The sequence below is a fragment of the Geobacter grbiciae genome (assembly GCF_018531165.1).
GTDB lineage: Bacteria > Desulfobacterota > Desulfuromonadia > Geobacterales > Geobacteraceae > Geobacter > Geobacter metallireducens.
Genome location: NZ_JAHDIW010000010.1, coordinates 1 through 57,467 on the forward strand (window position 1 = coordinate 1; position 57,467 = coordinate 57,467).

The window sequence follows — 57,467 nt, forward strand, 5'->3', positions numbered from 1 at the left end:
CCCGTCAAAAGGAAACGCGTTTATACCACCCCCACCCCTTACGGTCAAGACATATTTTTGTTAGTTTTTACTTAAATACGATTCTCGCAAAACGCCGCTTGCCAAACTGCAAGACGTACTCTCCGACACCGGGGAGTTCGAGCATATCGTTGGTGACCTTTTCTCCATTCACCTTCACACCGCCCTGGTTGATTGCGCGACGCCCCTCACTGTTCGATTTCACGAGCCCTGCTTCAGCGAGTAATCTACTCAGCAGCACCTTGCCATCCTCAGCCGACAAGATGCATTCAGGCATTTCTTCCGGAGTTTGATTATCACGGAATCGCCTGACAAAACTTTCCTCCGCATTATCAGCTGCAACTGCACCGTGATAACGAGCCACTATTTCGCGAGCAAGCTGCTTCTTAGCTGCCATTGGATGCACATCACCATCCCGGATAGATGCCTTGAGTTTTTCGATTTCCGCAAGCGTCAGATCGCTGAGCAGCTCGTAGTACCGGAGCATAAGTTCGTCCGAAATGGACATGACTTTCCCAAAGATTTCATCGGCAGGCTCATTGATACCGATATAGTTTCCCAGTGACTTGCTCATCTTGTTGACGCCATCAAGTCCCTCAAGAAGAGGCATGGTAATAACGCTCTGGGGAGATTGTTTCCATACACGCTGCAATTCGCGGCCGACAAGGAGATTGAACTTTTGATCCGTCCCCCCGAGTTCAACATCAGCCTTGAGTGCTACGGAATCGTATCCTTGGATGAGTGGGTAGAGAAATTCGTGAATGCTTATAGGAAGTTGATTGGCAAATCGTTTACCGAAATCGTCACGTTCCAGCATCCGCGCTACTGTAGATTGTGCCGCAAGCCCAATCATGTCGGAGGCCGTCATTTTCCCAAGCCACTCGGAGTTGAAAACGACCCGCGTCTTCTCCGGATTCAGTATCTTGAATACCTGTTCTTTATAGGTTTCAGCGTTTTTTAGAACATCTTCACGGGTAAGCGCCTTACGGGTCTCCGACTTGCCTGTGGGGTCACCGATCATCCCTGTGAAGTCGCCGATAAGAAAGCAGACTTCGTGGCCCAACTGCTGAAACTGACGCATTTTGTGCAAGAGGACCGTATGGCCGAGATGGAGGTCGGGTGCCGTTGGATCAAATCCAGCCTTGATTCTCAACGGAACCCCGGTACTCAGTGATTTTTCGATTTTTCCCTCAAGTTCTTTCTCAAGGAGTATTTCTGTCGCTCCGCGCTTGATGATCGCCATCTGTTCAGCTACCGACATAGAACTCTCTCCCTCCTCACGAACACGTAAGTGAAATCCGTTCAACTGAAAGCGCGGAACCGCTCATCTCATCGATCCCAAGGACAACTCCGTTCAGACGTATATCTTTTTTTGCTACTTCGAACCGGACCGGCATCTGGCTTGTGAAGCGCTCAACGGCAAGCTCTTTTTTGACGCCGATTACCGAATCGAAACTACCGGTCATTCCAGCGTCTGTCATATAGGCGGTACCGCCGGGAAGGATCCGCTCGTCGGCTGTCTGAACATGGGTGTGCGTTCCGACAACGGCACTCACTTTGCCGTCCAGATACCAACCCAAGGCAACTTTTTCGGAAGTGGCTTCGGCATGAAAATCAACAAAGATGATGCTGGCTTGTTCCTTAAGCTGAACTATCTCCCGGTCAGCCGTACGGAATGGACAATCAAGACTGTTCATGAATACGCGACCTTCGAGGTTAAGGATACCGACACTAATTCCTCCGGCGGTCCGCACGATCGTGCTCCCCCGACCAATCGTCTCAGGGGGGTAGTTAGCCGGCCGCACGAGACGCTCCTCCCGTCGGATATAGGGATATGATTCCTTTTTATCCCAGACGTGGTTTCCACTCGTTAACACGTCGATACCGAGAGAATAGAGTTCGCGGGCCTTCTCTTCGGTAATGCCGAAGCCGCCGGCCGCGTTCTCGCCATTAGCTATGACCAGATCTATCCGGTAACGGTCAATGAGGCGGTGGAGCTCACGGGACACGGCCTGACGGCCCGGAGCGCCAACGATATCGCCAATAAAAAGGATATTAACGGGCATACTCAATGGCCCGGGTTTCCCGGATCACGTTAACCTTGATCTGCCCCGGGTAGGTCATCTCGGCTTCGATCTTCTTTGCTATGTCTTTAGCGAGAACAACAGCCCGTTCATCGGTGACTTCATCACTCGAAACCATAACCCTGATTTCGCGTCCGGCCTGAATAGCGAAGGAATTGTTGACTCCGACAAACGATGTGGCAATACGCTCCAGATCATCAAGGCGTTTCACGTATGTTTCCATCATCTCGCGCCGGGCTCCGGGTCGGGCACCGGACAAAGCATCGGCAGCTTGAACAAGAACAGCAAGAACGGTATTGGGCTTCTCGTCTTCGTGGTGGGCCATGATAGCGTGAACGATCTTCGGGGATTCGCCATATTTGCGCGCAAGCTCCGCGCCAATAACCGCGTGGGATCCCTCGACCTCGTGATCAACCGCCTTGCCCAAATCGTGAAGAAGGCCGGCGCGCTTGGCTTGCTTAACGTTGATACCAAGCTCGGAAGCCATGATGCCGCAGAGGAACGCAACCTCCAGAGAGTGTTGGTAAACATTCTGGCTGTAAGAGGTGCGATACTTGAGGCGACCGATCAGCTTCAATATTTCAGGGTGAATGCCGTGCACACCAAGGTCGAAAGCAGCCTGATCGCCGGCTTCTTTGATAGTCTGCTCAACTTCCTCTTCGGCCTTGGCAACAACTTCTTCGATGCGGCCGGGATGAATGCGGCCATCAGTGATGAGTTTTTCCAGGGCAATCTTTGCCACTTCGCGGCGAACCGGGTTGAAACCGGACAGAATAACTGCCTCAGGAGTGTCGTCGATGATGAGATCGATGCCAGTAGCAGCCTCCAGCGCCCTGATATTACGACCCTCGCGACCGATAATCCTCCCTTTCATCTCATCCGAAGGGAGCGCCACGACCGACACGGACCGCTCCGCAACGTACTCGCCCGCATAACGTTGAATGGCCAGGGCTATGATCTCCTTCGACTTCTTGTCGGCGGTCTCGCGAGCCTCCTCCTCGATGACCTTGATCCGCTTGGCGGCATCGAGTTTGGCCTCGCTCTCCATGGCATCCATGAGAATTTTCTTTGCCTCTGTAGACGAAAGGCCGGAAATACTCTCAAGTTTTTCCCTTTGCTCTGCAATGAGACCGTCAAGCCTCTCTTCCTTCTGAACAAGTCCTTGCTCGCGGTTAAGAAGCGCCTGATCCTTTTTTGTAAGGTCAGCGTCGCGCTGGTCAAAGAGGTTCATCTTCTTGTCGAGATTCTCTTCCTTTTGCTGGAGACGTTTTTCCAGAGCCTGAAGATCCTTGCGCTTCTCCTTGGCATCACGCTCCGCCTCAGCCTTTGCCTGAAATACTTCATCCTTGGCCTTGAGTTCTGCTTCCTTGGTTATCGTTTCCGCTTCACGCTTTGCGTCATCGACAATCTTTGACGCAAGCTCTTCTGCCTTGCTGACGAGGGTGTCGGAAAGACGCTTGCGCAGCATGTTTCCCACAAAGTATCCGAGCCCGGCAGCTGCAAGGATTAGGACAATGGCGATTTCTATCTTCAATGTCTTGATACCTCCCTTGATCTATTGATAACCGTGAAGAGTGATAACTCTCTTCTCGGTGATAATGACATCGACTGCGACGTCATGGGGTTCCGCGACAATCTCGTCCACAAGCTGGAAGTCATAGCAAAAAGCGACAAGTTTCCCGCTCCCCTCAAGATGATGGAGCGACCTGTCGTAGTAACCCTTCCCGAAGCCTATTCGTTTTCCGGCGTGATCGAACGCGACACCGGGGACGACAACAAGGTCAGCAGCATCCGGGGGGTAGGCTTCTCCGGTAAGGCACGGCTCGGCAATCCCGAAAGCTCCCTTCGTCATCTCGCTTGGGTCTGAAACCTTGATAAAGCGGAGGCAATCCCCACAGACCACCGGAAAGATCACAATCTTTCCTTCCTTAAGGGCGGCCTCCATCACCTCACCCGTCTCCACCTCTCCTCCGATAGGCGAATAGAGAGCAACAATGCGGGCCTCAGCAAACTCAGGAAGTGCAACAAATGCCTGCTGGATAAGATGCCCAGAAAAGCGCCGTTCTTCGGCGGCCAAGGTGCGCCGTTTATCGAGCATGCATTGCCGAAGCTTTCTCTTGGGCATGGAACCTTATAAACAGCTGTGTTGAATAAAAAGAAGCTTTGTGAGACGGAAGTCGTCCCGGAATCGGGTCTCCGGCAGGAGAACGGGGGGAGGAAAGCTTGACCAGCAACAGAGGGGGCGTATGCTTTAGAGTAAATCGAATATGGCGTGTGGTTACGGCATTACGTCAATCGTGCTTACCCTTTCGGCATCAGATGAACTTCTGCAGCCTGCTATCAGTGAAACAGATAGTGCCTTAAAGCAGCGTCAAAGCCATTTCTGTCGTAACTGATCGAACTTTCCAGACCAAACCGTGCTGCTTTATGATGAAATCTCCCCAGGGGAGACCGCGAAACCACATACAACCGCCTATACTTTCAGGGAAGAGCGCTGTCGATACGTTTGACCAACCGACTCATGACTTCCTTATCGGCCTGTCCCTTTTCCTCAAGTTCCCGTGAAAGAGAGAGGCATGATTCAGCCAGATTCATTAGTGCAAGAATTATTGGTACCTGGGGATCGCCGACTACCGGCACCGACGCCTGAGCTTCGGCCAGCTTGCGGTTAACGAGTGCCTCCACTTCACGCACATGCTCGGAGGAAGCCGAGCTCTTAACGGTAATCTCCTTGCCGAGCACGCTGATGCGGTGCGAAGCCTTCACGGACATCAAATCCCTTCGAGCTTCCTCAGAACACCGTCTATTCTTGACTTGACGGCATCCCGCTCCTGCAGGAGCCGACCGTTTTCCTCGCGAAGGACGTCATTCTCCCGCTTAAGGGCGGTGTATCGTTCTACGAGAGTCTCAACGCGCCGTTCGAGATCGGCGAACAGTTCTGTGTCCATTGGGATACCTTTTTTGGCCTAAAATATTATTGCAGAGCCCCCGTGAAGTCAAGGCAATTATTGGAAGAGCGCATCCACGAACTCGGCCGGATCGAAGTCCCGAAGGTCGTCGACACCTTCCCCGACACCGATATAGCGGACCGGAATTCGGAACTCATTGCAAATGGCTGCAACGATCCCTCCCTTGGCCGTGCCATCCAGCTTGGTAAGGGCGATGCCGGTCACCTCGGCAGCCTCTTTGAAGAGCTTGGCCTGTGAAAGGGCGTTCTGGCCAGTGGCGGCATCGAGGACCAAGAGCGTTTCGTGGGGGGCGCCGGGAATCTCGCGGTCCATGATGCGACGGACCTTCTTGAGCTCTTCCATGAGGTTTACCTTGGTATGGAGCCGCCCTGCCGTATCAACGATGAGGACGTCCGCCTTGCGGGCCACGGCGGCTTTGATGCCGTCAAAGACCACGGCGGAGGGATCGGCTCCCTCCTTATGGCGAACCACGTCGCACCCGGTCCGCTCGCCCCAGATCTCGAGCTGCTCGGCCGCAGCGGCCCGGAACGTATCGCCGGCCGCGAGCACTACTTTTTTCCCTTCCCGCGAGAACCGGGCGGCGAGTTTGCCAATGGTGGTCGTCTTGCCAACGCCGTTGACACCAATGACCATGATGACGAAGGGAGAGGCGGAATCAACGGCGAGGGGTCTCACATCCCGGCTCAACCGTTTGAGAATCTCATCCTTGAGGGTCTGACGAAGAGCCGCACCATCATTCAATTCATTGCGAGAGAGCCGCTCCTCCAGTATCCGGATAAGTTCCACCGTGGTCTGGACACCGATGTCGGCGGTGATGAGGATCTCTTCGAGTTCTTCCAGAGTGTCAGCATCGATCTCCTTTTTGCCGAGAACAAGCCGGTCGATCCTCCCCACAAGGCTGTCGCGGGTCTTGCTGAGCCCCTGGCGCAAGCGCTCGAACAACCCCGGCTTGCGCTCCTCCGGTTCCTCGGCCAAAACAGGATGTTCAGCCACTTCGGTCTTCTGCTCGGGAATAGGGTTTTCCTCTGCCCCCTCGGCACCGGCAATCTTGTTCCACAACCCCTTGAAGAAGCCCTTTTTTTCCTCCGCCATATCAGTAAATCTCCTTGAGCAAAATAGCCTGCACGTGCTCGAATTTGACCATTGCCCACCCGGCGATGGCCTCCCTGTCGAGGGTCAATACCAACAAATAGTCGTCTCCAATGGGGCCAAGGATCACGCGCTGGTCAGCCAGCGTGATAACCGCCTCACGGACGGGATCGGCAGAAAGCCGACCCTGAAGCTCTTTCATCCGGGTCAGAATGATTCCCAGATGGGCCGCGGTGATTTTCAACTCGTAGTCGTCCCTGAGGGCGACATGATCCACCGTCTCCCCCTCCCAGTCGGCAATGATCGCGCCGGTGGCCCCGGGAACGGACTGCACCAGCTGGGTCAGGATCGCTTTGAACGACACCGGTCGACCTCCTCTAATTCAGTTTGACAGAAACGATCTTGGACACCCCCGGCTCCTCCATGGTGACGCCGTAGAGGGTGTCGGCAACCGCCATGGTCGCCTTGTTGTGGGTGATGATGATGAACTGGGAAATCTCGCTCATTTCCCGCACCATGTCGTTGAAGCGCCCGATATTGGCATCATCGAGGGGAGCATCAACCTCGTCAAGCAGACAAAAGGGTGACGGTTTGATGAGGAAGATGGAAAAGATGAGCGCCACGGCGGTCAGGGCCTTTTCCCCCCCAGAGAGGAGAGTCACGTTCTGGAGTTTCTTTCCGGGAGGCTGGACGATGATATCGATGCCGGTCTCCAGAAGGTCCTCTTCGTTGGTAAGCTTGAGTTCAGCACGACCGCCACAAAAGAGGCGCGGAAACACTTCCTGAAATTTCTCATTCACAAGATTGAAAGTTTCGAGGAACCGCTTGCGCGTGGTGCGGTTGATCCGCTGGATCGCCTGCTGGAGCGAATGGAGCGATTCCTCCAGATCTGTCTTCTGGCCCGACAGGAAGGTGAAGCGCTCGTCCAGTTCCCGGTACTCTTCGATGGCGGTCAGGTTCACCTCCCCCATCTCGTCAATGAGACGCGAAAGCTCTTCCTGGCGCTGGGATGCCGTTTCCTCGTCGAAGGGGGTGTCGGCATACTTCGGGAGGAGGGGCTGCATCTCAAGCCGGTACTTCTCCATGAGTGATGTGACGAGATGGTTGAGTTCCAGGGTAAGCTCCGACTGCCTGAGTCTATCGGCGGCAACGGCATTTTTCGCCTGCTCGGCAAGGACACGGAGTTCCCGGAGAGCACCTTCCTCGACCCGGACCGCCTCGGCCTGGCCGTCGAACTCGCGCTTGAAGGTCGCGCTGGCACCTTCTGCTTCGACGTGGCGCGCCAGGAGGGATTTCAGCTCGCCATCACCGCCGGCGAGAGAAGCAACCAGCCGCTCCCGCTCCTGAGCGCACCGCTCCCGCTCTTCCCGATGTCGGGTAATCCGCGCCTGAAGGTCTGACTGGAGTTCTTCGGTCCGCTTCAGGGCGCGGCTGGCCGCCTCCTTTTTCTCCCGAAGCTGGGCTCCCCTGACCTTGAGGGTGGTGACCGCCTCACGGGCTGCGTCAATCTCGCGCTTCCTGACCGTGAGGGTTTCCTGGAGCCGCTCAAGCTCTGCCTCAAGAGTTCCTTTTTTCTCTTCGTGAACGGCTTTCCGCGTATCGGCATCCACGATCTCACCTTCAAGGGTCTCACGCTCCTCCCGGAGCTGGTCGTCCTCCATGCCGGTGACGGCAAGCCGCTCCTCGACGCGCTGGACTTCCTCCTTTGCCCGGATGAGATCCTTGTCGGCGTTGACGAGTTGGATATCGGTCTGGTGGAGGCTCTGGCGCACCTCCCGCACCTCCTCCTCGGTGCCGGCCCGTTCCTGCTGCGTCCGGTCCCGCATAGCGTCGAGATCATTCAGCACGGCAGTTAGGCGCTCCACCTCGCCGGTAAGCTCCCGAATCTCCCGCTTCTTGTGGACCAGTCCCGGACCTGCAGCTTCTGTCGACCCGCCGCTCACAATCCCGCCGTCAAAAGCAACGTCACCACGAAGGGTAACGAAGGTGCTGCGGGGGTGAAGCCGCGAAAGGGAACAGGCCGTCGCAAGGTCCCCCACCAGATAGGTACCCGCCAGGATATGCTCCACAACGGGGTTTCGTCCTTCGGCAATGGTGACGTGGGAAAGGATCGGTACCGCTCCGTCAGGCGCGGCGTCACTGCCCGGCATGGAGGGGATTCCCGCAACAAGGGAACAGCGTCCACCGCCGCTCTCGGAGAGGTACGCGAGCGCCTCGAAGGCATCAGACTCCTGGGGACAGACCACGTACTGGAGCCGCTCGGCCAGTACCGCCTCAAGGGCGGTCTCGAACTCAGGAGCGGTTTCCACTAAGTCGGCGATGACGCCGGTGAAACGCCCCTTGAACCGTTCGGCCAGCAAGAGATTCCTGACACCCTGGCCGTAGCCGGCAAACTGGGCCTCCAGTTCCTGGAGCGAGTGGAGGCGCGACGATTTCCTGCTCAGTTCATCGCGGCGGGAACCGATTTCCCGATCCATATCCGCAAGGCTCTCCCGCAGTTCCGTCTCCCGGCGGACGAGAAGCGGCAGACGCTCCTGAAGTTCAGCCTTCTGGTCGGCCAGACCTGCGACAGCCTTCTCAAGCTCGCTGGCGCGGCCCGACGATTCCACGAGCCGCTCGTTGAGGAGGAGCCCCTCTCGACGGTTCCGCTCGACCCGTTCTGCAAGCCCTTCCAGGCGCCGAGTAGCGGCGGTGCGCTGGTTGTTGAGCTGGGCCACCTCGGCCAGGAGGGAAAAAAGCTCCCGCCGCACCTCCTCAAGGTCGGTGGAGAGCTCCCGTTCGGCAGCAGCCATCTCTTCCAGTTCTTTCTCACGGGTGGCGAGGGTGTCTTCTTCTCCCGCCGCCTCGACAGCGTAGCTGCCGCTCTGCTCCACGAGACGAGCAAGCTCTTCGCCAGCCGCAGCAAGCTGACTCTCCAGTCCCTCAAGCTCTCCCGCAAGCCGCTCCTCCTGCCGTTCCAACCCACCGAGTTCCTTGCGCTGGAACTCGATCCTGCTTTCGTGCCCCTGAATCTCCCCCTTGAGGGAGAAAACCACCTCCTGGGACGCGGCCAGCGACCGTTCCCGCTCCACGAGGGCGAGGCGCCGCTCGTCCAGCCCCAGTTCGCGCTGCTCAAGATCCGCAGTGAGCGTGGCGGCCCGGGAAACGCTCTGGCGAAGCGCCTCCTCCACCTGCTCCTTGGCAGCATCGAGAGCTATGAAGCGCCTGACCGTGGCAGCCACTTCGATCTCCCGGAGTTCCTCCCGGTACTCCCGGAACCGCTCGGCCTTCTTGACTTGGCGCTGGAGCGAGTTGAGCTGCCGCCGAATCTCGGCCAGTATGTCGCCGATACGCAGGAGATTCTGACGGGTGAGATCGATCTTTTTCAGGGCCACCTGCTTCTTGGCCTTGAACTTGGTGACTCCGGCCGCCTCTTCGATGAGGAATCGCCTCTCCTCGGGCTTGGAGTGGAGGATCATCCCGATCTTCCCCTGCTCGATGATGGAGTATGCCCGGGCACCGACACCGGTATCCATGAAGAGCTCGGTGATATCCATGAGCCGGCAGGGAGTCTTGTTGAGGAAGTAGTCGCTCTCACCGTCGCGGTAGAGGCGGCGCGTCACCTGGATTTCGCTGTAGTTCAGGTATTTCGCCGGCACCCTCCCGTCTTCGGTGGAGAAAGCCATGGAAACCTCGGCCATGCCGAGGGGTTTGCGGGATTCGCTCCCGCCGAAGATGATGTCCTCCATGGATTTGCCACGGAGGTTCTTGGCCGACTGCTCCCCCATGACCCAGCGGATGGCATCCACCACATTGGACTTGCCGCAACCGTTGGGGCCAACGATGCTGGTTATCCCCTGCTGGAAGTCGAGGGAGACCTTGTCCACGAACGATTTGAAGCCGGATATGTCGAGGCGTTTAATTTTCATAAATCGTGTCATACTATCAGAGAGGAGGGTGTCAATGCAACCAGACCAGCACCGTGTCCGGCCTTCCCCCCATGACACGAAGAATGGTTGCCTCCCCGGAGCGCCGGAGAGTATACTCTCCAGCGGCCCAGACTAAACGAAAGGTCCACTTCCCATGATCTCCCGCGGCGCAAAGACCCTCCTCATCTCCATACTGCTCATCCTGGGCATCCTTGCCGGCGGGGTCGCGACCTTTTTCCTGGCACACTTCCATGAACTCGACACCTACAAGGACCAGATCCTTGCCGAAGTCCAGAAGAGCCTTAACCGCCAGGTCACGTACGAGAAGGGGGAAGTAACGTTTCGCTTTACCCCTGCCTTCAGCTTTACCAAGGTTGTCATCAAGGAACGGGACGGCCTGACAACGTTCGCCACAGCAGACCGCGTCAGCTTCCGTCTTGCGCTCCTGCCGCTCCTTGAAGGGAAAGTCGTCGTCGGAAAGCTCATGGCGGAACGGCCGACCATCCAGATAATCCGCAACAGGGAAGGCACCTTCAACATCAGCGACCTGCTGGAAGAAAAAAAGGGGGCTCCTCCCCTCCGGATGAGAGGGATCAGTATCCACGACGGGAAGATTACCTTCACCGATCAAGCGGCAACCGCCAATGGAGTTGTGACCAGGCTGGAAAAGACCGCTCTGGAACTGGACCGGATCGTCCGCGGCAAAGAGACAGAATTCACCATAGCAACCACCCTGGCACAGGGAACAACCACCGGGACGCTTTTCGCCCGCGGCTCGGCAGATCTTCCGCGAGAGGGGCATCCGATGACGGAAACGCGCATCGATGCGAAGGTCGAGGCCAGGAATCTTTCCGCTGCCCATTACTGGCCCTACTATGGCCGCTTCGTCCCCTTCGATCCCCTAGCGGGGCTCTTCGATGTCAAGGCATCCATCCATGGGACGGCGGCGGACTTCACCTCAAAGGGGACAGTCCACGTCGCCGGGCTTCGCTTTTCCTATCCCAAGGTCTTCCACGCCGTTCTCACCCCTCGCGACCTGCAACTGGACTACAAGTTGAAGCGGGACCGGCAGCAGGTTGACGTCTCCGCGGTCGATTTCCGGATGGACGGGCTCATGGTCAAAGGGAACTGCGCCATCAGGGACATCAACACCAATGATCCGCGGATCGTGGCCCGGGCCGTCATCGATCCCTTCAAGCTGGAGAGGTTCTTCTACTACATCCCCTTCGGCATCATCGCCGACGATGCATCCCAGTTCATCGAACGGTACATCAAGGCAGGAACGTACCGGTTGGACGAGGGACGGCTCGATGGCAGGGTGAGCCAGATCCTCCACATGGAGAAGGACCAGAACTACAACATCCTCTCCATCAAGGCCCGGGCACTGGAAGGGGGTGTCGTGGACCTGGGGAATGGCGTCCCCTCTTTCAACAACATCAAAGGGGATCTGTCGCTGTCGGGCAAGAACTTCATCCTGCGCAACATGTCGGGAAAGTTTGGTACGTCACCATTCACCATGAACGGAATGATTGCCGACTACCCCCTCAACACACCATCGTCCTATCCGTTCAACGCAGCATTCACCCCACAACAACAGGAACTTGCCTGGCTCTTGGGAAAACACCTGGGCGGAGGACTTTCGTTCTCGGGGCACACGCCATTAACCATTACCGGTGCCGGGTATACGTCCGCGTATACTCTGTCCGGCCAGTGGAATCTGGCAAATGCCGGCTACAACGTAACCAATGTCATCGCCAAGCCGGCTGGAGTGACCAACCAGCTTTCCTTCAGCATGAGCCTCTCAAAGCCAGGAATGAGCGCCTTTGCCTGCCAATACAATCTCCCCCCCCTCTCGCTGGTCCTGTCGACCCGGTATCGGCCGGGGCAAGATGTTCCCAACCATATCGACATACGGACGAACCAGTTCGAGATGGCGCCCCTTGCCCCCCTGCTCCCACGGGTGAAGTCCTATCAACCCCAGGGGCGGATACAGGTTGCGGCCCGTGCCGACGGGAGCGCGGAAACCATTGGCGGACTGAACTGGACAGGGGATGTCCTTCTTGCCGGAGCGGCATTCCAACCACCAGGGGGCATCAAGCGCGTCCGCAACATCAACGGTGGTATCCGCTTCAAGGGCACCGACCTGGAAACACCACGGCTCTCAGCCATGCTGGGGAACTCCCTCCTCGTCGGCACGGGAACTCTGACCAACTTTGACAACCCGGCCATCTCTCTCGAATTCTCCGCTCCCGCTCTCGACGTGGCCGACCTGGGGCTAAAGGCCCCTGAGGGAAAGAGCCTAAAAATCAAGAAGGTGCAAGGTTCCGTCACCCTTGCCCAAGACACCCTCCAGGTAAAGTCACTGTCCGGCACGGTGAATGATTCTGCCCTGAATCTGAAGGGGACAGTGGAACGGCTACAAAGCCCACGGGTCGACGTGACGGTTACCTCTCCCTTCCTGAATATCGAAGATGTCCTCCTTCTTGGTGGTCTGGAACGGAGCGCAAAAGCATCGGCCCAGAATGGCACCGCCACCATCAAGGCGTCGGTCACTGCGGATGAGGGAAAATTCAAAGGATTTCGGTTCAGGAAGCTCCATACGGTTGCCATGCTCGACAACCGGATCCTCTATCTCCAGCCCTTCGAATGCGGCGCCTTCGGTGGCCAGGTTGCGGGAACTTTCAGGGCCGACTTCGGCTCAAACGGCCCAACCCGCTACCAGGCAAATCTCAAGGCTGATAAAATTTCCGCCGAAGACTTGGTCCAGGCGCTGAACCTGAGACTCCACAATGAAATAATCACCGGCTCCCTGTCGCTTCATGCAGACGTCACCGCCAAGGGAGAAACCGCCGATGAACTGAGGCGAACCATCCTCGGCAGCGTCAAGCTTCATCTCGAAAACGGCAAACTGCGGCGGTACTCAGTGCTCTCCAAAATATTTTCCCTCCTGAACGTGTCGCAACTCTTCACATTCCATCTCCCCGATATGGTTGCCGACGGCATGCCCTATAACCGGATCGACGCAACCCTCTCTCTCAGGGATGGGATCGTGTCTTCAAAAGACTTCTTCATCGACAGCAACGCCATGAATATTTCGGCTGTGGGCTCCATTGACCTCGTCAAGGAGGAGATTGACGCAACCGTGGGGGTCCAGCCGCTCCAAACCGTCGACAAGGTGGTAAACCGGATACCGATCGTCGGCTGGATCCTTACCGGCAAGGACAAACACCTCATCTCCACCTATTTCGAGGCCAAGGGAAAGTGGAGCGACCCTGTCGTAAAGGCCGTGCCGGTCAAGTCCATGGCCAAGGGAGTGCTCGGAATCTTTAAACGGTTATTCCAGCTTCCCGCCAAACTCATTACCGACACAGGTGAAGTCATCATCGGAAAATAAAGGGTTTTTTTGCTGTTGTAAAATATTTGGGACCTATGGTACTGTTCAGCAGTTGAGAAACGTACACCATACAGGAGGACACAGGTGAAAAAGACAGTATTGGTCGCTCTTGCAGTTGCATCACTTGCCGCAGCCGGATGCAAGGAGAAGCCGAAAGCCCCTGAGACTACAGCACCGCAGCAGAGCGGCATGCCCGCCCAGCCTGGCCAAGGCCAAATGCCCAGTGATGCAGTCCACGGCGGCGCCAACCCCCACGCCGGCCTGAAGGCCGTCGAAGTACCTGCCGGTGCAGGCCATAAGGGAAAGGTTGTCTCCACCATGGACGCTGCCGGATACACCTATCTTGAGGTAGAGGAAAAGGGCCAGAAACTTTGGGTTGCCGTCATGCAAACCAAGGTCAAGGTTGGCGACGAAGTCGAGTTCCCCGACTCTCCGCCGATGGTCAACTTCCACAGCAAGACCCTCAACCGGACCTTCGAAAAGATTATTTTCGCTCCTGGCGTCCGGATTGCCGGCAAGTAATTTCCGGTAAAACCGCAACGAAAAAAGGCGACATCCTTCAGGTGTCGCCTTTTTTCGTACCACGCTCCGCCACCACCATACGCAAACGCTCCCCGACATCGGTATCCCGCGGATTGAGCCTTTTCGCCGTCTCGTATAGCTGCTTTGCTCCCCTTTGATCACCCTCCTCAAGGCGCAGGTCACCAAGTGCCAGGTAAGCAGGAACATGAGCGGGCACAAGTGAGATAGCCCGCTCAAAAGCCTTTCCTGCCCGCGTCACATCTCCCCGTGAACCATGGAGACCTCCAAGGGCCAGCCACCCCCAGGGATTTTCCGGCTGCCGCTCGACGATCTCACGATACAGGGCCTCAGCCTTTCCTATATCTCCTTTGGCTTCAAGCCACTCGCCCTGCCCAAGATTCGTCCCGTGGCAGTAGCCAAGAAACTCGCGCTGGGCAGTGAAGTCGGCCGGCCCAAACCGGGCTTTCCTCTCGACACGGGTCAATGCCCGCAAGAGCGTCTCCATCGAGCGGGCAACGAACGGATCGCGTCGCACATACAGGGCCGCTCCCCTCTCCCTTTCAAAGAGATCAGCGCCCACCCGCCCCTCTCTCACCGCTTCATCGAAGAGAGCCGTCCCGGGGTAGTATGCCAAGGGGGCCACATGGCCATCATGGGGGAGGATGTTGCTGATGAGCGTAAGGGTCGCCTGCAGGTCATCGTCAGTCTCCCCGGGCACTCCGGAGATCAGGTAAATGGAGAGGCTTATCCCGGCACGCCGGGTGGCCTTAGCGGCCCTTCGGACCTGCTCGGGGGTGATCTGCTTACCGAGATACGCGAGTATTTTCTCCGACCCCGACTCGACGCCGTACTGGACGCATTCGCACCCGGCCCTACGCATCCAGATGAGCATCTCCTCGTCCACGGCGTTCACCCGCGACTGGCAGTTCCAGAGGATATGGACCTTTTCCTCCAGAAGCAACCGGCAAAAGTCAATCACCCGATCCTTGCGAACAGTAAAGGTATCGTCACGGAGAGAAAAATAGATAAGGCCGTAGCGGTCGCGAATGGCGCGGATCTCATCGACCATGGCTCGTGGCGAGCGGAAACGGAGTGACTTCCCCCAAAAACGCGGCGACGAACAGAAGCGGCAGGCAGCGGGACATCCGCGGGAGGTGATGATGAATTCCAACTGGCGGCGCACGTCGCATCCCCAGGCATCATTCATGTGGAGTGCCGGCAGCGGGAGCACGTCGAGATCCGCAACAGGGGGTCGCTTCACGGAGTGAACCTTGGCGCCCTTGCGATAAGCCAGTCCCACTATGCCGGTCAGACTGCGATCGCCCCGCTCGACAGCCCGTGCGAGGTCGAGAAAAGTCTCCTCCCCCTCACCGAGGATCACCCCGTCCACCTCCCGATACTTAACCAGGATAGACTCGAAAGCGTGGGTTGCATGGGGACCGCCAAAGATTGTTAGACAGGTGGGGTCGACTTTCTTCGCCAAGGCGGCAAGTCGAAGGGATTCGAAACGGTTGTGGGTAAAAACGGAGATACCAAGGATGGCAGGACGCTCCCGTCGGAGCAGTTCTTCCACCTGGCGCCAGGAAGCAGTAGAGAGGTTGGCAAGGGAGGACGTAAAACCATTTTCTCTCAGAACAGCGTTGAGGTAGCCGAGCCCCGTGGGCAGGAGTGAGGTGAACGGGTCACGGGCCCCTTCTGGATGGGGCCTAGAGACGAGTAGTATCCGCATCGCTGAACTCGTGAACTATCTTCTTCGCCAGAGGGTAGTCGGCGGGAAGGAGATCGAAGCGGAGAATATCCGCGGGATCAACCCAACTGTGGTCGGCCACGTCCAGTTCGCGCAATTCCCCGCCAGTCCAGGCGCACCGGTAGGCCAAAACCAGCACTGGTCGCTCCGGGTAACGGTAATAGACCACATCATATATCCCGTGGACAGAAACATCCATGGCCAGTTCCTCGCGAACCTCCCGAACAATACATGCTTCTGGGTGTTCCTCGGGCTCCAGCTTGCCACCGGGGAACTCCCAGAGCAGCGGATAGGGAGCATCGGGCTTTCTCCTGGTTAAAAGGATCTTGCCTTCATGCTCGATAACGGCGGCTGTCACGATAAGAGGAAGCATGGACACCTCAAAAAAAAATCCGGCCGCAAGAGCCGGATTTTTTCGTGCGCAAACGACGCAGGGCGAAAACCCTATTTCAAAAGACTGACCCCAAGGGTGTCATTCGTCAAAATTTCCTCGAGCCCTTCTTCCTCAACACCGGAAATCAGGTCATCGAGTTTCAGGATATCGGGATTAACCTCGGCAATCCGCTTCGCACCAAGGAAACGGGAACGGTAGTAGGGAGTATCAACAGAGGAAATAACGACCCGACGGTCTCGCGACGAGGCGTGAATCATCTTGTTGTTGCCGAGATAGATGCCAACATGGGACGGGAAACGCGCATAGGTCTGGAAGAAGAGGAGGTCACCCTTCTGCAGGTCGCCGGGAGCAACCGAATTTCCCACATGGAACTGTTCCCGGGCCGTGCGGGGAAGAGTTACGTCGAGCTCGCGGAAGACGTGCTGGACAAAACTGGAACAGTCGAGCCCCCGACGGGTGGTGCCGCCGAAACGATACTTGGTGCCGATGAAGCTGTAGGCAGTTTTTTTGAGTTCAGAGACACCATCGACATCGAGTTTCACGCTCTTCGTGAAGTCAGCTGGACGGTTCGGGTCCAACTCCACCAACTCGCTCAGACTCTGCTCGTATTCTTTTTCATCGTAGATATCAAGGTGTTTCAGGGGCTTTTTCAGGGAAAGCTTCGCGGTAACCGTTTCATTGGATTCCACTGCCTGGAGTGCAAGGAGACGACCGGGCTTGAGTCTGCCCTTCCCTATGCCGTTCAAACGTCGCAACTCAGCCACGGAAACGCCGGTCTTCCGCGCAACCTTTGCCAGGGTATCACCTTTTTTCACCTTATAGCTGGCAGGGGTGGAAGAGTCCGCGCTTGACTCTGCTGCGGCGCGAGACGGGATGACAAGCACTGTTCCCGGCTTTATCCGGGCATTAGTGAGGTTGTTGGCCGATTTTAGATCTTTCGCACTAACGTGGTACTTCTTCGCGATAGAGTAAACGGTTTCGCTTTTTCTGATCTTGTGGGTTTTTGCGGCGTGGGACAGGGCGGGAAAGGCTAAGAGGATTACGGAAAGCGCTGTAAGTCGCAATCGCAGGCTCATATCCCCTCCTTCATTTGTTTTATTAAATTGAAACGAAAACGAGCTTTTTATAACAAACCATCTCTCATCTGTCAACCTTTATTCCCCCCCCGGCCAACATCAGCGTCTTCCCGTGGTCACGATCCTCACCCTGACGGGCTCGTCATTCAGGATCCTAAGCTGCGGCGACGGCGAGACGAGCCTTGACTCCACAACGGTGCTCTGGCGGATTCCCTCCAGGTTAATTACTTCGGTATTGAGGGTATCGAGGCCCGCCAGCACATGTTCCGGCCCCTCCACAACCACCTCCTGAGGCTCAACACGCACCCGTTGCAGCCGTTGACGCCCTGAGGGGGTCCCCTTCAGTACAGGCCGGACCTGGAGAGCCTTCTTTATCTTCTTGCTGATGCTCACTTTTACCACCGACGGATTCACGCTGGTGACCACAACCCCGAGTGGAAGGTTCAAGTCACTCTCCGTGATAGCCAAAGTATTGCTCCCTTCCCTTACTTTGGCGAGATCCAGGTCGGCTACGACATCGAGTTGTTTCGGCGACGGGATGAGACTCGAAAAGACCTTTAGCTGGGCCTCAACCTCCTCGGGACTGCTTTTCAACAACACCGCATTTCCCGGCAAGTTATGGAATTTGATCGGGACAGTGACCGTAAAAATCGCCCCCTGCTTAGTCGTTATAATGAGCCAGCTTACAAACACCACCAACGTGGTCACAAGCTTAGGGACCAGATTGCTAACCAGCCGCTGCCCCAGCGAGATGTGAACCTTCTCCTGGCGCTGGGGATAGAGGAGTCCCTGGAGTTTCTCCGCCAGACTCTCGGCAGTTGCAACTGCCTCAAGTTCTCCTGCAAGTGCCAGGCCAACCTCCCCCCGTTCTTCGGAAACGATTACCACGGCGGCATCACAGCGCTCACTGAGGCCGATTCCTGCTCGATGCCGAGTACCGAAATGACGAGGGAGTTCTGTCTTCATCGAAAGGGGAAGGTGGCACGATGCCTGGGTTATACGCCCCTCCTTAACGATAACGGCGCCGTCATGGAGAGGAGTTCCGTCCTGAAAAATACATTCAATGAGCTGCCCGTTCGGAATACTGTCGAGGGGGACACCATGAAGAAGGTAATCATCAAGCGATTCATGCCGCTGAAAGACAACGATTGCACCGGTGCGCTCTTTGGCAAGGCGAAAGATTGTTGAGGAAATATCCGCAAGATCAATCAACCCTCCGCCATCCTGCCTTCCAAAGAAATTCCGCAACAGACTGAAGCGGTAGAGGGCCTGTCGAATCTCCGCCTGAAAAATGACAATAATGAGAACAAAGAGGACCGTGCCGAGTTCCTGGAGTATCCAGCTCGTCATAAAGAGCCCCAGGTTCTTGGTTATAAAATACACCCCCACCAAAAAGACCATGCCGATAAGAACCTGCATGGCCCTGGTATGCCTGAACCAGCTGTAAAGCTGATAGGCAAGAAAGCTCATAATGATGATGTCGGCGACATCCTGCCACCGGATCACGGGAACCATCTCCTCTTACCCTTCCCTTTCTCGGTTCGCCCCCCCAAGTCCATACAGGGGACGTCCCCGGGAAACCTGCACCACCACGCTCCGAAAATCCGTTTTTTCTGGCATGGAGTGAGGTTTTGTGCTAAAAATATCGGTCTGTATGCCCAGAAAGAATCAGGATTTATACCACCATTACCCGCAAAAGGATAGAAAATTTACGATGTATAAACTGAGCGAAAAAGGCGAGCAGATCCGGGAGATGTTCTCCGACATTGCCCCCCGGTACGACTTCCTCAACCGGCTCCTGAGCTTCGGCATCGACCGGCGCTGGCGGCGCATCGCCGTACAATGCGCCCGATGGAGCGAGGGGGGAAAAATCCTCGACGTTGCCACCGGAACCGGCGACGTGGCGCTGGAAATCGCCCGCCAAACCCCCGACTCAGTCTCCATCATCGGCATCGACATCACGGAAGGGATGGTGGTGCTCGGCCGCGAAAAGGTTGCGCAATCCCCCTATGCCCGCCGGATCACCCTGGAAATCGCCCCCTGCGAGGCGATCCCCTTTCCCGACAATACGTTTGACTCGGTCACCATCGCCTTCGGCATCCGCAACGTGGTCGACCGGCGCCAGGGGCTGGCGGAAATGCAGCGCATCCTGAAGCCCGGCGGCCGGGCCGTCATCCTCGAGTTCTCCACTCCCCGCTCACAGTTCTTCAAACGGGTCTATTATTTCTACTTTCTCCGGTTGCTGCCGGCGATCGGCGGACTTTTCTCCAACTTCAGCGCCTACAAGTACCTCCCCGATTCCGTGCTGGAGTTTCCGTCGCAAGAGGAATTCAAGACTCTCATGCGATCCGTGGGTTTCCATTCCACCACCCATCGTGATCTCACCTTTGGAATCGCGACGATCTACACCGGGGAAAAAGCCGCTCAAAACTGACGCTTTCTTGACACTTGGCTGCTGTTTCCTGTATAACGCGACAGTCGTTCATCCACCACCAAGGGGCACACCATGTTCGTGCTTGCCAACTTTCTCCTGGCCGTCGCCAAGATTGCCGACATCCTCCTCACCATCTATCTCTACATTCTCATTGCACGGGCGATCATCTCCTGGGTTAATCCCGACCCCTACAACCCCATCGTGAACTTCCTCTACCGGAGCACCGAGCCGGTCCTCTCGCGAGTTCGCAGATTCCTTCCCGACATGGGTGGGCTCGACCTGTCACCGATCATCGTGCTCGTCGCCATTTACTTTCTCCAAAGCTTTCTGGTGCGCAGCATCTACGACCTTGCCTACAAGATGAAACTCGGAATGGGAGGGATGCCGTGAGAATTACCCCGCTTGACATCCAGCAGCAGCAGTTCAAGGGCAAGATGCTTGGCGGGCTTGACCCCCATGAAGTGGACGCCTTTCTCCAGACGGTCGCGGAAGAGATGGAAAGCCTCGTGCGGGAGAACGCCGAGTTAAAGGAGCAGTGCAAGAGAGCCACCGTCGAGATGGAACAAATGGCCCAGCAGGAGAAGAACCTGCGGGAAACCATGCTCGCCGCCCAGAAGATCACCGAGGAAATGAAGGCGAACGCCCAGAAAGAGGCAGCTCTGCTCGTCTCCGAGGCCGAGGTCAAGGGGGAGAAAATAGTGGCCGATGCCGAACGCAGGCTCGCCCAACTCAACGACCAGGTCCAGGAAATCCGTCGCCAGCGGCTCCAATTCGAGAGTTCCTTCAAGTCCCTCCTCGACACACACTACAAAATGCTCGCCCTTGATGAAGAGTGACACCCCTTCCGGGGAACTCAGAATCACGGAAAACGCTGATGGCGTCACCTTCTCCGTGCACGTTCAACCCCGCGCCTCAAAAAACGGAATCTGCGGCATCCAGGGGGATGCCATCAAGCTTCGCCTGACATCTCCCCCTGTTGAGGGGGAAGCGAACCGCCTCTGCACTGAATACCTCGCAAAACTACTCAAGGTTCCCAAGTCAGCCGTCACCATAATTGCCGGGGATAAGTCGCGGCACAAGACGATTCGGGTTTCTGGCGCCACGGCTCAGGCTGTTCACAACCTACTGCCCTAATTTCCCCAGTCATTTCATATATTGCGCTTCCAATCATCCACACACGGGGTTGACAACTTCCGTAGTGAATTACTATAGTGAATCAACGATTACCGCAGGAGGTTGTGTGATGCCACTCTACGAATACCAATGCACCGAGTGCAACAAGCAGTTCGAGCTGCGCCAGAAGTTTTCCGACGAACCGGCGAAGGAATGTCCTTCGTGCGGCGGTCCCGTGCAAAAGCTCATCTCCCAGTCAGGGTTCGCCCTCAAGGGAGGAGGATGGTACGCCGAAGGATACAACAGCGGCGGAAAGAAGTCTGAAGCCCCGTCCTGCCCCTCGGGCGGAAGCTGTGCCGGCTGCCCATCAGCAGCAGCGTAACCCTGCAACCCCATTCCTTTTTCCACACCATCACCTCCCCCGGCTCAGTGAGTCGGGGGATTTTAGTTTAGCTCCGGTTAAAAATCTTTACATCACAGCGACGCTTCCGTACTATTTTGGGATTGTTACCAATCCATTGACGGTGCCGGTTTCGGACCGTTCCAGGCAAAGGAGCCGTAGCATGTCGACAATCATTGACGGAAAAGCCATCGCTGCCAAGCTGAGGGCGGAAATTGCCACCGAAGTCAAGATCCTCAAGGAAAAGGGGATTATCCCCGGCCTTGCCACGGTCCTTGTGGGGGAAGACCCCGCCAGCGAGGTCTATGTACGGATGAAAGGCAATGCCTGCCAGGAGTTGGGGATGCACTCCGTTAAACACACCCTGCCGGCGACTACCACTGAAGCAGAACTCCTCGCTCTCGTGGCCCGGCTCAACAGCGACCCGACCATCCACGGAATCCTCGTTCAACTCCCCCTCCCGAAACAGATCAATTCCGACACGATTCTCGAGGCCATCTCGCCGGTGAAGGACGTAGACGGCTTCCACCCCTACAACGTCGGCCGGCTTATGGTCGGCAAGCCCACCTTCCAGCCCTGCACCCCCTATGGCGTCATGGTCATGCTGCGCGAAGCGGGCGTTGACCTGGCCGGCAAGGAAGTGGTCGTCGTGGGGCGCTCAAATATCGTCGGCAAGCCGGTGGCGCTCATGTGCCTCCAGCAGCATGCCACGGTCACCATCTGCCACTCGAAAACCCGTGATTTGCCATCGAAGGTCAAAGAGGCCGACGTGGTCATCGCCGCCGTGGGGGTTCCCGAGATGATCAAGGGGGAGTGGATCAAGGAAGGAGCAGTGGTCATCGATGTGGGAGTCAACCGGGTCGGCGAGAAGAAGCTTGTGGGGGATGTGGAGTTCGCCGCAGCATCCCAGCGGGCATCGGCCATCACCCCCGTTCCCGGCGGCGTCGGCCCCATGACCATCACCATGCTCCTCTACAACACCCTTGAGGCGGCAAAGAAGACAGGGGAAGGAAACCGGTAAGCGGGGAGCAGCAACGCCCTATGTTTTGCGAGTCCTTGATCCCCGGTCCCGGATTCTTTTATGATTGTCAGCAAACAGAAACCCTTTACCGAAATCCTCGCCGCCCTGGAGCCCGTTTCCCGGGTCTTCCTGATCGGCTGCGCCAAATGCGCCACGGTCTGCAAGGCCGGCGGCGAAGAGCAGATCTGGCAGATGCAGGAGGATTTGATCGCTGCCGGCAAGGATGTGACCGGATCGGTGGTGATCGACGAGGCGTGCCACATGCTCCGGGTCCAGCGGGATCTGCGGGCAAAAGGGGAGATGGTTAAGGGCGCTGAAGCGCTCCTCGTCCTTGCCTGCGGGGCAGGTGTCCAGTCGGTCTCCGCCGGTTCTGACCGGTTGACGGTCGCCGGCCTTGACACCCTCTTCCTCGGCAACATCCGCCGATTCGGCCAGTTCGAGCAACGCTGCTCCCTCTGCGGCCAATGCCTCCTCAACGAAACGGCCGGCATCTGTCCGGTAACCGTCTGCCCCAAGGGTCTCCTGAATGGGCCCTGCGGCGGAATGGACGAGGGACGGTGCGAAGTGAACGGCGACGCGGAGTGTGTCTGGTACCAGATATACCTCCGCCTTCGGGAGAGGGGCAAGGAGGCCCCGCTCACTGCCATCAAGCCTCCCCGCGACTTCGCCAGGAACCTCAGGCCCGGAAGCCTGAAACTCGACAAATGATTACTCCGACCCCCATGTCCTCAACCCTTCGCGAAAAGCTCGAATCAAACCGTTTTGTCATCACGGCCGAGGTCTGCCCCCCCAAGGGGTGCGACTGCGGCGAGTTCATGGAGAAGGCGCGAAACCTCAAGGGCCTTGTCGACGCCATCAACGTGACCGACAACCAGGGGGCGAACGTGCGGATCTCCCCCCTTGCCCCGGCCGCCCTCCTGACCAGGGAAGGGATCGAACCGATCCTCCAACTCACCTGCCGGGACCGCAACCGCATGGCCCTCCAGAGCGAGCTCCTGGCAGCCGCAGCCCTTGGCGTAACCAACATCCTGTCCCTCTCGGGCGATTACATCTCCTTCGGCGATCATGCCGGCGCCAAGCCGGTCTTCGACCTGGACTCGGTGCAACTTCTCCAGACCATCGCAGCACTGAACGCGGGGAGGGACTTCTCCGGCGCCCCCCTGGAGGGAGCCCCATCGTTCTTCGCTGGGGCGGCCGCGGCGCCGGAGGCGGACCCCTTCGACCTCACCCTTCCCAAACTGGCCAAAAAAGTATCAGCAGGTGCGCGCTTCTTCCAGACCCAGGCGGTCTTCTCTCCCGATCGCCTTGCCCGGTTCAGCGAGGCGGTGCGCCCCCTGGGCGTCAAGATCATCGCCGGCATCATCCTTTTGAAATCGGCCGGCATGGCCCGCTACATCACGAAAAACATCCCCGGACTCAAGGTTCCCCCCGAGATCGTTGCCGAACTGGAAGCCGCCGGTCGTCCCCTCGAAGTAGGTGTGGCAATCGCCCGGCGGCTTGCGACAGCGGCGCGTCCCTTCTGCGACGGTGTCCACATCATGGCCATGGGAAGGGAAGAGCTTGTTCCGAACATCGTGGCCGGACTACGAAACGAAGACAAGTAACAAGATCGAGAACGCAAGGAGTGCACCGATGCAGGTAAAAAAGGCAGTCTTCCCCGTGGCGGGCCTCGGCACCCGCTTCCTTCCGGCCACCAAGGCTTCACCCAAGGAGATGCTCCCCCTCATCGACAAGCCCCTGGTCCAGTACGTGGTGGAAGAGGCGGTGGCTGCCGGCATCGAACAGATACTCTTCGTGACCGGCCGCGGCAAGCGGGCCATCGAGGACCACTTCGACATCTCCTTCGAGTTGGAGGCGCTCCTCCAGGAAAAGGGGAAGAACGATACCCTCCGCGAAGTGCGGGACATCGCCGAAATGGTGAACATCTTCTACGTTCGCCAGAAGCAGGCCATGGGGCTTGGCCATGCAATCCTCTGCGCCCGGGAGTTCGTGGGTAACGAGCCCTTTGCCGTGCTCCTCGGCGACGACATCATCGATGCCGAGAAACCGTGCCTCGGCCAGCTTCTGGATGTCTACCGCAAGTACCGGGGGCCGGTTCTCGCCCTGGAAAAGGTGCCCATGGAGAACATATCCTCCTACGGCTGCGTCAGGGCCAACGGCATAACCGACCGTATCTTCGAGGTCACCGATCTGGTGGAAAAGCCGAAACGGGAGGAGGCCCCCTCGGACATGGCCATCATCGGCCGCTATGTCCTCACCCCCGAGATATTTCCGATCCTGGAGCGGCAGGAACCGGGCAAGGGGGGGGAAATCCAGCTCACCGACGCCCTCCTCAAGCTCTCGAAGGACGAGGCGATTTACGGCTGCCTCTTTGAGGGGATACGCCACGATTGCGGTGACAAATTGGGATTCCTGAAGGCCACGGTTGACATGGCGCTCAAGCGGGAAGAGTTCAATACGGAATTTGAGGAGTATCTGCGGGAACGACTGTGCAGAAGGCAGGATTGAGGCCGGTCAGCGGAGGGATCTGCTCGCTCCCCGAACGATGCCGTACTGGAAAAAGGCGATGAGGTGGAACTCGTCCCGGTCGTACCCCCTGGGAAAGGGGCCGACCGGTCCCACCATGCGCAGGGTCCGCAGCACCTCGTCATCCAGGATTCTGCTCCCCGAACTCTGCAGAATTTCATACTTTACGATGACACCACTCCTGTTGAAGGTGATTTTTACAGGCGTAACTCCCTCAATGCCGAGCCGGGCCGCTTCCTGGGGATAACGCCATACCCCGTAGATTGCGTTCTCGAACCGGCGCAGGAACGAGCCGAACTGAATATCGTCGGTATCGAGAAACTTCGTATCCCCGTCCGCCACATCATCCCGGTACTTCTTCCGGTAACTTTCCTCGATCTTCGCAAGTCTCTGGGCGCTCGGCATGAGCTGGGCCAGTTCAGGCGCTTCCGCCGACGCGCGTGGTTTGAGAATGCCCCCGCCTCGGGGGGCCTCCCGCACCGGAATCTCCCCTGTCCTGCCGTTTGTGGCCGACGGCCCCACTCCCTCGCCCCGACGGGGCTGCGGCGCGGCCTGATAGGGAACTGCAGGCCGTGACGGTATTGGTTTCGCAACGGGAGGCAGCGAGGCGATACGGTCCCGTTCCCGGTCTCCCCGCGGCGCCATTTCCCGCGGCACCCGCCGGGGTTGCTCGGCCTGACGGCGCACTTCCCTCCGCGAATCGGTCGGCATCGGTGCCTGACGCAGATCGGGAATATCCTCCAAATCGATCATGATCGGCTCCTGGCGCAGCACCGGCTTTGCCTGGGGATACAGAATGATCAGAGCGAACAGACCCACGTGAAGTAGGAGTGAGAGGGCTACGAGATAGAGAAAGGATTTTTCGACGTATTTATCAGACATCAGGCTCTCTGCCAGGATAGGTATCCGGCAACCATTGTACGGATGCGGCGCCGAAAAAGCAATCGGTCAGCGGACGGCAAAGGCCTGGTAAAGGACAACGGCACCGAAGACCAGGAAAAGGACTCCGGCCGCCTTGTGGATGGCGGAGAGCGAAATGAAGCGGACCAGTTGCCTGCCCAGGAAGATGCCGATGAGGGAGACGAGCCAGAGGGCCAGCGTGGATCCGGTGAAGACGGCAAGGGGGGAATCATGCTGGGCCGCCAGGCTCGTGGTGACGATCTGGGTTTTGTCCCCCAGTTCGGCCAGGAGAATCATGACAAACGACGTGGCCACCGGACCCCGAGCCGATGCTTTCTTTCCTTCCCCGTCCTCATCGTCTTCGCCTCCACGAAGAGTAGTGATGCCGAAAAAAAGGAAGAGCCCCCCCGAGACGAGCTTTATCCAGAACAGCGGGAGGACGGCGAACAGAATCTTGCCGATCAGCACTGCCCCCAGGTTCAGGAGGGCAAAGGCGGCGGCAATGCCAATGAAGACTTTTTTCCAGGGATAGCGGATGGCCAGGGCCATGGCGGTAAGCTGGGTCTTGTCGCCGAGTTCGGCGAGAAAAATGATACCGAAGGTGGTCATCAGAACTGCAATATCCACTGGTCCTCCCGGGCAATTGTAATTGAGACGTGGCGGAGTGAAACCGCCATGAACGGAGGATGCTATAGGATTCCCCTTTCAAAAGCAAGGCCGGGTCTGTAAGGAATGGAAAACCCTTGACAGGGGAAAGCGGAATCATTACACTTGAATACGTTAAAGGGGAGTAGCAATCGGCACACAGTGCCGACCCAAAGTCCGTCACCACGGTGGCAACACCCGGGCCAGGGGCTTCCGACTTCCGTCGAAGCATGCAAGACCTTTATCCAAGGCCAATTGACGCCGTGGGTAAAGGTCTTTTTTATTTGCCCCGGCAAAACCCTAAACGCGCCTGCCGCACACCAAAATCCGGGAACAAGGAAACGTCGGCAGCAACGGAGGAATCAAACCATGATGAACCGACTCAAGACCACACTGCTCCTGACCCTTCTCACCCTTCTCATGGTGGCCATGGGAAGCGCCATTGGCGGCAAGTCCGGCATGGTCTTCGCCTTCTTCATGGCCTGCGCCATGAACTTCTTCTCCTACTGGTTCTCGGACAAGATCGTCTTGAAAATGTACGGGGCCAGGGAAATCACCGAGGCGGAGAACCCGGCCTTCTACGGCATGGTGCGGCGTCTGGCTACGTCAGGCGGTCTGCCGATGCCGCGGGTCTACGTGATCCCGAGCGACAGCCCCAACGCCTTTGCCACGGGGCGCAACCCGAACCATGCCGCCGTGGCCGCCACGGAGGGAATCCTCCGCATCCTCTCCATGGAGGAACTGGAAGGGGTCATGGCCCACGAACTTTCCCACGTAAAGAACCGCGACATCCTTGTCTCCACCATCGCGGCAACCTTCGCGGGGGCCATCTCCATGCTCGGCAACATGCTCCAGTGGGCTGCCATATTCGGCGGCGGGCGCAGCGATGACGACGAGGGGGCCGGCGGCATGATCGGCGGGCTTGCCATGGCGATTATCGCCCCCATAGCCGCGATGCTGATCCAGATGGCGGTCTCCCGCTCCCGCGAGTACCTGGCCGACGAGTCGGGGGCCCGGATCTGCGGTAATCCCCTGGCCCTGGCCAACGCCCTCAAGAAGCTGCAGATGGCATCGCAGATGGTCCCGATGCAACAGGCGACCCCTGCCTCGGCCCACCTTTTCATCGTGAATCCGCTCACGGGCGGTGCGCTCCTCAACCTCTTCTCCACCCATCCCCCCATGGAGGAGCGGATCGCACGACTGGAGCAGATGGCTTACAACAGAACCTTCTGACGCACTTCCCCGTGGGGACGGTAACGGGCCGTCCCCGCCTCCTCTACCACGACTACCATCCACGGAGAATTTACATGTCACTGCAAACCATGATGTGGCTCGGATTCGGGGCGATCATCCTCGTGATGTTCGTCATCGACCTGGGAGTTTTCAGCCGCAAGAGCCACGAGATCAGATTCCGCGAGGCCCTCACCTGGACCATCGTCTGGGTGTCCCTGGCATTGGCCTTCAACGTCTGGATCTATTTCGAGATGGGTTCCACGAAGGCGCTGGAGTTCTTCACCGGCTACCTGATCGAGCAGTCCCTGTCGGTGGACAATCTCTTCGTCTTCATCATGATCTTCTCCTTCTTCCACATCACAAAGGTCCACCAGCCCAAGATACTGAAATGGGGGATCATCGGTGCGCTCATAATGCGGGCCATCTTCATCATGACCGGCATCGGGCTGATCGAGCGGTTTCACTGGATCATCTACCTCTTCGGTGGGATTCTCGTAGTGACGGGCTTCAAGATGGCCTTTGGGGGGGACGAAAAGATCGATCCGGAGAAAAACTTCCTTATCCGGCTCGTACGGAAGTTTGTACCAGTCACCAAACGGGTCCGTGATGACCGTTTTTTCATCAACAAGGGGGGAATCCGGGCGGCAACGCCGCTTTTCCTGACCCTGGTCATGATCGAGTCCAGCGACCTGATCTTTGCCGTCGACTCGATTCCTGCTGTCCTGGCGGTAAGCCATGACCCCTTCATCGTCTACACATCGAACGTGTTCGCGATCATGGGCTTGCGGTCCCTCTACTATCTCCTCTCCAACGTAATGGAGATGTTCATCTACCTCAAGCTGGGCGTTTCCGTCATCCTGGTCTATGTGGGGGCGAAGATGCTCTTGGTGGATGTCTACCAGATTCCCATCATTTTCTCTCTCGGCACCATCGTGGGAGTGCTCGCCATATCCATCCTCATCTCGGTCACCATCGGCAACCGGCGGGCAAGGGCAGCGCACCGGACCTGATACCGACAATGTACCAATAAGGCTCCCGTGCCGTAGGGGCAGTTCATGAATTGCCCCTACCCTCCCCCGTTTCCACCTCATCCCGATACATCTCGAACAGTGCCAGGAAAAGCGCCAGCACAATGGGCCCTGCCACCGCGCCCAGGAGCCCGAAGGAGGCCAGCCCGCCGAGGCCGCCGATGGCAATGACCAGAACCGGCAGCTTTGCCTTGCCGCTGATGAAGAAGGGCCTGATGACATTGTCGATGGAGCTTACCGCCACGAACCCCCAGATGATGAGCCCGACCCCCTTCACGATCTCGCCGTTAGCCAGGAGATAGAAGGCGGCGGGAAGCCAGATGAGCCCCGTCCCCACCACCGGAATGAGGGCGCAGACCGCCATGATGGCCCCGAAGAGAAGCGGCGACGGGAGCCCTGCCGCCCAGAACCCGATACCGCCGAGAGCGCCCTGAACGAGGCAGGTGAGAAAGACGCCATACATGACCGCCTTCAGAACGCGGCGAACCGTATCGGTGAGGATCCGCTTGTTGGCTTCCGTGAGGGGGATGACGGCAAGGACATGGCGCTGGACCCGCTCGCCGTCACGATAAATGAAAAAGAGGGTAATCACCATCAGGAGCAACTTGATGCTGAAGATAAAGACGTTCTTGACGATCTCCTTGGAGTAGTTGAGCACCCTTGCCGCCACTTCCTTCATTTCGGGGAGGAACCGGGTGTCGATCTCAAAGCCGAGAGGGCCGGTGTAGGCCTCGATCCGCTCAAGCCACGGCCTCACGACAGGATGATTCTGAATGCTCATCACCAGGGATTTGCCGCCGTCGGCGGCAATCTTTTCGAGGAAACCGTAGGCGACGGCCGCCTCCTGAACGAGAAAAAAGGTAAGCCCCACAAAGGGGACGACGAGAGTGAGAACCGTGGCGGGAGTCATGAGTCCGGCGGCTAGCGTGTCCCGTGCGCCGAGCCCCGCACGCAGTCGCCGATAAAGGGGGAAGGTAAGTATGCCCATCACGGCAGCCCAGCCGAGGGAGTTCAGAAACGGTGATACAATGGCATAGGCCACGTAACCGAGAATCGCACAAAAGGAAAACGTCACCAGCGCGTAGAAGTGTCCTCTATCCATCCTTTACCTCAGACCTTCACATCCCCGTCTTCTTCATTGCCTGAACCGGGCGGTACCGTTTCCACGATCCGGACCTTGACAACGGCGGTCTTTTTCACCTCCTCGCAGATGAGGGTAAATCGGTCCCACTCAACGCGCTCCCCCTTTTCCGGAAAACGGCCGAGCCGGTCGAGAATGAGCCCTGCCAGGGTATCGTAGGGGATATCGTCCCCAAGCTTTATCTCCAGATGCTGCGCAAGGTCGCTGATGGAGACGAGGGCGTCCACCAGGAGGCTGCCGTCCGGAAGCCGCTGGATGCTCCCCGGCTCGCCGATGTCGTGCTCATCCTCGATCTCGCCCACGAGTTCCTCCAGGAGATCCTCCGTCGTGGCAAGGCCGCTGATGCCGCCGTACTCGTCCACCACGAGGGCCATGTGAATCCGCTTGCGCTGCATTTCCTTCAGCAGATCGTTGACCTTCTTTCCCTCGGGGACATAAAACGGCGGCCGGATGATCGACTCGATGTCGAAGGCCGGGTCAGTCACGATTCCCCCGAGAAGATCCTTGCCGTGGATAAAACCGGTTACATTCTCGATGCTCTCCCGGTAGACGGGATAGCGGGAATACTTGTTTTCGAGCACCGTGTTGACCAGTTCGTCTCGCGAAAGTCCCAGATCAAGGGCGACAACGCGGGTACGGGGCACCATCACCTCCCGGACACAGGTGTGGGTAAAATCAAAGATATTGCGGATGAACTCCTGCTCGGTGGAACTGAATACACCCGCCTCGTGACCTTCCGCCACGATATGCTGGACCTCCTCGGGGGTGACGAAGGCCTGATCCCCTTCTGCCTTGATTCCCAGCACGGCGAGGACAGCCCGATTGGAGAGGGTGAGGAAACTTACCACCACCCCGGTGACGCGAGCCATGAAATTGATCGGCTTGGCCACATGGAGGGCCATCCGGTCCGCGTACTGAAGCCCGACGGTCTTGGGGACCAACTCGCCGAAGATGAGGGAAAAGTAGGAGATCAGGACCACCACGATGCCGATGGAAAGCGGTCCGGCGGCATCATGGAGAAACTTGATGGAACTCCCCTCCAGGAGGGGTTTCAGGTAACGGACCGCCGTGGCGCCGCCGACAGCCGAGGCAAGGGAGCCCACCAGTGTGACCCCGATCTGAACGGTGGCGAGAAACCGGTGCGGATCGTCTTGAAGTTGTTCGACGATCTTCGCCTTCGGGTCGCCGGCGGCGACCAGTTGCGCGATCCTGCTCTTGCGGGCAGAAATAATGGCAAGCTCTGAACCGGCAAAAAAACCGTTACCAAGGATAAGAAGGAATATGACGGCCAACTCGCCTAAAATCGACTCCAAACAGTACCTCCACAGGGCAAGTGCACAGCACGGGACCAGCGCACAATTAAATAGTTGAATAGTAGCATAATTTTGGCATAGTGAAACCGCACCCCGCGCTCCCACACGCGCAGGGACAGTTCAGCATCAAAAGAGGTGCCTCCTTGGAATTTCGCCTCATTGCCCTAACGACGCTGTTCTTCCTCGTGGCCGGGTGCGCTGCCGGTGATCGGTCCATGATGACCACCCGCCCCTATCCCCACAGCCACTCATTCTACGATCTTCTGGTCTCCTGGGAGACGACCGGCAACAGGGGAAGCGTCACCATCGACGGCACCCTGAAAAATCAGAGCTACTACTACCTGAGTGATCCGGAGATCACGGCGACGCTTCTTGACGCCAACGGGAAAATCATTGGCGAAGGCACGTTCCTTTTCTTTCCGCACCAGTTCTCCCTGGATGAAATCGCCCTCTTCACCATCCGGATTCCCGTAAAGGAAGGAGAGGTTCCGAAAAGGATCAGGTTCACCTACCGCTACCGCCTCGCCGAGGAGGGGATGTCTGGCTCTCCTCGTTTCAACAGTTTCGAGGCGACACCGTAATCGCCCTACAGACGGCCGTAGCCACCGCGCCCTCCCATCCTCGCAAGCAAGACAAAGGTCACGCCGGCCACGAACCCGCCGATGTGGGCAAAATAGGCGACCCCTCCCCGCAGCAACTCCCCTCCCCCCAACCAGGTGGCATTCAGAAACTGGATGAGCACCCAGTAACCGATAATGATGAACGCCGGCACTTCCAGGAACGTAAAAAAGAACAGGATCGGCACCAGAGTCAGAATCCGCGCCCGGGGAAAGAGGAGGAGGTAGGCCCCCATGACCCCCGCCACAGCCCCGCTCGCCCCCACCATCGGGATGTCCGAGCCAGGCGCGCTCATGACCTGTGCCAGGGCAGCTACCCCTCCGCAGGTGAAATAGAAGAGAATAAACCGTCCACGTCCCAGGACATCTTCCACATTGTTACCGAATATCCAGAGGTAAAGCATGTTTGAGCCGATGTGAAGCCAGTTGCCGTGGAGGAACATCGAGCTGAACACGGTGGGCCAGGCAAGGAGAGGGTGGGAGGTGAGGGCCGCCGGAACGAGGGCAAAGTCGGCGGAGAGCCCGCCGACAAACTGCCTCGTCCTGATCAGCCCCCGGGAGGTTTCAATGATCAGAGGCTCGTAATGACCGGAAATGCGATCAAGGATGAAAACGATGACATTCAGAACGATAAAAGCGACGCTCACCAAGGGAAAGCGTCGCGTCGGATTATAGTCCTTTATCGGGATCACTGATGGTTAACCTGCTCCCCGGTCACTTCCCCTGCTCATCATCGCACACCTTCGGCTCACCTGGAGCAGTTCCTTGCCGGAGGTTGCACTTGCCGATGATCTTTTCGATAAGCGGAATATTTGCGCCATTCACAAAAGTACCGTCTACCCAGAAGGCAGGGGTCGACTGGATGCCGAGCTTGGCGACAACAGCCTTATGAGCATTAAGCAAGCCCTTGTCGTCATAGGGCTTGTTCAGCTTCTCGCGATTATTGTCGAGTTCCCCCGAATAGACCTCCCAGAGGGCTTGTTCCTTATTGTCGGCCGCCAGGATATAGCGGGCCTTCTTTTCAGCATCCTTATGCATCGCAAGGGGGAGGAAGAAAACATAACGCGTCACATCGGGACGGTTTCCCCAGTACTCATGCATCTTGCGGCAGAAGGGGCAGTCGGGGTCGGTGATCTCGATGACCACATGCTTGCCGTTCCCCACCTTCACCGCCTTCTCTTTGTCGGCCTCGGTAATGAGCTTATAGCGCTCGGCAGTGAGGCGGGTGCGAGCCTCGGCCGTCAGGTTTTTCCCCTCCCGCGTAAAAATGTCGCCCACAAACACGTGACCGGTCTTCACGTTGACATAGAGAATATTCCCGTCGGTCACAACCTCATAGAACCCGTCGATATCGGTTTTTTTCACCGCGGTGGCGGGAAGCTTCGGAAAGAGCCGTTTTACGGCCGCCTCAGGGGTTTCCCCCTTGGCTTGTTCTTTCGGCGCCGCAAAGGCAGTCGGTGCAGCAAGGCACGCTGTCAGGGAAAGTGCCCCCACGAATCGTAACAGTTGAAGTCGCATAGATTCCTCCGAAAGAATTTCTGGGTAATTTCGCTACCATATCCTTCAGGCGAATTGATACCATTTAATACCATATTCATCAAGTTACATCTGTGCCGATCGGGCCGGATGCTCGGGTAAGGGTGTTATGTCGGCAATAATTTGGGGGTTGTCTTGCAAGATGAAATATCCTATTTTGGCAGTAACGATAACGCTTATGGAAGCACGTCCGTCGCTGGTGGGCGGCCCAGTCTTCAAAACTGGTGGGGGGGATGAGAAATCTCCTCGGTGGGTTCGATTCCCATGTGCTTCCGCCATACACAATCCGGACACGTCCGGTAAAGATTATAAGCCCTGAGAAATCAGGGCTTTTTCTTTTTCCGGTTGTCCACTATAGTCTCATTCTATCCATTAACATCCCCCCAAGTTGGGGGTATTTTTTTCACAAGATACCCCCAAGCACACAATTTCAAGGCCACAAATACCCCCAAGCAGTCAGCACAATACCCCCACGAGAGGAAAAACCCATGTCATTGTCAGATGTTAAGGTTCGCAACGCAAAAGCAGCCGCAAAACAAATCAAGCTGACGGACGGCGACGGCATGTATCTTCTTGTTACCCCCAATGGCGGGAAATGCTGGCGGCTCAAGTACCGCTTCAACGGCAAGGAAAAAACTTTTGCCCTTGGCACCTATCCAGAAATCTCCCTTTCGGACGCTCGACAGCGCCGCGCAGATGCCCGAAAGCTCCTGGCCAATGGTATTGACCCCGGAGAAGAAAAAAAGGCTCAGAAGGCCGCACGGGACGAACAGGCGGCAAACACCTTCGAGGTCATAGCTCGTCAATGGCACGCGGAATATACGAAGGAAAAGAAAATCACCGAAGAGCACACCACAAACATTATGAACCGACTGGAAAAGGACGTTTTCCCCTGGCTTGGGAAAAAACCGATAACCGAAGTTGCGGCCCCTGACATTCAGTCGATACTTGACCGCGTGAAAGACAGGGGTGTAGTTGAAACGGCGCGGAGGGTAAAGACGATCATTGGTCAAGTCTACACCTATGCAATCAGAAAAGGCTGGGCCATGTATGACATATCGGCAGGATTCAAGGGGTACCTGCCACCCATTAAGGACACACGGAAGCACATGGCGGCAATCACCGACCCGAAGGAGCTTGCACCCTTTCTGAGGGCCTTGGACGGTTATCAGGGCTCATTTGTCACCAAGTGCGCCTTGAGAATTGCGCCGTTGGTATTCGTTCGCCCTGGTGAGCTTCGGAAAGTCGAATGGAGCGAATTCGACTTTGACCGGAAGGAATGGATAATCCCCGCCCCCAAGATGAAAACGAGAGTTGCCCATATCGTGCCACTCTCAGATCAGGTTATTTCGATCCTGGAGGAATTGAAGCCCCTCACCGGAAACGGCAGATACCTTTTCCCCTCCCTAAGATCAGCGGAACGCCCCATGAGCGACAACACCGTAAATGCCGCGTTCAAGAGGATGGGTTTTGACGGGGATACTGTAGTTGGTCACGGGCTTAGGGCCACGGCACGGACGCTGATTCATGAAATCCTTGGATTCACTCCCGATGCAATCGAGGCGCAACTTGCCCACGTTGTGCCCGACAGGCACGGCAGGGCCTACAACCGGACGGTGCATCTTGCGGAGCGCCGGAAGATGATGCAGCAATGGGCCGACTACCTGGATGGGCTCAAGGCAGGGGCAAAGGTGATACCGTTACGCAAGGAAGGGTAATGCAAGGGGGGAGTAGTCCAGAGGGGCGCGGTTTTGACCGCGCCTTTCGTTTGTGGTGAACCATTGACATTATACCAAAAACAAGTATAAGGTGACTTATGGAATGGATTGTCAGGATCACGGGCAAGGTAGACAAGCAGGCGCACAAGCTGCCGCGAAGCATTATTGAAAGGCTCTTTGTACTGATGGAGGAAATCAGGCTTTCCGGCCCCGTGCGTGGTAACTGGCCGAACTATGGCAAGCTGGGGGATGGGCGGCACCATTGCCATTTGAAGAAGGGAAAGCCGACATACGTTGCGGTCTGGGAAGAACGGGACCGGGAAATCAGACTTGTTGAGGTGACTTATGCAGGGACTCACGAAAAAGCGCCCTACTGAAGAATTTGTGACGTTGCGGCTCCGGGTGCATCGTCAGAACGTGGAGCGGGTCCGCCGGTACGTGGACAGCATGGAGATGGAGGACGAGGGGGGCGCTGTCTCCCTGGAGGATTTCTTTACCAACCATTTCCCCGGAGAGTCCAAGCCCTCTGTCTCACTTCGCGGGGCACGGGGGAAAGAAGGGCTTACCCAGTGCCAGCTTGCAGAGATGACGGGGATTCCGCAGCGCCATATCTCCGAAATGGAGAACGGGCGGCGTCCCATCGGCAAGGAAACGGCCAAGAAGCTGGCGAAAGCCCTCAATGTCGATTACCGGGTGCTCCTGTAGATTTCACCTTCGCGGGATAGGGGGCACCCGACAAGCCGGTATCCTGGCCGGTTTCCCGCGATCATCACCAGGGCGTCTACAGGAGGCGCACCCCACATGAAGAAGTCTCCTTCAAGGTGGCCAGATTGCTACCGCCCACCTTCATGGCTCCCAGACTGGAGTCAGGAAGATGAGTATTCAAACGTTGCTGATTTTACCGAATACCGCTTTGACCCTAAGTCCCAAACCGCTCAGCCGGTCGCAACCAGGACCAGCAAGTCAGATTACGCCTGGGAGTTCTTGAGGCGTAACCCATGGTATCAGGCAGATTTCAGGCGGATCGTTGAGTTATGCGAACAGGAGGGAGTGTTCAACTATTACCACACTCCACTACTGTCCGGTTAATAGTTGAACAAATCCAGCTGGTTGCTGTCGACGGCGTCGGGATTTCGCTTAAGGGCTTCCGCAACCAGCGATGAAATGGGCTTTTTCTCGAACAGATTGACCTCGAGAATCTGTAGAAAAGTGTAGAGCGAGCACTGGAGGCGGAGTTTCTTCTTGGTGATTGCCACCAGCAGATAGATGCACAACGCTACCCATATCTGGCTCTTTACCGCATTGACCGATGTCCCGATGAACGACTTGATCCGCAGGTGCTGCTTGATCCATTTAAAAAACAGCTCCACCTGCCATCGCTGCTTATAGACCGCAGCTACAGTCTCTGCGGGAATCTCGAAGTTGTTCGTGAGAAACACCAATCGTTTGTTCCGTTCCTTGTCAACAAAGCTGACCCGGCGCAGCTTTTCCGGATAGCCTTTTTTCGACTTCTGCGTTACCAGGGTGATGATCTGGTCTGCCCGTACGCCTGCTTCTTTGTCCTTCGGGCTGGAGTACAGCCGCTTGCACTTCAGGTTGTCCTTGGCGCGAACGACAAAGAAGGCTCCCTGTTGGTGAATGGCGTGCAGCCTGGCGAAGTCGACATAGCCTCTGTCCATCGCATAAAAGGCATCCTTTTCAACCGGCAGATGATCCAGCATCCTGACATCGTGGACCTTGCCAGTGGTTATGGCCACCCAGGTCGGGATTGGACCTCTCAGATCAATGAGCGTGTGCATCTTGACCGCTGCCTTGGTCTTGCGGAAATCGGCCCGGGGAAACAGGGAAAGGCACAGGTCAAAAACAGGGAAAGGCACAGGTCAATGGTTGTCGAGTCAAAGGCATACAGAGGTTGTGCAAGCTCGACTGCAATCGAATCGCTCTGATACTCCTTTTGCGCCATGCGGATCAGAACATGGCCGAAGTCCTGAAAGATGCGCCAATCCCTGCGTTCGTTGGCATCGGCAAGAGTCGTACGGGAGACGTCACCACGGAAACCGATGTGGTAAAGCTTCTCCTGATGAGAGTTCAGGCAGGTTTCGATATCCCTCAAACTCTCGCGACCGGCCATCTGGGCGTATCCCAGGCAGAGGAACTGGTCATAGGTTGAGAACTTCTTGACCTTAGAAATCAGATTCTTTTCAGCCCATGGCTTCCCCTCCTCAAGACTCGAGAGATAATTTTCACACGTTTTAGCACATCTCTCAATTGCCCTGCCAACAAGGAGGACATGTGAGTGCGAAAAGCATGCTTGCTGCTCTCTGAGAGCCGGTTGAATTATTCTTCTATATATGTTACAAAATGTCGGCACATATTTTTTTTAACCGACAATACGTAACAATCACATGAAAAACTCTCGAACAGACAAAATCATCGAAATTGCTCGAAGAGCTGGCGTCATCCGTCCACGGGACCTTGACGCCTACGGTATACCGAGGGAGTATCTGCGGCGCCTCTGCGACAAAGTAGTGCTGGAGCGCAGATCCCGCGGCATCTATGCTCTGGCGGATGCCGACCTGACCGAGCATCACAGCGTAGCCCTTGCAAGCAAGCGCGTGCCCAAGGGGGTGGTGTGCCTGCTCTCCGCGCTTCGCTTCCACCGACTTACCACCCAGGCCCCCTTCGAAATCTGGATGGCAATCGACCGTAAGGCCCGCCTGCCGAAGGCAGAGGGAGTCCCGCTCCATATTGTCCGTTTCTCCGCTGCGGCCCTTACTGAAGGGGTTGAGCATCATCAAGTCGAAGGAATGGACGTCCCCGTCTATTGCCTAGCCAAAACCGTTGTAGATTGCTTCAAATACCGCAACAAGATCGGGCTGGATGTTGCCCTTGAGGCACTCAGGGGATGCCTGCGAGAGCGGCGTTGCACCATTGATGAACTGTGGCGATACGCTAAAATATGCCGCGTGGCAAACGTGATCCGCCCCTACCTGGAATCCCTGTCATGACAAAGAAGGTTGTCGACATATCCGCTTCCGTGAGGCAACGCCTCCTGAACTTGGCCAAGGAGAATAACGAGGACTTCCAGTTTGCCCTTACCCGGTTCGCCCTGGAACGACTCCTGTATCGTTTGAGTCAATCCGAATTCCGCGAACAATTCATCCTCAAAGGCGCCATGCTCTTCCCACTGTGGGGTGGCACACCACATCGGGTTACACGGGATCTGGACCTGCTTGGGTTCGGAGAGAGCAGCATCGGCCGGCTTGTTGAGGTATTCCAAAGTGTGTGTCTCACGCGGGTAGAAGAGGACGGCATCGTTTTCGTTCCGGACAGCGTTAGCGGCATGGATATCAGGGAAGAGCAGGAATACGACGGTGTACGCGTGACGTTGGAAGCTCGCCTCGGAGTGGCACGTATCCACCTGCAAGTTGACATCGGTTTTGGTGATGTGGTCACGCCAGCACCAAATGACGCCGACTATCCCACTCTACTTGATTTCCCTACACCCTATCTGCGTGTCTATCCTCAGGAAACGGTGGTTGCGGAGAAGTTCCAGGCAATGGTCCACCTCGGCATGGCCAACAGTCGCATGAAAGATTTCTATGATATCTGGATCATGGGGAAGACCTTTCCGTTTGAGGGAGAAAAACTGACCAGAGCGATATCGGCAACGTTTTCGAGGCGAAGGACGTCCCTGCCTGATCAACTCCCCCTTGCCCTGACTGCCGAATTCTTCGACGACCCAGCCAAACAGACACAGTGGCGTGCATTCATCAAAAGGAACCAACTGGCGCCGACAGAAACTCTCCTGCCAGCGGTTGTCGAAGCAATTTGCGGTTTTCTCATGCCACCGACCGACACGATCGTCAAAGGCGAACGATTTGATTTCCACTGGACTCCTTCGGGTCCTTGGCGGCGGGCGGTCACCCTCAACCAGCCGGGTTTAGATGTGTAGACACGATGATGTGCAAACAGTCCATTCTTGACGATATAGCTCGCGAAGAAGCGACGCTTGCCCGCCTGCGGAAGGATCAGGAACAGACTCTTTCGCGGATTGAGGAATTGCGAAACCAGTTGCGTTCACTTGACAGAGCCGAGCAGTCCGAGGAAGAGCATTCCGTTTCTCTTAGTGCTTCGGAGAAGATCGCTCTTTTTAGAAGCCTCTTTCGCGGGCGCGAAGACGTGTACCCCAAGCTGTGGCTCAATGATAAGACAGGCAAGAAGGGCTATTCACCGGCCTGCTCCAACGAGTGGGCAGCCGGGCTTTGCAGGAAAAACACAAAACCTCCCGTCAAAAGCGGTGACTGCACCAACCAGGCTTTCCTTCCCGTGACGGACAAAGCGGTCCAGGACCATCTCCAGGGACGAGATGAAGCACCCTGGGAAGCCGGCCCTGCATCCGCATCTTGGCGACCTGATCGCTATCGATGGTTCTCTGATCGATGCAGTCCCCACGATGCAGTTTGCCGACTACCGCCACGGTGCCAAGAAGGCGAAAGTCCATCTGGGGTTTGACATCAACCGCAGCATTCCCGAAGGGCTCCATCTCAGTGCCGGCAAGGCCGATGAGCGTCCCTTTGTGGCAAAGATTCTGGCGCCGGGGCAGACGGGGGTCATGGACCGCTACTACCAGTGCCACAGGAACTTCGATGAGTGGCAGACAGAAGAAAAGCACTTCGTCTGCCGGATCAAAAAGAGCACCCGAAAAACCATCATCGAGGAGCGACCGATTCCCGAGGGGAGTCATGTTTTCCTGGATGTCATCGCCCTGCTTGGTACCAAGGGGCAGAACCAGACGGAAAAGCCGGTTCGTGTCGTTGGCTACCGTGTTGATCGCACCGACTACTATGTTGCCACGGACCGCTTCGACTTGACTGCCGAAGATGTAGCCCTTGCCTACAAGCTACGCTGGGACATCGAGATCTTCTTCGGCTGGTGGAAGCAGCATCTCAACGTGTACCACGTGGTGGCCCGAAGCCCCCATGGCCTGATGGCCCAGATCCTGGGAGGGCTCATCACCTATCTGCTCCTGGCTATCTACTGTCACGAGGAGCATAACGAGAGGGTCAACATCAACCGGGTCAGGGAGTTGAGGATCAAGATCCGCAATGAACTGGCCCAGATGATGACGGAAATCAGCAACAGCGTGGCCCAGGGCCTGACTACCAACTGCGGCGCTGCAGGGCCACCTTCAAATGCAAGTCCTTAACCGGACACTGCTGATTTTTTGTGGTCCACGTAACTACTCACCTCGCAAGAAGACACACCACGTATCACCTCAGAATCAAGGTTCCTGTAGACCTCCCCAATCACTTCAATGGCAAGAAGAAACTCAAGAAACCCCCGAAAACATCAAGACTTACTATGACACACAAGCTGTTGAGGGTCGAGCTTGGGACACTTGAGAAGACCTTTGCTCATCTGAGGATTACAAGGAGCCGGCCAACATCCACGCGAACGCGACAGCTTAGACCTTTCCAGTAATGCAGTGGAATTACTCAATACAGTTGATAGAATCTCTGGTACATGGACGTAATGCGGGAGTGTTCCCGCCATACGCGCAGAGTCTGGTCCCAAATGGCTAACGCGCCGGTATAAAGTCGGCTTTCAGATGATGCGGAGGGTGCTGTCATGGACGAGCGAAAAGAGTACGTGGAAAAACTCTCGGCACAAATCGTCGAATGGGATGCACAGATCGATCGGCTCAAGGACAAGGCGGAAAGCGCCACGCCCGAGGAGAGGTTCGACTATCACAACACGATCACGGCATTGCAGCTCAAGCGGGATGAAGCCGCGGAAAAACTGCAGGGTATATCTGCCGCCACCGATGATGAGTGGGAAGACCTCAAAACGGGAACGGAGCAGATCTGGGGCGAGGTCAAATCCATTTTGCGCGACGCTATCAAAAAAGTTACGTGAGCACAGCCCTGAACCGCCCCGCTAAGCAAGACCGGTTTTGACGGGTACACGGGGCATGCCGCATGACTGCAGTTTCCCATTCTCGTAGGGATTGATCAATTTCACTTCCACACAGGTCTTGCCATCAAACTGTATTGATCTGGAGAGGATACGAATCATGGCCAAGGAAAAACTCGTTGTCATCGGCGGAGATGCCGCGGGTATGAGCGCCGCATCCCAGGCGAAGCGCCGCCGGCCCGAACTGGAGATCGTCGTTTTCGAGCGAAGCCCCCACACGTCCTTTTCCGCGTGAGGGATTCCCTACTACGTCGGCCGGGTTGTCGACGAGGAAGAAAAGCTCGTTATCCGTTCCCCGGAAAAGTTCCGGGAGAAATATGGAATCGATGCGAGGGTCCTGCATGAGGTAGTGGAAATCGATGCGGCACAGGGAAAGGTGCGGGTGCGCGATCTGCAGCGCGGCGGGTCGACGTGGGAGTCCTATGACCAGCTTCTGATCGCCACCGGCGCGGTCCCCCTCTGCCCGGACCTTCCCGGCTCCGATGCCGTCGACATCTGCGGGGTGAACACCCTTGAAAGCGGCCTGGAGATCCGCAGGCGTCTCGACAAGGGAGGGATGAAACGGGGGGTTGTCGTCGGAGGCGGGTACATCGGCCTGGAGATGGCGGAAGCGCTGGTAAGGCATGGCCTTGAGGTTTCCCTCGTCAACAGGGCACCGCAGGTCATGGGAACCCTCGACTACGACATGGGGGCCATGGTCTCACAGGCCCTGCGCGATGTGGGGGTCAGCCTGTATCTGGAGGAGACTCTCACCGCGTTCGAGGCAAAGGGGGGGAAAGTGACGGGGGTGGTCACGGACAGGCGCACCCTGCCGGCTGACATCGTGATTCTCGGCCTGGGGGTGCGCCCCAACACGGCCCTTGCGGCTTCTGCCGGCATCCCCCTCGGGGAGAAGGGGTCGATCAGGGTGAACGAGCGGATGCAGACCGGCGTTGCCGGTATCTGGGCGGCAGGGGATTGCGCCGAATCATTCCACCTGGTGAGCCGCAGACCCGTCCATATCGCCCTCGGCACCGTCGCCAACCGGCATGGGCGGGTCGCGGGAATCAACCTGGGAGGCGGCTATGCCACGTTTCCCGGGGTCGTGGGGACAGCGGTCACAAAAATATGCCAGGTGGAGGTCGCACGGACCGGCCTCCAGGAAGAGGAACTCAGAGAACTGGGGATCGAATGGAGCAGCGCCGTCATCAAGAGCCGCACCAAGGCCGGCTACTTTCCCGGCGCAGGGGAAATAACCGTAAAGGTGCTGGCGGAACGGGGAAGCGGCCGCCTGCTGGGAGGCCAGATCGTCGGGATGGAAGGGTCGGCCAAGCGGATAGACACGTTGGCAACAGCCCTTCATGCCGGTTTTACGGTGGAGGAGATGATCAACCTGGACCTGGGCTATGCCCCCCCGTTCTCACCGGTCTGGGATCCGGTCGTAGTCGCTGCCCGTGAGGTTGCAAAGGAACTTTAGGAGGAATCGGGACCGCCACCTCAAGGAAGAGTGGGGTCCATGCCGATGCCAGACCCGATGGAGAGATCAGTCAATTGGCCAGAGGAAGCTATCCTCCGGAGCAAAGGGTGGTTCCACGGCAGCCCCTTTCATAAGTTCACTGAGATAGCGCCAGAACCACGCCGTTACCCATCCACCCAGATCGAGCCGCTGGTAAGGGCTAACCCGTGCGCCCTTCGCGAGCACGTCGGGATGCTCGGCCAGATAGCCGGAAATCTCCACCTGCAAGACAATAAGCTTTCCCCGCCCATCCTCGACCTTCTGAAACGCGACGTCCAGGGCCCGCCGGTAGGGAGCGATCGTTTTCTGGTACTCGTTCTCGGCTTCGGCCTGCCCCGTCCCGCCGGCGGCAGCCTGGAGGCGGGCATGGGCCTTGCGGATCGCATCCCGGTGCTTAAGCCAGATGCCGCGCCCCTCCACGTTCCAGAACGGCACATAGGTTTCATTGAACCATTCTTTATGCATTTTGAGGAGTTCCAGATACTTGAGATCGAACTGGTAGTGGGGGGAACCGGGTTTGCCGATGGCGGCGCTGAAGAGTTCGGCGGGGGCAATCCGCCTGGTGTAGAGCTTCCAGAGCTGTTCCTTTATTTCCGCAGGCTTCCCCTTTGGGGGGGGAAGGTCAATAATACGGAACGGGATGTCCACGTTGGGAACGAACTGCGAGGCGGAAACCTCTCCCAGGAACTGCCGCTCGTCAAGGGGGGCGGGCTTCCGCGGGTCCCCCATCGCGTCGGTTTCCCGCCACTGCTTTCGCAGATCGGCCATTTCGGCTTGGCTCACGGGGATGAACTGGTCGTTGTGGACCACATACGCCGGGAGCCCCGTCCCGGTAATCACGAGCCCCACGTGGAGCGGAAGGCGCACGAACCGGAACTCCAGATCAAGCTCAGTGCGGACCAGGGAAAGGATATAGGCGATCCGGATGGCGTAGACCCCGCAATCATGAATGAGCTGGCCGGTCAGCGCCCGGGGGAAGGTGCGGTTCAGGTAATTGACGCCGAAATCCTCGATATTGTAAGGGGTATGGGTGGTGAAGGCGAGGAGGTAGAACGCGAGCAGGTCGATCACCTTGGCAAAGGCCTTCTCCCGTCCCACCTGTGGCTCCAACGCCCGGAACTTGGCCAGGAGGAAGGTGCGCCAGTCGTCGTTATTGTGGAGCCGCATCCTCCCCTTGAGGGACTGATCGATGAGCTCCCGGTTCTCCTTCGCCTCGGCCGTCACGGCGCCGGACTTGTCGCGGGCCTCGCCATAGAGAAGCTCCAGCACTTCGATCTGCTTGCGCCGAACCTGGAGTATGCGTCCAAGGGGAAGCTCCTTCTCCTCAGCAAAGGTCCCCCCCATCTCCCTTTCGTAGTATTCGATGCCGATGCTCCGTTTTTCCGCAGCCTTCCCCTCCAGAAAGATATCGAGGTGCCGCCCCTTCTTCTCGCTGAACACTGACTTGGTGACTTCCACGCGGAGGCCGGGAATTCTCTTCCCTTCCTCCAGTTTCCCCTCAGGCATCACCACGCCCTGAAGCCGCGCAAGCCTTTCCTTAGCCTCACCCAGCCGCCGGCCCCCCTTCCCCGTCTCAAGGTCGGCCACGGCCAGATCGAGCACTGCCTGGAAGGCCTTCTGGGTGCCGGTTGCCGCGGCCTTCATCAACTCTACCAGTTGCCCGTAATACCCGGACAGGGTATGCCTGATGCTGGGCGTGAGTGATCCGCCGAAGGCCGCAATTTCGGCATTGCTCCGGGCGTCCTCCTTGACGGCATCGAGGTCCAGGGCAGCAAATCGGTCCCGCAGCCACCGCAGCGCTTCGATGAACCCGTCCAGTGCCCCGAGGGCCCCATCGGCGCCGGCCGATTCCAGGGATGCCGTTGCCCGCTCCACGACGGTTTCCGCCAGGTACGCTTCTTCCGCGTATTTGCGCCACGGCGAGGTGTATGTCTGTTCCTTCCTCTGTCGCCCCAGAAACCACTCCTGGAGCTTGAGCGCCTCCCCGTGGCGTCCCTGCACCACCATCCTCGCCACCAACTCCCGGAAAACCGCATCGAAAATGACATAGGGGGCACTGACAGGGGGGTCTTCCTTTATGAACTCAGGAACTTGTCTGGCAATCTCTTTGGCGTCGCCCGCTTCGACGGCCTCGCACAGGTCCTTCAGCTTATTGAAAAAGCGAAGACGCTCCGGAAAGAGATTCACTCTCCCCGACTCCGAAATGCTCTTCTCTTCGCCGGCGATCTCGTCGAGCACCAACTGGTAGAAGACAGTCTTCCTGGCGGTGCCCTTTTTCCGGATTACCATCCCTTGCCGTGGATCGCCCCGGAGAATCAACCGCACCTGTCTGGACGAAGCCCCCTGGGGCAAGGATGCGCCAGACGCGGGATGCTGATTTTGCAAACCGGTGCTTTTCGGTTTTCGGAAAAAGACTTTCATAAGGCGTCCACGATTCAGGGCGCAGAGGGAGCGGTTGCGTTGCGGACCAGAAAGAGCTCCACCCGGCGGTTCAGGGTCCGGCCGAATCTCATGCCTCGCGTACCTCGCCAGGGAGTGAAGGCATCGGTTTGAACTCAGGAGGCGGAGACTCCATCTCTTCTATCCGGCATCTCCCACCTGTCTCAACGATGGCGCCTTCCCAGTGACCAATTTGGATGTAGAGGTCTTTTTGGTTTGGCACAGGCTGGCGATGGTAGAGGTCAGCCGTGATCTTGCGGCCCTTTTCAGGCCCTGTTTCGAGGAAGACATGATACACGTTTATCTTCCCGGACCCCCTCTCGCCTTGCTGGGCGACGACCAGATATCGGATACCGATATACCCATCATGCCTGTGAAGCACAGTCTCCGCGGGCAGACCTGACAGGGGGCCATATTGCCCGATAATCCGCAGGAGCGCCGTCGGCATGATCCATTCCTGAACGGCCTGGTTCAGTTCTTCCCCGGAACATGTGTTTCTTTGGTCTTCCTCAGGCTGCTGGTCTCCCTGGCCGACCCTTTGAATCACCTTTTTCCCGTTCTGCTGGACCGTATGAACCAGCTCATGGGCCAACAACTGCCGGCCCGCTGCGGTATCAGGTGCATAGTGACCTGCCCCGAACACGATGTCCTGCCCAAACGTGAAGGCCAAGGCGTTCAGCGACCGGACCGTCTCTTCGGCCGCTGAACCCGTATGGATCCGCACCTGGCTGAAATCGGCGCCGAAGCGGGGCTCGAAGAAAGCCCTCTCACCTTCGCCAAGTGGAACCCCGCCCCCCTCCAGGGCACGTATTCGCTCATCCAATTCGCCAGAAAGTGGAACTTCTCCATCACCGTCCGCTTTGAGACTGACGAGCTTTTCCTCTTCCTCCTCGGGGAGTTCACCGGCAATCGGTGCAGCCTCACCGGCAGATTTTGCCTGGACAGCGTCATTCTCGCGGCCGGTAAGCCCGGGGAAAACCGCCCCGTCGGGCATCCGCATCACCGCGTCCGCCACTTGGTCGGCCTCGCGCTCGTAGGCATCGTTGGATGCACCGACCACCAGTCTAGGCTGAATTTTGGTGCTGCGAATAATCTGTTGAACCTCCAGCCGATTCTTGCCTGGTGCCCCATAGAGAGAAACCTCTGAAACTGGCGTCCGTCGGACGAGACCAGGGCTGGTTTTCAGTTTGTCGGCGAAAGTTTTCATGTTCGCCTCCCTCTTAATTGTAAGCAGCCTGCGCCATCGCCATTTCTGTTCAGGGACCGCAGGGAGAACTCACGCCGCGCCCCAGGACCGACTGGACAATGGCGAACACCCGACGGCATCGCTCGGCATAGGCTCGCCGCTCATCATCGGAAAGGGTGCCCCACAGGGCGGGGGCGCGGAGCTGCCGCCACCAGCCCGTCGCCTCGTCCCAGGTGTGGCGAAACGGCTCCCGCTGGCCTGCCAGACCCGTCGCACGGCTGTTTTCGATATCCGCGAAAAAGGCATCCACCTCAAGGCGAACCCTCCCCATGGCCGTTGCTTCGGCGGGGCGCTGCCACTGGGTCGCGTGCCGGTATTCGTGGGTGATGGCGGTGTAGAGACGGACCACCAGCTCTCTGACAAGGTCTCGATTGGACGGGTCGATGAGGGGGCCGAAGGCAGTCGGGCCGATGAGCACCAGCGGCAGCGGGTCGGGGTTGAGCTGTGTTCGGGGATGCACGGTTATGCCGTTGCGGGGCTCACTCCGCTGTTCTGCTGGAAGCTGCTGCATTGCCCGCTGCCAGAGATCACTGTCATAGACCGGTCGGCCGCGCACCATTATGCTGAAATCGGTCCCTTTGCGCTGTCGGTCGGAGACTATTGCATCCACCATCTGCTGTCGCAACTGGTCGGAACGGGCCATCGGCATGTACGATTCCAGGTCGCTTACCGTGGCTTCCTCCAGGTCGGGGACAAGACGTGAGGGTCTGCCGGGGGTGCGCTGCAGTCGCTTCTCCGGCGTCCGGAGGCACTGTCGAATGTCCGCCGAATCTTCGCGACAGGTTTCGTCGGTGGAGGGAGAAACCGTTTCCTTCCCGTCATTGAGTTGATCATAGTCACCGGCCTGGATTGCCCCGGGGCGCACGATCCGGCGAACTGCCGCATCCGGAGTCAAATGGATTCCGGAAAGCACGGCATTGTTCCGGCCAACAAAAGGGCTCTTGGCGGCTGTATGAATACGGATCATTCCCATCGGGATCTCCGATCGGTGGTAAAAGTTAGTACTGCTCCGCTCGGCGCACCTTCAGCCCCTCACCCCACTATCCCGCGATGGTTATTCCAAGGTTGGCGGCCCGCTCGGAGCGCCCCGGGGGAGTGATGTTCATGAGGACAGCTTCCCCCTCGCTCCGGTTGCCGACATAGATGGCGGAACTCCCCATGACCACGGCGGCGTGGCTCCCTTCTATCTCGAAGACCGTCGAGGAGAGGCTGGTGTTCAGGAACGCCATCTGGTTCCCCTCGTGCAGCAGCGTCAGGTCGCCCAGCAGGGCGGAGGAGAAGAGGGACGGGATCGTCCCGCCGCCGCCAGCGACGATGTCCTGGATACGCTGCCGGATGGCGGTACTGACGTCGATCCGGGTCACGCGGCACCCCGTGGCCCGGAAGGTGGTCCCGAGGCCGCCGAACGTTGCCTTGCCCTGTTTCACCAGCGCGTCGAGCCCCTTTACCATGCCCGCGGGGAGAGGCCCTGCCGGATGGGTGCCGTAGAGGGTAACGATACCGAGGATATCGCACTCCCCAAGGGTCATGTCGGCGGCGGCATCGTCCACCACCAGGGCAACGGCGGGTTGCTCCCGGATCGCCTCCACGCGTATATTCCCGAGCACCCCGGCCAACTGGACCGGGCTCACGGTGGCCTGGCTCAGAAGGACAACCAATTCCTCGTAACTCTGGCGCTCCCGGGCCGAAAGGGCCGAGCCCAGTTCTTGCACTCGTTGGCCGATGGCCACCGCCAGCTTCCGGCGCTCCGCAGCCGAAAGGGCGGCCACGACCTTGGCCACCGGGAGCACCTTGCTGTTGAAGAAGGTCAGGTCGGGCACCTGATAGAGGTCAAAGAGCGTCGGGTTAATGTCAAACAGCTTGGAGGGCCTGGCGAGGCTTGCGGGGTTGGATGCCTCCAGCCTGAGGCCGTGCATGGCCGCCGAGCGGGCGTTGTTGAACCCCACGAGGAAGCCGTCGGTGACGACCCCGTGGACCTCCACCCCCTTCAGGGAAACGTCGCCGCAACGGTCGAAGACCAGCGCCCCGGTCGGCGCGTCGCGGGTGATGACCTCCATGTCCGACAGACAGACTGCCGTGAAGCCCCTGAAGCGGAGCGGCCCGTTCAAGAGGTGGAGCCGCGTGCCATGGCCACACCCCGACAGGCAAATGGTAACGCCGTCGACCTTCGGTTCGACGAGTTGACCGGGAAACTCATGATCCCCAGCCAGGAGGCAGAGGCAGATATCCCGCGTCCCCTTGTCGAGAAGGGTCTTGAGGGCCTCCTCCAGGGTGGCGAAGAGCCCTCCCTCCTTCCCGACAGTGATGCGGCAGCCACCGCCGCCACCGGAGGGACGGGAGCAGAGAGCGTCGAGGGCCTCCTGCACCGTGTCGATCCCCGGTTGGTTGAGATAGGTGCAGGAGCCCCCCGGCGTGTAGGCGATCTGCCCCGCGGTGACGTTGCAGAGGAGCTTCAGGGCATCCTCCACGGTGGCAACGGTCTGTCCCTGGTAGATGCTCGTGTCGCACGGCTTGGCAAAGCCGATCTGCCCTGCCGTCACATTGCAGAGGAGTTTCAGGGCATCCTCAACCGTGGCGATGGTGCTCCCCTTGTAGACGCTTGTATCGCAGGGCTTCGCGAACCCCACGTGGGAGGCCTGGATCTCACAGATCTTGTCGAGGGCCTCCTTCACGGTACCGACAAAACCGGCGTAAAGCCCCTTCGTACACGATGCGGTGTAGGCGATATGCTCGGCGGCCAGCTGGCAGAGGCGGTTCAGGGCCTTTTCCACGTTGTCGTGGCTGGCGTCGAAGAGGCCGCTGGAGCAGGTGGTCGTGTACCCAACATCGTGGGCATGGAGGTCGGTGAGTGGCGGAAAGGCGTGGCGCCGCTTGTCGGCGTCGTTCTCGAAGGGAACCACCGTCCCGTCGGCCTGGACCCGGGCCAGCCGCAGGTAGTGATGGACGATCCCCCGGGGCTCGGCGCCGGTCAGCACCGCATCGCCCGGATCGAGGACCGCCTCCCGCACCATGCCTAGCCAGAAATCGCCGGCCACGAAGGTCTTGCCGGCCAGGTCAAGGGTGAGCTGCAGCGCCTCCAGGTTTATTTGGACGCTGGAGCCGAGCGTCACGTGGCCGGGGGCCGTGGCAAGGCCGCCGGTGGTGAGGGTAACCCCCTTATCGACCCCTGTCACCAGTGACCAGACGGAGCCCGTCCGGGTCAGTTCACAGAAGCCGTCCCAGCGGCGGACCAGCTCCTTGGGCGGGGCAACGGGGATCTCGTAGGCGGTCTTAATGGTGCCATGGGTGGGCGTAAACCCCGTCCCCAGGAAGACCCCCAGGTGCTTCTCGGTGGTGAGGTTATGGAATTCATAGACGTAGTTGGAGGCCACGAAGCCCGGCGGCATCTTCTCCACGGCCAGGGCCTCGTACTGCTCGGCCCCATTCTCGCTGGACCACTTGAGGATGAGGCGGGTGGGGTTTGCGGCCGTCCCCTCCACGGCGTGGACCTCCAGCCGGAAGAGGTAGCTCCCGACCCGCCCCGTACCGGCGGCGATGAGGCCGGCGCAGGGGTCGCAGGGATCCCCCGCCTCCAGGTTCGCGTGAAGGGCAAGGGAGAGGGTGGCGTTCCCCCGTTTCGGGATTCCCGTCTCGGGGTTTACCGCCTCGGGGCAGCTCTTCACCTGGAGTATGGTCTGGGTGCGGGTGCAGGTGTCGGCCCCGTGGAGACCCGGGTCCCGGAGCGCGCCGTCCTCCAGGGAGGTGACGACCCGGTCCCAGACGTCGGCATAGACGATGAATGGCCCAGTGGCGGGAAACGCCGGATAGCCCGGCAGGTCGGGCTGGGCGCTGGCCGGAAGCGGAGCGCTCCCCGGCAGTTCCGCCCGGATGCCGTCCACGTAGAGGTCGCCGGGCTGGATCTTCCGGTCGGCCGTGATGGCGACGGCGCCGGTTCGGGGCGAGCCGTTCCCCACCACATCAGCGAGGGCCTGGAGGAGCTGCTCCCGGCAGACGGCCACCAGCTCGTTCCAGTCGGCGTCGGTTATCACCCGCCCCTGCTGCTGGTGGACGCCGGTGTAGCGTTTATCCGGCTGGAAACTGTCGCGTGAGATCTGAGTTTTCATGGGCTACCCCTGAGTATAGAAATAAAATTCAATCGCACGGCGGAAACGGCATCCGGTGCAGCCGGAGGTCCGGGACGATGACCGCCTCCATCCCCACCGGGAGAAACTCTTTCAGCTTGTCCAGCACCGCCGCCATGAGGAGGCTGTAGCGCCAGCCGTGGTGCGCCCCCATCTCACCGCCGTCCTCAGCCCCGAAGCGGACCGCCTCAGGCGTGGCCGGATGGAGCACTCCGCACCCCGGCTCCCCGAATTCGGCGGTGCGTCGCACCACCTCGCCCCCCTCGTCGAACTCGAAGGCGTAGAAGACCGGCCGCTCGGTGGTATTGCGGTGGGTGAGGAACGCCGTCGCCAGGACTCCCTCTGGAACTCGGGAGAACCGGACGCAGTGGGGATTTTTGAGCAGGGCGGGCTCCAGTTCCAGTTTCCCGGCGAAGAGACAGTCGCTGGCCTGAAGCCTGCCCACTTTGCAGATGTCCAGCACGGTGCAGTATTCGAGACGGGCCAGGCCCGGGACCGTCATCTTGTCGAAGAGGCACTCCTGCGCATCCACCACCGGCTCCTCCATGGCTCCGGCCGGGGCGGTAACATCGAGTGTCCGGACCGCGCACCGCCTGAGCTTAAGCGTCCCGGCTGCCACCGTGAGGGTACCGTCGATGACAAGATCCTCCAGCAGGTGTTCCGTATCCTCGTCCAGAAGCATATCCCCCGCATGGACGGTAAAGAGCCCCGGCTCGAAGAACCCGAGGGGGGGTGGCGCGTGAAGAATCACCCGCTTGGGATGAATGTGCCCCTGGCGCCAGTCGGGGGTCCGGAGATCGACGGTGCGGCGGGAGACGTCTTCGAAGCTGCCGGGGAAGCAGGGGGCGCCGTGGGGATTCACCTGGCGCCACCAGACGGGCGTTCCGGCAAAAGTGGTGAGCTTCGCGGCGGGGTTCGCGGGAAACTCGCCGGCGGCCACCGCCACCTCCATGGCCCGGGTAGGGTAGCGGAAATCCGTAGTGGCCGCGGGAAGGTCGGGGTGCCGGGCCGCCCAGAGGGGATGATCCTGGAAATCGTCGAAGCGGGGGTCCTCCCCCAGTGCCCCGGCCGGAAGCTGTGGCATGCCGATGCGGGGAGTGACGGCGCTCCGCCGCCACCCCTCCTGTATCTCCACCTCCATCTGCCCCACCGCCTCGGCGATCTGCTCGATGGCCGTGAGGGTTCCCTTGCGCTGCCGCCACGCAACGGCGTTGGCCACCTCGTCGCGGCGCCCCTCCTCGTCCGGGGAAACGAGGCGCACGTCAAGGAGCTGGGCAAAGTAGGGGATGAGCCAGGGCTGGCAGGAGAGCCCCGCCGGCGGGTTGTCGGGGAAGGAATCGGCCAGGCGCTGGTCCAGGGTGGCGCGGATCCGGTCCAGAAGCTCGCCGCAGGCATCGAGAAACCGCGCCAAATCCCCCTCGCCCCCGTACTCCTCGCTGTCGCGGGTGCGGTAGACCTCGGGAAGGATGCCGTAGAGCTGCGTGCCGGTGGAGGTTGTCGGTTTGTCGGTGGCCATTGTTGCCTCTCCAGTACTCCAAAAACATCTGAAACACAGAGCAACAGAGCAACAGAGCAACTGAGATAACTTCATAACAATCCTGATGTATTGTATTTCTCTGTTGCTCAGTTGCTCTGTGTTATTTCACTGCTGTTTTCTGGTTACTCCAGCTCGCTCAACAGTTCCCGCAGGGTGACCGTGGCAAAGACCTCTTCGTCCAGGGCTATCTGCAAGAGGCGAAGCTTCCCTTTCAGCTCATCCACGGCCACAGGCGACTCGCCGGTGAGCCGGGCCAGTTCGGCAGAGGAGGCTTCGGCCAGGTCGTGAACAGTGCGCCCCAGGAGCGGCGAGAGCCGGATACGGTCCGCCGCGAGCCCCAGGACGATCTCCGCCTTGGTCCTGAACTCCCACAATCTGACTGGCGGGATATCGACCGTCGGGAGGTCGGCGGGGTCGATACCCCGCAGGTCGTTCAGGGTCCGGATTCCCGCCCCCCGTAGGAGCTGACCGTAGCGGTCCCCCACCCCCTGAATGACTCCCACTCCCCGGCGCCCCACCAAGCGCTGTTTGGGCACCGGCGTTTCGGCCTCGGCAGCCTCTCCCGGCGAGGGGCCTGTCACAGCCTCCCCTTCCACCGTCACCACCAGTTGCCCAAGGATGAGAACCTCCCGGTCGCCGGCAGCCACCCTCCGCACGGTCCGGTCGCCATTGATGACCGTCACCGAGTGCTCAACGCCGGTCACCCCTTCCACCACTTGGTAGACCTCACTCAGGAAGAGATCCTGCCCCAGCCTCCGTTTCCGAAGGGAGAAGACATCCTGCAGGGCGCTCTTCACGGCGGCGGTCACCACATCGGGATTGTAGGCGGCGGCATCCACCGTCAGGAGCACCTCCAGGGCGAAGGTGCGGGATTCGTAGGGGAGGACCGTCACCTCCACCTCCGGCACGGCGTGGGCCACGAGGAAATCCGTGAGGGTTGCGGCGAGGGTTCCCAGTGCCCCGCCCCCGGCAGGGACCACCACCACCTCCACCTTCTCGTTGCGGCCGAGCCCGGTGGGACGGCTGAAGGCCCTGGCCTGCCAGACGCTACTCTGGGACATGGCGAGCCAGGCGAAGTCATCCAGGGAGACAGCCCGCTCCAGGGTGAGAAGGGTTGCCGGGGCGTTCGCCCGCAGGGACTCGACCCCTTCCCGGTCGTTGCCGCCGGTGGCGGGAAGGGGCTGTCGCACCTTCTCCACGAGGCGGTGGGGCCGGGAGGGCTTGAAGGAACTTCCGGCCGGAAGGTTCCCGGCAAGCCCGGTACCCGAGCGGAAGGTGAGCCGCACGTTGTTCACGCCGCTGGGGAGGCGCCGGCCCCGCACCCCATCGCCGAAGGCGATGAGAAGGTATCCCGCCTCGGTCATCCTCACCGTGTAGTGGTGGTCGGTGGGGCCCGAGTCGGCGAAGCTCCCCACCTGTTTCCAGACCCGTCCGGCCACGGAGAGGTCGATAGCGGCCCGCACCCCGGCGGGCTGGGTCGGGTCGGCCACGAAGGAGACCCCCGCCTCGGCGAAAACAAAGGACTGGTTGGCCCGGGTGGCGTCGCCGCTCCCCAGGACCTTCTCCACCTTGCTCTCGCCATGGCCCGCAAGGGCCACGTTACCGGCAATGAGGGTGTTTCCCCAGGTGAACCCGGCCGGCAGATCCCGGGAGAGAACCAGGGTGGTCCCCTCAATCCTGGCCACCGTGGTGAAGAAGGCGGCGGTGGCATCATCAGCCCGCTCCACCATGAGCGTGCGCCCCTTCTCCAGGGCCGTCGGCACAGTTACCAGGGGGATGCGGCTTCCGGTCACGGGCTGGCGGTTCTCCTGCCACGCCACGGTCCGGAGCTCCTCTTTAAAGTGGGCGTAGACCTTCGTCTCCGTGAGGAAGAAATCGCCTCCCCCCCGGTCGTCCCAGCCATCCTCCGCCGTGAGGGTCGCCTCCTCCCGATCCAGGTCGACACTCACCGAGGCAAGCCGCGCCCAGGAGGCCTGCTGCCCCATGACCACCACGGCCAGGTCGCCGGCCGTGGTCTTCTTTGGCTTGGCGGTGACGATGGCGTTCGGGAGGTGCCCATCCTGCTTCTCCAGGAAGGTATCGGTCTGCCACGGCCCCGCCCCCACCGGCGGCACCAGCAGCGTCTGGGGATTATCCAGCGGGAAGGGATGGTCGCTCTTCAGCCACGAGACGGTCAGAATGGTGTAGCCCTTGCGGGGATGCTCGCTGTCGGCCGGATGGTATCGGGCCGCCGTCACCGTGTAGAAGGGAAGGTGCTTCTGCTTCGCGGCATCCACGGTCTCCTGGACGACCCGCCGGTCGGCGAGCCGCGACCAGTCCCCGGCCACCCGGAGGGCGTAGATGACGGAGCCGGGGCTGTCCACGGGGCGCTCCTCCTGGGCGCTCACCGTGATGGTGACCGGGTAGCCGACCCTGGCGGTGTCGAGCCGCAGGGGGCCCACATCGGTATCAAGGACGAGCCGTTTTCCGGTCACGGAGTAGACCCGGCGGTAGAGTTCCTCGGCCCCGTCGTCGATGTAGATCACCATGCCGGGAAGGAGCCCATCCGGCTCCTCAGTGAGACGCAGGACCCGCTCCAGCTCCGCCCCTTTGGCAGCCGGACCGATCGGGGCAAGCCCCTCGGCCGGCTTGGCGTGGATAAGGGTGTACCCCTTCCTGAGCCGGTGGGAGAGGCGCGGCGTCACCCTTACCTCGGTGTTCCCCGCCACGGTCCGTGTCCCGACAATGAGGTAGGCCCGGAGGATGCCGCTCTGCTCATCCTCCAGAACCAGCGGCTCGCCGGTCTTGAGGTCCTCCACCTCCCCTTCCAGGAGGAGGGTGTCGCCGCCGAGGCGTTCCGGGTTCCGGTTGTATTCGGCGGGGCGGAGGGTGTTGAGGAGCGGGTCCACCTTCAGTTCCTCCAGGGTCTCGAAGACCACCGGAGGGGTGCCGTCGGCGGGGGTATGCTTCACGGCGAACCCCGCCGCGAGGGTCCCCGCCTCCTTGGCCTCGATGACGAACCGGGTGGCGGCCGAGGCCGGGGGGGCCGGGTGGTAGTCGATCATCTCCACCAGCCGCCGCACCGTGTCCCACTGGGTGGCGGTCCCCAGAAACCCCTCGTTGGCGTAGGCGTCCAGGTGCTCGGTGAGGACGTGGGAAGAGCGGGCCAGGACCCGGGCGATCTCCCAGGCCCAGTCCCGGCGGCTGGCGTGGTACTGCTCCAGCATCCGCTCCTGGCGCTCTGCTTCGGTTTCGGCCAGGGGGAGCTGGGTAACTTCCTGCCAGTTGGGGAAGCGGTCAGCCAGCTCGGCCCGGAGCAGTTCCAGGAAGGTGACGGCGTTGCCGTCCACGTACCTGAAGCGGCTGAGTCCGGCGCGGTTCCAGCGGGTGAGGTCGGTTCCGGTGCTCATCCTCGGCGCCCTCCGGTCAGGGTGAGGTTGATGTAGCCCCGCTCGGGGCGGCTCGGGTCGTTGTCGCAGACGGCGATTTCGAGCCCCTGGAGCGGGATGCGTCCCGTGTCGGTCTGGTCCGGGTACTGGTCCCCGAACCGTTTGAAACAGTTTAGGCAGACATTCTCGACCCCGTCCAGGGACATGAGGGTTTGGAAGAGGTCGCTGGCGTAGAGGTCTTCGCCGAAGTCGTGGCGACCAGGCTCGAAGAAGCCCCCCGGCCCGGTGCCGAGGGCCTGGTGAACGGCGTTGCGGACTTCGGACTGGAAGTAGTTCTCCCGCACCCGGATGGAGATGAACATCTTGATCCCCACCGGCACCGCATCATCCAACACCACCTCCTGGCCGGCCATGCGCCACGCCTCCAGGTAGGGGCGGAGGATGGTCCGGATGGTGGGGGGCTCCGGCTCCCAGACCGGTTCCCAGATCCGGTGCTCTTGGTGGAACGCCATAACCCGCTCCCGCAGGTCGTCGGGATAGGGGAGCCCCTCCTCATCGAGGGGGTGGTCGTTCCAGAGGACCGTGGCCACCCGAACCGTGGGCCACGAGCCGGTCCAGGCGCTCCAGCCGCTGGCCCGCAGCACCAGGGGGTGGTCGGTGAGGCGGTCGGCATAGTCGGCCACGGTCACCATCCGCCGCTGGGTGTGAATGGCCCGGGGACCTTCGAGGCGGGCCGGGTCCATGAGCAGGGGGTTGCGGCGCCAGAGCTCGTCCAGCTTCTGGTGGCGTGATTTGCCGTCGGGGGTTGCGGGAGGATCATCCTCCAGCCCGGCCGCGGTGGCGGCGTCGTAGCCGATGAGGGAGAGGAGCCGCCGCACCGATTCGGGGCGCCGCGCCGTCTCCAGGTACGCCTCCGTGGCCACCCGGTCGGCCATGTCCGACAGCTGGTCGAGGACTGCGGCCAGGGCCTCCACGAGCACCACCTCCAGGTCGCCGGCGGTCCAGCGGGTCCGCTCCGGGAAGCGCCCCGCCAGCTCTTCGAGCATGAGGCGGCGGAAGCTGTCGTAGTCCCGCACGAGCCAGTCGAAGTCGTCGCCGGGGTCGGGAAGGGGCGGAGGAAGCTCCACCCGGCGCTCGGCGCAGTCGGGGCAGCGTCCTTCGAAGGTAAGTATGCTTGTCGGGTTCTCGGCCATGGTCTCACACCAGGAATTCGTGACGCTCGCCGTAGCCGATGGCGGCCAGGGCGTAGGAAACGGTTATCAGGAGCTTCTCCCCCTCCCCTCGGACATCCACCTCCAGGCTTTTGGGGTCCACCTCCCCACGGAGGGCCTCGGCCAGGGACGAGGAGATCCGCTTGCGGGTGATCTCCCAGAGGACCGAGGAATTGGGCTCGAAGACCAGTTGCTTGAGCCCCGCCCCGAAGTCGGGCCGAAAGACCCGCTCGCCCGGGTTGGTGAAGAGAACCTGCTCGATCTGCTGCCGCACGTGGGACCGGCGGTCGGCCGTGGCGGCCCCGTGGTCGCCGATGCGGAGCGGAAAGGCCATGTATGGTGGATCGGTCAGGCGGTTCATATTGTCCTCCCAGATGGGGCTGCGGCTTTCACGCCATCTCGCCGCCGTCCTCGTCGCTTCCTTGTGCGACGTAGCTTGGGCTACGCCTCCGCGGTCGCTCCTGCGGGTGCGACGATCTGCCGCAAATTCCGCAGCCCTTGTATTATGTTTTATACAAGGGGCAACCACGTGGGGTTGCATCTACGACGTCATCACCTTCATGGACAGAGTACTCATCTCCCCCTGCGGAATGGGTGGTCCCGTGGGCCCCATGGCGCTGGGGTGGACGTGGGTGGCAAAGAGGGTGAGGAAACTCTGCCCCTTGATGATCGGTTCGCCCCCCTGCCCCGCCAGCATCACCGTCTGCGCATCCACCACCACCTGCTGTCCCTTGACGGTGACCCCAGAAGCGGCCATCTCAACCTTGTTGCCGTTGGAATCCTCGATTGTGGTGCCGCTGGAGGACATGGTGATGGTGTTGCCGTTACTGTCCTCCACCACCACTTTCCCCGCGTCGGCGTCGAGGGTCAGGGTGTTTCCCTTGGCGTCGGCCACGATCACCGTCCCCTTCTCGTCCACGGTCATCTCGGTCCCGGCCGGATGGGCCAGACGGAACTTCTCGGCCCCCGACTCGTCGTCGAACTGGAGGATGTGGCCCGACGGAGTCTTCAGCACCCGGGTCGTTGGGGGCGACTTGGCCGCCTCCGCCGGCGGGTCGCCGCTCGCCTGCCAGAAAGTGCCGGTCCAGATGGGGAGGTTCACGTTTCCCGCCTCGAACTCCACCCAGACCTGGGCATCCACCTCGGGGACCGCGAAGAGCCCCTGGTCGGCCAGGCCGCCGAAGGGAAGGCTCGGGAGGGCCCAGCCGGTGGGGGTTTCGCCCAGGACCGACGGAACCATGAGGCGAA

51 protein-coding genes, 1 tRNA gene and 3 pseudogenes (1 of these 55 running past the window's edge) are annotated in these 57,467 nt (G+C 59.2%); 26 read left to right on the forward strand and 29 right to left on the reverse strand.

Annotated features, from left to right (window positions below; genetic code table 11):
* Positions 1-67 precede the first annotated feature (67 nt).
* From tyrS to smc, 9 genes are all read right to left on the reverse strand, one after another.
* Positions 68-1,279 (reverse strand): tyrosine--tRNA ligase, encoded by a 1,212-nt coding sequence (tyrS, locus tag KJB29_RS12365; protein ID WP_215734824.1) that lies wholly within the window; start codon positions 1,277-1,279, stop codon positions 68-70.
* Positions 1,280-1,295: 16 nt separating this feature from the next.
* The gene (locus KJB29_RS12370; RefSeq protein WP_215734927.1) at positions 1,296-2,084 is read right to left on the reverse strand and encodes a TIGR00282 family metallophosphoesterase; all 789 of its coding nucleotides are present in this window, start codon (positions 2,082-2,084) and stop codon (positions 1,296-1,298) included.
* Entirely contained in the window at positions 2,074-3,636 is a 1,563-nt protein-coding gene (rny, locus tag KJB29_RS12375; RefSeq protein ID WP_215734825.1) for a ribonuclease Y, read from the reverse strand. Before rny ends, KJB29_RS12370 begins: the two co-directional genes overlap by 11 nt.
* Positions 3,637-3,657: 21 nt before the next feature.
* Positions 3,658-4,227: a 5-formyltetrahydrofolate cyclo-ligase gene (locus tag KJB29_RS12380; RefSeq protein ID WP_215734826.1), complete on the reverse strand. Its 570-nt coding sequence runs from the start codon at positions 4,225-4,227 to the stop codon at positions 3,658-3,660.
* Positions 4,228-4,583: 356 nt separating this feature from the next.
* Complete coding sequence (locus tag KJB29_RS12385) at positions 4,584-4,874, reverse strand: cell division protein ZapA (protein WP_004513444.1); 291 nt, start codon at positions 4,872-4,874, stop codon at positions 4,584-4,586.
* A complete protein-coding gene (locus KJB29_RS12390) occupies positions 4,874-5,050 on the reverse strand; it encodes a cell division protein ZapB (RefSeq protein ID WP_214187849.1) in 177 nt (58 codons plus the stop codon). The genes KJB29_RS12385 and KJB29_RS12390 overlap by 1 nt, the downstream gene beginning before the upstream one ends.
* A 57-nt stretch (positions 5,051-5,107) precedes the next feature.
* Positions 5,108-6,163 carry a signal recognition particle-docking protein FtsY gene (gene ftsY / locus KJB29_RS12395; RefSeq protein WP_215734827.1) on the reverse strand — a complete coding sequence of 352 codons (1,056 nt, stop codon included), beginning with the start codon at positions 6,161-6,163 and terminating at the stop codon, positions 5,108-5,110.
* 1 nt (position 6,164) lies between these two features.
* On the reverse strand, positions 6,165-6,524 hold the full coding sequence (locus KJB29_RS12400) for a roadblock/LC7 domain-containing protein (protein WP_004513441.1): 360 nt from the start codon (positions 6,522-6,524) through the stop codon (positions 6,165-6,167).
* Positions 6,525-6,537: 13 nt separating this feature from the next.
* Positions 6,538-10,068 carry a chromosome segregation protein SMC gene (smc, locus tag KJB29_RS12405; RefSeq protein WP_215734828.1) on the reverse strand — a complete coding sequence of 1,177 codons (3,531 nt, stop codon included), beginning with the start codon at positions 10,066-10,068 and terminating at the stop codon, positions 6,538-6,540.
* A gap of 154 nt (positions 10,069-10,222) precedes the next feature.
* Between smc and KJB29_RS12410 the strand changes: the two genes are divergently transcribed.
* Positions 10,223-13,462, forward strand: a complete 3,240-nt coding sequence (locus tag KJB29_RS12410; RefSeq protein WP_215734829.1) for a YhdP family protein — start codon at positions 10,223-10,225, stop codon at positions 13,460-13,462.
* Positions 13,463-13,546: 84 nt separating this feature from the next.
* Entirely contained in the window at positions 13,547-13,984 is a 438-nt protein-coding gene (locus KJB29_RS12415; RefSeq protein WP_004513438.1) for a hypothetical protein, read from the forward strand.
* Between the two features lie 37 nt (positions 13,985-14,021).
* Here KJB29_RS12415 and KJB29_RS12420 read toward each other — a convergent pair whose 3' ends face one another.
* The 4 genes from KJB29_RS12420 to cdaA form a co-directional block, all read right to left on the reverse strand.
* Positions 14,022-15,713 (reverse strand): B12-binding domain-containing radical SAM protein, encoded by a 1,692-nt coding sequence (locus KJB29_RS12420; protein WP_004513437.1) that lies wholly within the window; start codon positions 15,711-15,713, stop codon positions 14,022-14,024.
* Positions 15,691-16,104 (reverse strand): (deoxy)nucleoside triphosphate pyrophosphohydrolase, encoded by a 414-nt coding sequence (locus tag KJB29_RS12425; protein WP_004513436.1) that lies wholly within the window; start codon positions 16,102-16,104, stop codon positions 15,691-15,693. The genes KJB29_RS12420 and KJB29_RS12425 overlap by 23 nt, the downstream gene beginning before the upstream one ends.
* Positions 16,105-16,175: 71 nt before the next feature.
* Positions 16,176-17,201, reverse strand: coding sequence for a C40 family peptidase (locus tag KJB29_RS12430; protein ID WP_011365778.1), 1,026 nt, complete (start codon positions 17,199-17,201; stop codon positions 16,176-16,178).
* A gap of 99 nt (positions 17,202-17,300) precedes the next feature.
* A complete protein-coding gene (gene cdaA, locus KJB29_RS12435; RefSeq protein ID WP_011365777.1) occupies positions 17,301-18,716 on the reverse strand; it encodes a diadenylate cyclase CdaA in 1,416 nt (471 codons plus the stop codon).
* Between the two features lie 199 nt (positions 18,717-18,915).
* On the opposite strand from cdaA, the gene ubiE reads away from it, so the two are divergent.
* The 9 genes from ubiE to galU all read left to right on the forward strand — a co-directional run bounded on the left by ubiE (position 18,916) and on the right by galU (position 24,677).
* Complete coding sequence (gene ubiE / locus KJB29_RS12440) at positions 18,916-19,635, forward strand: bifunctional demethylmenaquinone methyltransferase/2-methoxy-6-polyprenyl-1,4-benzoquinol methylase UbiE (protein ID WP_004513432.1); 720 nt, start codon at positions 18,916-18,918, stop codon at positions 19,633-19,635.
* A gap of 72 nt (positions 19,636-19,707) precedes the next feature.
* Positions 19,708-20,025, forward strand: coding sequence for a YggT family protein (locus KJB29_RS12445; RefSeq protein WP_004513431.1), 318 nt, complete (start codon positions 19,708-19,710; stop codon positions 20,023-20,025).
* Positions 20,022-20,471, forward strand: a complete 450-nt coding sequence (locus tag KJB29_RS12450) for a DivIVA domain-containing protein (RefSeq protein WP_004513430.1) — start codon at positions 20,022-20,024, stop codon at positions 20,469-20,471. Before KJB29_RS12445 ends, KJB29_RS12450 begins: the two co-directional genes overlap by 4 nt.
* Positions 20,461-20,769: a DUF167 domain-containing protein gene (locus KJB29_RS12455; protein ID WP_004513429.1), complete on the forward strand. Its 309-nt coding sequence runs from the start codon at positions 20,461-20,463 to the stop codon at positions 20,767-20,769. The genes KJB29_RS12450 and KJB29_RS12455 overlap by 11 nt, the downstream gene beginning before the upstream one ends.
* A 109-nt stretch (positions 20,770-20,878) precedes the next feature.
* Positions 20,879-21,130 (forward strand): FmdB family zinc ribbon protein, encoded by a 252-nt coding sequence (locus tag KJB29_RS12460; RefSeq protein WP_004513428.1) that lies wholly within the window; start codon positions 20,879-20,881, stop codon positions 21,128-21,130.
* 181 nt (positions 21,131-21,311) lie between these two features.
* Positions 21,312-22,169, forward strand: coding sequence for a bifunctional methylenetetrahydrofolate dehydrogenase/methenyltetrahydrofolate cyclohydrolase FolD (gene folD / locus KJB29_RS12465; protein ID WP_004513427.1), 858 nt, complete (start codon positions 21,312-21,314; stop codon positions 22,167-22,169).
* A 60-nt stretch (positions 22,170-22,229) separates the two neighbouring features.
* Complete coding sequence (locus KJB29_RS12470; protein WP_004513426.1) at positions 22,230-22,877, forward strand: methylenetetrahydrofolate reductase C-terminal domain-containing protein; 648 nt, start codon at positions 22,230-22,232, stop codon at positions 22,875-22,877.
* Positions 22,874-23,773, forward strand: a complete 900-nt coding sequence (locus KJB29_RS12475; RefSeq protein ID WP_004513425.1) for a methylenetetrahydrofolate reductase — start codon at positions 22,874-22,876, stop codon at positions 23,771-23,773. Before KJB29_RS12470 ends, KJB29_RS12475 begins: the two co-directional genes overlap by 4 nt.
* Positions 23,774-23,801: 28 nt before the next feature.
* A complete protein-coding gene (gene galU, locus KJB29_RS12480) occupies positions 23,802-24,677 on the forward strand; it encodes a UTP--glucose-1-phosphate uridylyltransferase GalU (RefSeq protein WP_004513424.1) in 876 nt (291 codons plus the stop codon).
* Between the two features lie 6 nt (positions 24,678-24,683).
* On the opposite strand, the gene KJB29_RS12485 is transcribed toward galU, so the two are convergent.
* Complete coding sequence (locus KJB29_RS12485; RefSeq protein WP_215734830.1) at positions 24,684-25,577, reverse strand: energy transducer TonB; 894 nt, start codon at positions 25,575-25,577, stop codon at positions 24,684-24,686.
* Between the two features lie 66 nt (positions 25,578-25,643).
* Positions 25,644-26,222: a TMEM165/GDT1 family protein gene (locus KJB29_RS12490; RefSeq protein ID WP_215734831.1), complete on the reverse strand. Its 579-nt coding sequence runs from the start codon at positions 26,220-26,222 to the stop codon at positions 25,644-25,646.
* A 390-nt stretch (positions 26,223-26,612) separates the two neighbouring features.
* On the opposite strand from KJB29_RS12490, the gene htpX reads away from it, so the two are divergent.
* A complete protein-coding gene (gene htpX, locus KJB29_RS12495; RefSeq protein WP_215734928.1) occupies positions 26,613-27,473 on the forward strand; it encodes a zinc metalloprotease HtpX in 861 nt (286 codons plus the stop codon).
* Between the two features lie 74 nt (positions 27,474-27,547).
* Entirely contained in the window at positions 27,548-28,483 is a 936-nt protein-coding gene (locus KJB29_RS12500; RefSeq protein WP_215734832.1) for a TerC family protein, read from the forward strand.
* A gap of 43 nt (positions 28,484-28,526) precedes the next feature.
* On the opposite strand, the gene KJB29_RS12505 is transcribed toward KJB29_RS12500, so the two are convergent.
* Positions 28,527-29,603 carry an AI-2E family transporter gene (locus tag KJB29_RS12505; protein WP_215734833.1) on the reverse strand — a complete coding sequence of 359 codons (1,077 nt, stop codon included), beginning with the start codon at positions 29,601-29,603 and terminating at the stop codon, positions 28,527-28,529.
* A gap of 8 nt (positions 29,604-29,611) precedes the next feature.
* Positions 29,612-30,955, reverse strand: a complete 1,344-nt coding sequence (locus KJB29_RS12510; RefSeq protein ID WP_215734834.1) for a hemolysin family protein — start codon at positions 30,953-30,955, stop codon at positions 29,612-29,614.
* Positions 30,956-31,098: 143 nt separating this feature from the next.
* Here KJB29_RS12510 and KJB29_RS12515 point away from each other — a divergent pair, with 143 nt between their 5' ends.
* Positions 31,099-31,536 carry an FxLYD domain-containing protein gene (locus KJB29_RS12515; protein ID WP_215734835.1) on the forward strand — a complete coding sequence of 146 codons (438 nt, stop codon included), beginning with the start codon at positions 31,099-31,101 and terminating at the stop codon, positions 31,534-31,536.
* Positions 31,537-31,541: 5 nt separating this feature from the next.
* On the opposite strand, the gene KJB29_RS12520 is transcribed toward KJB29_RS12515, so the two are convergent.
* Both KJB29_RS12520 and KJB29_RS12525 read right to left on the reverse strand, forming a co-directional pair.
* Positions 31,542-32,264, reverse strand: coding sequence for a rhomboid family intramembrane serine protease (locus KJB29_RS12520; RefSeq protein WP_215734836.1), 723 nt, complete (start codon positions 32,262-32,264; stop codon positions 31,542-31,544).
* A 22-nt stretch (positions 32,265-32,286) separates the two neighbouring features.
* A complete protein-coding gene (locus KJB29_RS12525) occupies positions 32,287-33,090 on the reverse strand; it encodes a DsbC family protein (RefSeq protein WP_215734837.1) in 804 nt (267 codons plus the stop codon).
* A gap of 198 nt (positions 33,091-33,288) precedes the next feature.
* On the opposite strand from KJB29_RS12525, the gene KJB29_RS12530 reads away from it, so the two are divergent.
* The 5 genes from KJB29_RS12530 (at position 33,289) to KJB29_RS19855 (ending at position 35,915) form a co-directional block, all read left to right on the forward strand.
* Positions 33,289-33,386: transfer RNA gene (locus KJB29_RS12530), tRNA-Sec, on the forward strand.
* Positions 33,342-34,826: a tyrosine-type recombinase/integrase gene (locus tag KJB29_RS12535; RefSeq protein ID WP_425514117.1), complete on the forward strand. Its 1,485-nt coding sequence runs from the start codon at positions 33,342-33,344 to the stop codon at positions 34,824-34,826. The genes KJB29_RS12530 and KJB29_RS12535 overlap by 45 nt, the downstream gene beginning before the upstream one ends.
* A 98-nt stretch (positions 34,827-34,924) precedes the next feature.
* Complete coding sequence (locus KJB29_RS12540; protein WP_215734838.1) at positions 34,925-35,203, forward strand: cytotoxic translational repressor of toxin-antitoxin stability system; 279 nt, start codon at positions 34,925-34,927, stop codon at positions 35,201-35,203.
* Positions 35,172-35,531, forward strand: a complete 360-nt coding sequence (locus tag KJB29_RS12545; RefSeq protein WP_215734839.1) for a helix-turn-helix domain-containing protein — start codon at positions 35,172-35,174, stop codon at positions 35,529-35,531. The genes KJB29_RS12540 and KJB29_RS12545 overlap by 32 nt, the downstream gene beginning before the upstream one ends.
* Before the next feature lie 96 nt (positions 35,532-35,627).
* The gene (locus KJB29_RS19855) at positions 35,628-35,915 is read left to right on the forward strand and encodes a transcriptional regulator domain-containing protein (protein ID WP_425514118.1); all 288 of its coding nucleotides are present in this window, start codon (positions 35,628-35,630) and stop codon (positions 35,913-35,915) included.
* On the opposite strand, the pseudogene KJB29_RS12550 reads toward KJB29_RS19855, so the two are convergent.
* A pseudogene (locus tag KJB29_RS12550) lies at positions 35,912-37,005 on the reverse strand (IS4 family transposase); the annotation flags it as partial. The gene KJB29_RS19855 and the pseudogene KJB29_RS12550 sit on opposite strands and share 4 nt — an antisense overlap.
* Positions 37,006-37,231: 226 nt before the next feature.
* Between KJB29_RS12550 and KJB29_RS12555 the strand changes: the two are divergent.
* The 7 genes and pseudogenes from KJB29_RS12555 to KJB29_RS12575 all read left to right on the forward strand — a co-directional run bounded on the left by KJB29_RS12555 (position 37,232) and on the right by KJB29_RS12575 (position 42,258).
* Complete coding sequence (locus KJB29_RS12555) at positions 37,232-37,834, forward strand: type IV toxin-antitoxin system AbiEi family antitoxin domain-containing protein (RefSeq protein ID WP_215734840.1); 603 nt, start codon at positions 37,232-37,234, stop codon at positions 37,832-37,834.
* The gene (locus tag KJB29_RS12560) at positions 37,831-38,781 is read left to right on the forward strand and encodes a nucleotidyl transferase AbiEii/AbiGii toxin family protein (protein WP_215734841.1); all 951 of its coding nucleotides are present in this window, start codon (positions 37,831-37,833) and stop codon (positions 38,779-38,781) included. Before KJB29_RS12555 ends, KJB29_RS12560 begins: the two co-directional genes overlap by 4 nt.
* 8 nt (positions 38,782-38,789) lie before the next feature.
* Positions 38,790-39,137 (forward strand): annotated as a pseudogene (locus KJB29_RS19860) (TOTE conflict system archaeo-eukaryotic primase domain-containing protein); the annotation flags it as partial.
* A gap of 76 nt (positions 39,138-39,213) precedes the next feature.
* Positions 39,214-39,945: pseudogene (locus tag KJB29_RS12565) on the forward strand (IS4 family transposase); the annotation flags it as partial.
* 110 nt (positions 39,946-40,055) lie between these two features.
* On the forward strand, positions 40,056-40,310 hold the full coding sequence (locus tag KJB29_RS19865) for a DUF6538 domain-containing protein (RefSeq protein ID WP_425514119.1): 255 nt from the start codon (positions 40,056-40,058) through the stop codon (positions 40,308-40,310).
* Between the two features lie 147 nt (positions 40,311-40,457).
* Positions 40,458-40,745 carry a sll1863 family stress response protein gene (locus KJB29_RS12570; protein WP_215734842.1) on the forward strand — a complete coding sequence of 96 codons (288 nt, stop codon included), beginning with the start codon at positions 40,458-40,460 and terminating at the stop codon, positions 40,743-40,745.
* A 157-nt stretch (positions 40,746-40,902) separates the two neighbouring features.
* Positions 40,903-42,258 (forward strand): FAD-dependent oxidoreductase, encoded by a 1,356-nt coding sequence (locus KJB29_RS12575; protein ID WP_215734843.1) that lies wholly within the window; start codon positions 40,903-40,905, stop codon positions 42,256-42,258.
* Positions 42,259-42,324: 66 nt separating this feature from the next.
* Here the strand turns inward: KJB29_RS12575 and KJB29_RS12580 are convergent, their stop codons facing one another.
* The 9 genes from KJB29_RS12580 to KJB29_RS12620 all read right to left on the reverse strand — a co-directional run.
* Positions 42,325-44,622, reverse strand: coding sequence for a hypothetical protein (locus tag KJB29_RS12580; RefSeq protein ID WP_343213565.1), 2,298 nt, complete (start codon positions 44,620-44,622; stop codon positions 42,325-42,327).
* A gap of 184 nt (positions 44,623-44,806) precedes the next feature.
* A complete protein-coding gene (locus KJB29_RS19395) occupies positions 44,807-45,943 on the reverse strand; it encodes an eCIS core domain-containing protein (protein WP_246561309.1) in 1,137 nt (378 codons plus the stop codon).
* A gap of 49 nt (positions 45,944-45,992) precedes the next feature.
* Positions 45,993-46,955: a hypothetical protein gene (locus KJB29_RS12590; RefSeq protein ID WP_215734845.1), complete on the reverse strand. Its 963-nt coding sequence runs from the start codon at positions 46,953-46,955 to the stop codon at positions 45,993-45,995.
* Between the two features lie 67 nt (positions 46,956-47,022).
* Entirely contained in the window at positions 47,023-50,085 is a 3,063-nt protein-coding gene (locus tag KJB29_RS12595; RefSeq protein WP_215734846.1) for a DUF6519 domain-containing protein, read from the reverse strand.
* A 28-nt stretch (positions 50,086-50,113) separates the two neighbouring features.
* Positions 50,114-51,619, reverse strand: coding sequence for a phage tail protein (locus tag KJB29_RS12600; RefSeq protein ID WP_215734847.1), 1,506 nt, complete (start codon positions 51,617-51,619; stop codon positions 50,114-50,116).
* Positions 51,620-51,762: 143 nt separating this feature from the next.
* Positions 51,763-55,029, reverse strand: coding sequence for a baseplate J/gp47 family protein (locus KJB29_RS12605; protein WP_215734848.1), 3,267 nt, complete (start codon positions 55,027-55,029; stop codon positions 51,763-51,765).
* Complete coding sequence (locus KJB29_RS12610; protein ID WP_215734849.1) at positions 55,026-56,201, reverse strand: baseplate J/gp47 family protein; 1,176 nt, start codon at positions 56,199-56,201, stop codon at positions 55,026-55,028. The genes KJB29_RS12605 and KJB29_RS12610 overlap by 4 nt, the downstream gene beginning before the upstream one ends.
* A 4-nt stretch (positions 56,202-56,205) precedes the next feature.
* On the reverse strand, positions 56,206-56,580 hold the full coding sequence (locus KJB29_RS12615) for a GPW/gp25 family protein (RefSeq protein ID WP_215734850.1): 375 nt from the start codon (positions 56,578-56,580) through the stop codon (positions 56,206-56,208).
* A gap of 180 nt (positions 56,581-56,760) precedes the next feature.
* Positions 56,761-57,467, reverse strand: partial view of a phage baseplate assembly protein V gene (locus KJB29_RS12620; protein ID WP_215734851.1) — the 3' portion only. 106 nt of this gene lie beyond the right edge of the window; 707 of the gene's 813 nt are visible here — the last part of the coding sequence; the start codon falls outside the window, past its right edge — the gene reads right to left on this strand; the stop codon is at positions 56,761-56,763.

What these genes read in the sequence shown, in the direction of transcription:
- KJB29_RS12605 (WP_215734848.1), bottom strand. Translation starts at nt 55,029, where the DNA reads ATGAGCACCGGAACCGACCTCACCCGCTGGAACCGCGCCGGACTCAGC.
- KJB29_RS19395 (WP_246561309.1), bottom strand. Translation starts at nt 45,943, where the DNA reads ATGAAAACTTTCGCCGACAAACTGAAAACCAGCCCTGGTCTCGTCCGA.
- KJB29_RS12410 (WP_215734829.1), top strand. Translation starts at nt 10,223, where the DNA reads ATGATCTCCCGCGGCGCAAAGACCCTCCTCATCTCCATACTGCTCATC.
- KJB29_RS12485 (WP_215734830.1), bottom strand. Translation starts at nt 25,577, where the DNA reads ATGTCTGATAAATACGTCGAAAAATCCTTTCTCTATCTCGTAGCCCTC.
- KJB29_RS12545 (WP_215734839.1), top strand. Translation starts at nt 35,172, where the DNA reads ATGCAGGGACTCACGAAAAAGCGCCCTACTGAAGAATTTGTGACGTTG.
- folD (WP_004513427.1), top strand. Translation starts at nt 21,312, where the DNA reads ATGTCGACAATCATTGACGGAAAAGCCATCGCTGCCAAGCTGAGGGCG.
- KJB29_RS12570 (WP_215734842.1), top strand. Translation starts at nt 40,458, where the DNA reads ATGGACGAGCGAAAAGAGTACGTGGAAAAACTCTCGGCACAAATCGTC.
- htpX (WP_215734928.1), top strand. Translation starts at nt 26,613, where the DNA reads ATGAACCGACTCAAGACCACACTGCTCCTGACCCTTCTCACCCTTCTC.
- KJB29_RS12535 (WP_425514117.1), top strand. Translation starts at nt 33,342, where the DNA reads ATGAGAAATCTCCTCGGTGGGTTCGATTCCCATGTGCTTCCGCCATAC.
- ubiE (WP_004513432.1), top strand. Translation starts at nt 18,916, where the DNA reads ATGTATAAACTGAGCGAAAAAGGCGAGCAGATCCGGGAGATGTTCTCC.
- KJB29_RS12430 (WP_011365778.1), bottom strand. Translation starts at nt 17,201, where the DNA reads ATGAGCCTGCGATTGCGACTTACAGCGCTTTCCGTAATCCTCTTAGCC.
- KJB29_RS12600 (WP_215734847.1), bottom strand. Translation starts at nt 51,619, where the DNA reads ATGGCCACCGACAAACCGACAACCTCCACCGGCACGCAGCTCTACGGC.
- KJB29_RS12615 (WP_215734850.1), bottom strand. Translation starts at nt 56,580, where the DNA reads ATGAACCGCCTGACCGATCCACCATACATGGCCTTTCCGCTCCGCATC.
- KJB29_RS12555 (WP_215734840.1), top strand. Translation starts at nt 37,232, where the DNA reads ATGAAAAACTCTCGAACAGACAAAATCATCGAAATTGCTCGAAGAGCT.
- KJB29_RS12475 (WP_004513425.1), top strand. Translation starts at nt 22,874, where the DNA reads ATGATTACTCCGACCCCCATGTCCTCAACCCTTCGCGAAAAGCTCGAA.
- KJB29_RS12455 (WP_004513429.1), top strand. Translation starts at nt 20,461, where the DNA reads ATGAAGAGTGACACCCCTTCCGGGGAACTCAGAATCACGGAAAACGCT.
- KJB29_RS12470 (WP_004513426.1), top strand. Translation starts at nt 22,230, where the DNA reads ATGATTGTCAGCAAACAGAAACCCTTTACCGAAATCCTCGCCGCCCTG.
- KJB29_RS12460 (WP_004513428.1), top strand. Translation starts at nt 20,879, where the DNA reads ATGCCACTCTACGAATACCAATGCACCGAGTGCAACAAGCAGTTCGAG.
- KJB29_RS12505 (WP_215734833.1), bottom strand. Translation starts at nt 29,603, where the DNA reads ATGGATAGAGGACACTTCTACGCGCTGGTGACGTTTTCCTTTTGTGCG.
- KJB29_RS12525 (WP_215734837.1), bottom strand. Translation starts at nt 33,090, where the DNA reads ATGCGACTTCAACTGTTACGATTCGTGGGGGCACTTTCCCTGACAGCG.
- KJB29_RS12500 (WP_215734832.1), top strand. Translation starts at nt 27,548, where the DNA reads ATGTCACTGCAAACCATGATGTGGCTCGGATTCGGGGCGATCATCCTC.
- KJB29_RS12445 (WP_004513431.1), top strand. Translation starts at nt 19,708, where the DNA reads ATGTTCGTGCTTGCCAACTTTCTCCTGGCCGTCGCCAAGATTGCCGAC.
- smc (WP_215734828.1), bottom strand. Translation starts at nt 10,068, where the DNA reads ATGAAAATTAAACGCCTCGACATATCCGGCTTCAAATCGTTCGTGGAC.
- galU (WP_004513424.1), top strand. Translation starts at nt 23,802, where the DNA reads ATGCAGGTAAAAAAGGCAGTCTTCCCCGTGGCGGGCCTCGGCACCCGC.
- cdaA (WP_011365777.1), bottom strand. Translation starts at nt 18,716, where the DNA reads ATGGTTCCCGTGATCCGGTGGCAGGATGTCGCCGACATCATCATTATG.
- KJB29_RS12420 (WP_004513437.1), bottom strand. Translation starts at nt 15,713, where the DNA reads ATGCGGATACTACTCGTCTCTAGGCCCCATCCAGAAGGGGCCCGTGAC.
- tyrS (WP_215734824.1), bottom strand. Translation starts at nt 1,279, where the DNA reads ATGTCGGTAGCTGAACAGATGGCGATCATCAAGCGCGGAGCGACAGAA.
- KJB29_RS12595 (WP_215734846.1), bottom strand. Translation starts at nt 50,085, where the DNA reads ATGAAAACTCAGATCTCACGCGACAGTTTCCAGCCGGATAAACGCTAC.
- KJB29_RS12370 (WP_215734927.1), bottom strand. Translation starts at nt 2,084, where the DNA reads ATGCCCGTTAATATCCTTTTTATTGGCGATATCGTTGGCGCTCCGGGC.
- KJB29_RS12540 (WP_215734838.1), top strand. Translation starts at nt 34,925, where the DNA reads ATGGAATGGATTGTCAGGATCACGGGCAAGGTAGACAAGCAGGCGCAC.
- KJB29_RS12390 (WP_214187849.1), bottom strand. Translation starts at nt 5,050, where the DNA reads ATGGACACAGAACTGTTCGCCGATCTCGAACGGCGCGTTGAGACTCTC.
- KJB29_RS12590 (WP_215734845.1), bottom strand. Translation starts at nt 46,955, where the DNA reads ATGGGAATGATCCGTATTCATACAGCCGCCAAGAGCCCTTTTGTTGGC.
- KJB29_RS19855 (WP_425514118.1), top strand. Translation starts at nt 35,628, where the DNA reads ATGAAGAAGTCTCCTTCAAGGTGGCCAGATTGCTACCGCCCACCTTCA.
- ftsY (WP_215734827.1), bottom strand. Translation starts at nt 6,163, where the DNA reads ATGGCGGAGGAAAAAAAGGGCTTCTTCAAGGGGTTGTGGAACAAGATT.
- KJB29_RS12610 (WP_215734849.1), bottom strand. Translation starts at nt 56,201, where the DNA reads ATGGCCGAGAACCCGACAAGCATACTTACCTTCGAAGGACGCTGCCCC.
- KJB29_RS12560 (WP_215734841.1), top strand. Translation starts at nt 37,831, where the DNA reads ATGACAAAGAAGGTTGTCGACATATCCGCTTCCGTGAGGCAACGCCTC.
- KJB29_RS12385 (WP_004513444.1), bottom strand. Translation starts at nt 4,874, where the DNA reads ATGTCCGTGAAGGCTTCGCACCGCATCAGCGTGCTCGGCAAGGAGATT.
- KJB29_RS12425 (WP_004513436.1), bottom strand. Translation starts at nt 16,104, where the DNA reads ATGCTTCCTCTTATCGTGACAGCCGCCGTTATCGAGCATGAAGGCAAG.
- KJB29_RS12380 (WP_215734826.1), bottom strand. Translation starts at nt 4,227, where the DNA reads ATGCCCAAGAGAAAGCTTCGGCAATGCATGCTCGATAAACGGCGCACC.